Below are 52,684 nucleotides of genomic sequence, written 5' to 3' on the forward strand. Positions count from 1 at the left end.
TTACTCCCGGTGGGGCGCGGCGAAGGGCCATCCATGGCCCTGCGCCGCTTGCCGGGCATCCATGCCCGGCACCCACCTCCGTAATGCCTCCGCTCGGCCTCCTGACGTCGCGTTTGGCGGCGCCTGGACTATCGCGCATTGCAAGCAAAAGAAAAGGCAAAAACCGGTCGGTTAAGCTATTTGGGACATCTCATTGGGGGGCGCATTCAGCCCTGGCTGCAACCTTCACCCATGGCGCGGTATTGGATGGTGTGCACCTGGCCCTGGTGGTCTTCGTAGGTCATGGTGGCGGGCACCACTTCGCAGACGTTGGGGATGGTCGAGAGGCTGATCACTCGCTTGATATCCAGGTTGGTGGAATAGTCGTACTGCTCGACAACAGGCTGGGTAGAAGCGGTCTTGACCTCATCTGCCAGGGCGAGTGATGACATACCGACCAATGCAAGAATCAGTAATGGTTTCATGGAGTTTGGCCTTAAAAGCAATCAAGCTGATCGATTGACTTCATATGCCGGAAAGGGCGCGGAGAAGTTGTCATCGGAGTGCGAGATGACACGAAGTACCGATCCCGCTGTGTACGGGGGATGCAGAAAGTTTACTCCTGACAGGTAATAGTTGAACCCCGAAGTCGGACATTCACCCTTGCGTGATCTGCAACAATTCATGACAACAGGTTGATTCTCGACGAACTGCACAACCGTGCTCGAGGTGTCACAATCCTCCCATGACGACCCTGCCTGAACTTCACTGCACGCCTTTGAACAGCCTCGAGCGCAAGTTGCTCGACCACTTCTACCGCCAATACGGTTCGCGCATGCGCGCAGCCGCCGATGGCGAGCTTTGGGTGGCGCGGGCCAAAGGTATCGTCGGCGGCATGAGCTTGACTCCCATGGCCGGTGGCCGCTGGCTGACCGGCCTGTTCGTGGCACCGCAGTGGCGTGGCCGGCAGGTTGCCACGCAGCTGATCGAGACCGCGCTGAAGGATGCCTCGGCGCCCATCTGGCTGTTCTGCCATCCGGACCTGCGCATCTTCTACCAGCGTCTGGCTTTCACCGATACCGACGTGCTGCCCGAGGCCCTGGGCACTCGCCTGGCGCGCTACCAGCGCAGCAAGCGCCTGGTGGCGATGGTGCGAGATCAGTCGTCGCGGGCATCCAGCCCAGGGAACAGCACGTCGGTATAGCCGAACCGGCTGAAATCCTGGATGCGCGAGGGGTACAGACGACCTATCAGATGGTCGCACTCGTGCTGCACCACCCGGGCGTGGAAACCATCGGCGAAACGGTTGATCGGCTTGCCTTGTGGGTCGATGCCTTCGTAGCGGATATGCCGAAAGCGCGGCACCACGCCACGCAGGCCCGGCACCGACAGACACCCTTCCCAGCCATCCTCGACCTCCATCGCCACGGGGGTGATCACCGGGTTGAGCAGGATCGTCTGCGGTACCGGCTCGGCATCGGGGTAGCGCTCGCTGCGCTCGAAGCCGAAGATCACCAGCTGCAGGTCGATGCCGATCTGCGGCGCAGCCAGGCCCACGCCCCCCACATGGTGCATGGTCTCGAACATGTCGTCGATCAATTGCTGCAGCTCGGCGCTGCCGAGCAATGCCTGCGGCACGGGCGGGGCGATGCGCAGCAGGCGATCGTCGCCCATCTTGAGAATGTCACGGATCATCGCGGGTTCGGCTCGCTGGGCTGGGGCTCGACCGGGTGCTCATGGCCGAGCACGGTGAGGGTTTGCTGGGTGGCATGGCCAGCGGCTTCCTTCTCGCCAGGGTTCTTGCCTTCGCTCGACATGTGCTCGATGACCGCATTCATCTCAGCGCCCAGCAGCAGCACCGCGGCGGAAATGTAGAAATACAGCAGCAGTACGATGATCGCACCGATGCTGCCGTACATCGCGTTGTAGTCGGCGAAGGTCTTCACATAGTACCCGAACGCCAGCGAGGCGATGATCCACACGACGACCGCCAGCACCGAGCCCGGTGTGATGAAGCGAAACTCCTGCTTCACGTCGGGCATCACGTAGTAGATCAATGCCACCGCCACCATCATCAGGATGATGATCGACGGCCAGCGCAGGATGGTCCACACCGTGACGATCACTTCCTGCATGCCGACCTGGGCGGCGATCCACTCCATCACCTGTGGCCCGAGCACCATCAAGGCCGCAGCGGCCAGGAGCATGCCGGCGATGCCGACGGTATAGATGATCGACAGCGGCAGGCGCTTCCACACCGGGCGCCCTTCGGGCACGTCGTAGGCGGCATTCATCGCGCTCATCATCAGGCGTACACCGGCCGAGGCGGTCCACAGGGCAATGACGATACCCACCGACAGCAGCCCACCCTTGGACTGCTGCAGCTGGTCGATCACCGGGTTGACCTGTTCCAGGGCCTGGGGCGGCAACACCAGCTCCGACTGCAGGCGCAGCCAGGAGAAGAAGTCCGGCAGGTGCAGGAAGCCGATCAGGGCGATGAGGAACAGCAGGAAGGGAAACAGGGAAAACAGCATCTGGTAGGCCAGCGCAGAAGCGTAGGTGGACATCTCGTCATCGAGGAATTCTCGGACGGTGCGCACCAGCACGCGGTGCAGGGGCAAGCCGCGCAGGTCGGGGAAAATCATAGCGTCTCCTTTCGCCGCAGGATCGTGTCAGGCAAGGCCAACTGGCAGGGGTAGGCCCTTTCAATGGTGCAAGTCTAATAGACCACGCCGGGTGCGGTGCTGCTCAATTGCTGTGGTAGCGGCGATCCGGGAGCAAGCCCGCTGCACGCCTCTGCAGAGCCAGGGTGTTGCCCGACCACATCAGGCTTGTTCGCCAGCAGCGCCCAACGCACAATACCAGGCCTTTCTAGCGTCAACCCGCAGGAACCTGCATGAAACTCGACAAAACCACCGCCATCGCCCGCCGCAACGAAGTGCTGGAGCGGCCGGTGCTCAACCGCGACAACACCTTGTTCGCGATCCTCGACCGCAAGCGCAACCTGTGGTGGTTCGATGTGCCGACGGCGCTGCTGCGCAAGGGCCAGCCCGACTGGGTCAACCTGCTACTGCACACCCCCGAGACCGACACGCTGCAGCACCTGAAGGTGCCGACCAACTTCCTGCGTGCCCATCAGGAGCAGATGGAAGTCCGACACCCCGGTAAGCGTCGCTCGACCATCAGCCTGGCCCTGAGCGCCGACCGTGACTCGCTGCTGCGCGACACCCGCCCCGGTGGCGAGCAGTTGGACTTCACGCCCTTCCTGCAGGCCTGATCAGGCCCGCTCGATGCGATCGTCAAGGATGACGATACGGCCCTGCTTGTACAGCGCGCCAATCGCTTTCTTGAAATTGCCCTTGCTGACATTGAACAGCCGGCTGATCACCTCCGGGTCGCTCTTGTCGCAGACCTCGAGCATGCCGCCGGCGGCCTCCAGGCGCGCCATGATCTGCTCGGGCAGGCTGTCGGCCAGCACCTTGCCCACCGGCTGCAGGCTCAGGGCGATCTTGCCGTCGTGGCGCACTTCCTTGATATAGCCCTTCTCGTGCATGCCCGAACGCAGGAACTTGAACACCTCGTTCTTGTGGATCAGGCCCCAGTGGCGGTTGTTGATGATCGCCTTGAAACCCATGGGCGTCTGCCCGGCCACCAGCAACTCGACCGGCTGGCCGGCCTGGTAGTCGGCCGGAGTGCGATCCAGGTAGCGGTCCAGGCGTGCGGTAGCGGTGATGCGGCGGGTGCGTTTGTCCAGGTAGGCATGCACCACGCAGTAGTCGCCGATCTTCAGCGGGCGCGACTCTTCCGAGTACGGCATCAGCAGGTCCTTGGACAGGCCCCAGTCGAGGAAGATGCCGGCGCCATTGATGTCCTTGACCTTGAGGCTGGCGAACTCGCCGACCTGCAGCTTGGGCTTCTCGGTGGTGGCGATCAGCTGGTCCTCACTGTCGAGGTAGATGAACACGTTCAGCCAGTCGTCGACCTCGGTGGCGGTGTCCTTGGGGATGTAGCGCCTGGGCAGCAGGATCTCGCCGTCGGCCCCACCGTCGAGGTACAGGCCGAAGTCGGTGTGTTTCACGATTTGCAAACTGTTGTAGCGCCCAAGCAAAGCCATTTACGAAGATCCTCAAGACAAGGCGGCTATTCTACACCTGAACAGCCCCGGCCGCCTGTCCGTCCATGCCCAGGAACTGCCGTGGCCAGGTTGCGTCTACTGCCAGGCAAGCCCCAGCAAGGATTCGCCCATGTTCCTGACCCTGCGCCATGCGTTCCTCGTCCTCTGCTTCGCCCTGGCCGTGGTGGCCTGCAGCCGCATCGACCTGGCCTATCGCAACCTCGACGTGCTGGTGCCCTGGTCCCTGGGCGACTACCTGAACATGAACCGCCAGCAGAAGGCCTGGCTCGACCAACGGCTCAAGCAGCACCTGACCTGGCATTGCCAGACCCAGCTGCCCGGCTACCTGGCGTGGCTCGACCAGATCCGCCGGATGGTGGCCGACGATCAGGTCACCGACCAGGCCCTGCGCCAACGCACCGATGAAGCGCGCCAGGCCATTGCCAGGGTCGCCGAGGCGATCACCCCGTCGGCCACCGAGCTGTTGCGTGGCATGAGCGACGACCAGGTCAAAGAGATGAGCCAGGCCTTCCGTGACGATATCCGCAAGCGCCAGGCGCAATACGACAAGACACCATTGCCCAAGCAGGTCAGCGAGCGCGCCCAGCGCATGGAAGAACGCCTGGAACCCTGGTTCGGCGAGCTCAACGCCCCTCAGCGCCTGCGGGTGCTGACCTGGTCCCAGGCGCTGGGCGACCAGAATGGCCAGCGCATTGCCAACCGTGCCCACTGGCAGCAGCAACTGGTGCAGGTCCTGGCCCAGCGCGATACCCCGGCCTTCGAGCCGCGCCTGGCACAGCTGCTGCAGCGCAAGGAAAGCCTGTGGACCCCGGAATACCGCATCGCCTTCCAGCGCTCCGAACAGCAGGCGCGCAACCTGTTGGTGGACCTGGTCAGGCAGAGCACACCGGGGCAGCGGCAGCACCTGCTGGCGCGGCTGGCCAAGGTGCGCAGCGACTTCACCGAGCTCAAGTGCATGAAGGGCTAGCGCCCTTTGCGCCTATACGGGAATACGTCAATCACCCGGCCATCGTTGATCGCCGCCTGCAGCCCCTTCCAATAATCGGCGTCATACAACTCCCCGTGCAGCCGGCTGAACAACCGCCGCTGGCCGATGTCGGCGAACAGGAACGGCGGGAACTCCTCGGGGAACACATCGTGGGGGCCGATCGAGTACCAGGGTTCGCCGGACATTTCATCTTCCGGGTAGCGCGGCGGCGGGATATGTCGGAAATTCACCTCGGTGAGGAAGCTGATCTCGTCATAGTCATAGAACACCACCCGGCCATGGCGGGTGACGCCGAAGTTCTTCAGCAGCATGTCCCCCGGGAAAATATTCGCCGCCGCCAGTTGTTTGATCGCCAGGCCGTAATCCTCCAAGGCCTCCAGCACCTGGGCTTCGCTGGCCTGCTCGAGGTAGAGGTTGAGCGGAATCATGCGCCGCTCCGTCCAGCAGTGGCGGATGCACACGGTGTCGCCTTCGAGCACCACGGTCGAAGGCGCCACCTCCAGCAATTCGGCCAGGCACTGGGGTTCGAACTTGGCCTTGGGGAAGCGAAAGTCGGCGAACTCTTGGGTATCGGCCATGCGCCCAACCCGGTCGACGCTTTTCACCAGGCGGTACTTGTCGATCACCGTGGCCCGATCGACAGTCTTGGAAGGCGAGAAACGGTCCTTGATGATCTTGAACACCGTGTTGAATCCAGTCAGGGTGAACACGCTCATCACCATGCCCCGCACCCCCGGCGCCATGATGAAGCGGTCCTCGGTGGTGGCCAGGTGGTTGATCAGGGCACGGTAGAACTCCGACTTGCCATGCTTGTAGAAGCCGATGGAGGTGTACAACTCGGCGATATGCTTGCCGGGCAAGATGCGCTTGAGGAAATTGACGAATTCCGCGGGCACTGGCACATCGACCATGAAATACGACCGGGTGAAGGAAAAGATGATCGACACTTCGGCTTCGTCGGTGATCAGCGCATCCGCCTCGATGCCATGGCCCTCGCGATGCAGCAAGGGGATCACCAGCGGCCACTGCTCGTCGGGGGTATACAACCGTCCGACCAGGTAGGCGCCCTTGTTGCGGTAGAGCACCGGCGAGAACAGCTCCGCGGCCAGTGCCGGGTCCTTGCACACCCAGTCCGGCAGGCAGTCGCGCAGTTGTTCCTCGAGGCGCGCCACGTCGCCCTCTAGGTCGCCGTAGGACACATCGAACGGGTAGTCGGCGAACACTGCCCGCAGCAGGTTGCGCAGGCTGCCGTCCGGCCGGTAGGTACGGGTCTGCGCCGCACGTTCATGGCCGCGCATCGATGGCCGGGTGGTGTGGATGAACATGCAGCCATCGCTGATCAGGTCATGGCTGAACAGGCTGCAGAAGATCGAGTTGTACCAGGTCTCCGACAGTTCATCGTCCAGCCGCGGGTCGATCAGCCGAATATAGGCGCTCTTGACCAGCGGCCACTGCTCCACATCCAAAAGCACCGCCTCGGCGAAGCCTTGGCGCAGCCAGCCGTTGACTTCATTGACCTTGGCCTCGTAGAGGTTGATCCGCGCCGCAGCCGCGCGCTGGATCTCCTGCCATTGGGCCTGCTCGAAACGCGCGCGGGCACCGAGCGTAATGCGCCGGAAATGCTCGCGGTAGTCGTCGAAGCCATCGAGGATCATCCGGGCGATCTGGGCCGCCGGCCAGGGCTGGGACATGCAAGGGACCTCCGTGCTGGGGTTCAACACGTCAGCTTAGTTTCATCTCCCGCTCTTGGTATCGCCGTTCGTGGGTAAACCGCACACAGCGGCAGCACTCCGCTGCACCTGTGGGCTGCGCTGTCGCGCAAAGAACAAGCGGCTAGCGCTGGTCCCCTGTGTGCGGGCTTGTCCCGCGATGGGGCCAGCGCGGATTCACACCGCAAGAAAGAACAAGAACCGCGCTCCCCCGCTAGCGTACACTCGCGCCCTTGCCGATCGCTGGAGACCACCGTGAGCCCCACTGCCCTTGCCCGTCTGCTGACCCTTGCCGCCGTCTGGGGTGCGAGCTTCCTGTTCATGCGCATCATCGCTCCCGAACTCGGCACAGTGCCGACCGCGTTCTTCCGTGTGTCGATCGCCTGCCTGGGGCTGATGGCCATCCTGGCGGCGGCGCGGGTACGCTGGGACTTCGAAGGCAAGCTGGGTGCCTGCCTGGTGTTGGGGATGATCAACTCGGGGATTCCGGCCACGTTCTATTCGGTGGCGGCCCAGGTGCTGCCAGCCGGCTATTCAGCGATCTTCAATGCCACCACGCCGTTGATGGGGGTGCTCATCGGCGTGCTGTTCTTCCGTGAGCCGATGACCCTGGCCAAGCTGTGTGGGATCTTCCTGGGGTTGCTCGGTGTCGGCATCCTCAGCGGCGCAGGCCCTGTGGCCCTGGACCTGGCTCTGCTGCAAGGCGCCCTGGCCTGCCTGGCGGCGACCACCTGCTATGGCTTCGCCGGTTTTCTCGCCCGGCGCTGGCTGAGCGACCTGGACAGCCGGCTTTCAGCCCTGGGCAGCATGCTGGGCGCCACCTTGCTGCTGACCCCGCTGTTCGCCTGGAGCGCCCTGACCCAGCCTCCGGCCAGCTGGGGCGGCTGGCAGGTCTGGTCGTCGCTGTTGGGCCTGGGCCTGTTGTGCACGGCCTTCGCCTACATCCTGTACTTCCGCCTGCTGGCCGAGATCGGGCCGGTCAAGGCCAGCACCGTGACCTTCCTGATCCCGGTGTTCGGCGTGCTCTGGGGTGCCTGGCTGCTCGACGAGCCGCTGTCGATGGCGCACCTGTACGGCGGGATGCTGATTGGCATGGCGCTGTGGCTGGTGCTGCGGCCGGCCCGATAGAAATCGCAAAGCAAGGCCGCCCCCTGCAGGAGCGGCCTTGCGAACGGGCCGCAACGCGGCCCTCACACCTCAAGCCTCAGCCACCCGCAACCCAGGCTTGCGGAACACGAACAACAACCCGACGACGATCAACCCCATCCCCAGCAGGCTCAGCGGCGCCAGCCGGTTGCCGAAGATCAGGAAGTCCATCACCGCCGTCACCGCCGGCACCAGGTAGAACAGGCTGGTGACATTGACCAGGTTGCCCCGGGCAATCAGCCGGTACAACAACAAGGTCGCCAGCAACGACACTACCAGGCCCATCCACAACAGCGCGCCGAAGAAGCTCGCGTTCCATTGCACATGCAACGGCTGTAAAGGCGCGAATACCGCGCACAGGGCGAAACCGGCCAGGTACTGCAACGGCAAGGTACCCATGGGGTTGTCGGTGATGCGCTTTTGCAGGATCGAGCCGAAGGTCATGCTGGCCAGCGCCAGCAGGGCGAACAGCATCCCGGCCAGGGATACCCCGCCCAGGTTGATCCCCTGGTACACCACCATCACCAGCCCACCGAGCCCCAGGCCCAGGCCGAACAACCGGCTCCAGGAACGCTGGCGCTCCATCAGCACCACGGTGAGGATCGGTTGCACGCCCATCACCGTGGCCATGACGCCGGGCGTGACGTGGGTATCGAGCGCCAGCAGGTAGAAGATCTGGTAGGCGCCCAGCAGTACGCAGCCCGTCCCCAGCGCACGCAGGATCGCACCCGGGGTGCGTGGCCAACGTAGCCCCAGCAACGGGCCGATCAACAGCAGGCCGGCCAGGGCCAGTGCCGAGCGCAGCAGGAGGAAGGCGAACGGGCTGGCCTGGGCCAGGCCGAGCTTGGAAACGATCGCCCCGCTGCTCCACAGCAGGACGAACAGGCTGGTCGTGGCCGCCGAGGCCACGGATGCTTTGCAAAAGACAGACATGTAGTGCCACCTGTATTGGGCAAGTAAGCCAAACGGCGGGCTGTCGCGTTAGCGAGGGATAGAGCCGACCGTGTTCAGTAGGTTGCGCGTGCGATGGGTGCGGCCAGGGGCCGTCAGCCCAGCACCACGATTGCGCAAGGAGGCGGGGCTACGCCGCCTACGACGCCACTGACAGGTGGTGGGTAGTGACTGATCATGGCCGGCTGCTGGCTGCCACGCACGACCAGGCCCGCGACAGGCGCGAGGACGGAAGCAGTGGCAGAAGGGATGGCTGGCATGAACAAGTCTTCTGGAAGGACGTGAATAGAATCGACTATAGCGGCGTAACCACTACCGGGCAAGGTGCGTGATGATCGGAGCCCAATCGCCGGCAAGCCGGCTCTCATGTAACAACGCATAACTATTTGAGTTTGCAGGTCCGTTGTGGGAGCGGGCTTGTCCCGCGATTGGGCCGGGCCCGATATCACCGTCGCCTGGCAAGGGCTTCGCCCTTGATCGCGGGACAAGTCGGACCGCCGCACCGCCGCTCCCACAGGGGGACCCACGCTAGCCCCGCTGGTCCTCGGTCAGAACAACCAGCGGTACAGCAGGTAGGCCACCACCACTGCCAGCACCGGCCGCAGGACACGGTAGGCCTTGGGGTTGGCGCGTTTGAACTGCTTCATCCGAGCGCTGATCCGGTTGCTGAAGCGCTTGCTCCAGGCGTAGGCCTGGTTGATGCCGCCCACGCGCTCGTCATCGGTGTTCTGTGGTGCGGTGGCGCGCCCGAGGAAGGCACTGACCTTGCGGTTGATGCGGGTCATCAGCGGGCTGCTGAGCGGGCGCTCGATATCGCAGAACAGAATGACACGGGTGACATCTGTCTCGTTCTTGACCCAGTGCACGTAGGTTTCGTCGAACATCACATCCTCGCCGTCGCGCCAGGCGTACGGCTGGCCATCGACATAGATGCGGCAATTGTCCGAATTGGGCGTCGACAGGCCCAGGTGATAGCGCAGCGAGCCGGCGAAGGGATCGCGGTGTGGATTCAGGTGGCTGCCGCCCGGCAGCAAGGCGAACATGGCACCCTTGACGTTGGGGATACGGCTGACCAGTTCGACGGTCTTAGGGCAAAGCATTTCGGCCGAGGGCAACGGCTTGTCGTACCACTTCAGGTAAAAGCGCTTCCAGCCCTTCTTGAAGAACGACCCGAAGCCGGCATCGTTGTCCTTCTCCGCCGCGCGGATGTAGCCCTCATCGAACAGGCGCATGGCCTCCTCGCGGATCACCTCCCAGTTGTCCTTGAGCACATCCAGCTCCGGGAAGCGCTGGCGGTCCAGATACGGCCGGGAGGGTACGCCGGAAAACAGGTACATCAGGCTGTTGTAGGGAGCGAACAGCGCCGAATGGTTGACGAACTGACGCAACACCGGCAAGCGCGCCTTGCCGCGCAAATGCACGAACAGCACACTACCGAAGAACACCAGCAGAACACCTGCCTTGGCTGCAAAGGAAAAAGTCATGCAACAACTCCTAGGAGAGGAAACCAGGCCGTAACCTGCTCCCACGCAAAATCATCCGGCCATCATAAACCCATCCGGCCCCGGTAAAAAACAACCGAGGTCGGACTGCAGTGTTGAGGATTTTGCAACAAAGCACGCAATCGGGCATTGCGCCGGATCAGCGGTGGAGCACAAATGCGCGCCTCGACCACCGGTAAGCCGGCTCCACCTGGCCTGCGCCGCTCTAAGAAGCACCGCAGCACCTGTGGGAGCCGGCTTGCCGGCGTTTGGGCAGCGCAGCGGCCCCCTGCGCTTATTGCTGGTTTTCCTGCTCGGTGAACAGATCGCTGAACAGCATGCTCGAGAGGTAACGCTCGCCGGAGTCCGGCAGGATCACCACGATGGTCTTGCCCTGCATTTCGGGTTTCTCGGCCAGGCGCACCGCAGCCGCCATCGCCGCGCCACAGGAGATACCACAGAGGATGCCCTCTTCCTGCATCAGGCGCAGGGCCATGGCCTTGGCCTCTTCGTCGGTGACGGTCTCGACCTGGTCGACCAGCGACAGGTCCAGGTTCTTCGGCACGAAACCTGCGCCAATACCCTGGATCTTGTGCGGACTGGGCTTGAGTTCCTCGCCGGCCAGGGTCTGGCTGATCAGCGGCGAAGCCACAGGCTCCACCGCCACCGACAGGATCGACTTGCCCTGGGTGTTCTTGATGTAACGCGAAACACCGGTGATGGTGCCACCGGTGCCGACGCCCGCCACCAGCACGTCCACCGCGCCGTCGGTGTCGTTCCAGATTTCGGGGCCGGTGGTCTTTTCGTGGATCGCCGGGTTGGCCGGGTTGTCGAACTGCCCCGGCAGGTAGTATTTGCCGGGCTCGGACGCAACGATCTCGTTGGCCTTCTCGATCGCGCCCTTCATGCCCTTGGCCGGGTCGGTGAGCACCAGTTCGGCGCCCAGGGCCTTGAGCACCTTACGCCGCTCCAGGCTCATGGAGGCAGGCATGGTCAGGACCAGCTTGTAGCCACGGGCGGCGGCAACGAAGGCCAGGCCTATACCGGTGTTGCCCGAGGTCGGCTCGACGATGGTCATGCCCGGCTTGAGCTTGCCGCTGCTCTCGGCATCCCAGACCATGCTCGCGCCGATCCGGCACTTGACCGAATAACCTGGGTTACGCCCTTCGATCTTGGCCAGGACGGTCACCCCGCGCGGGGCGATGCGGTTGATCTGCACCAGCGGCGTGTTGCCGATGGAATGGGCGTTGTCTGCGTAGATGCGGCTCATGGCAGGGTCCTTAACCGTGCGGGGAAAGCCTCAAGGGTAAGCCCGCCCCACAGGCCAGTAAAGCCCGTTCGAACTCGGCCAAGCCCGGTGCGGTCAACCGGACAACCCGCCTCGGAGAACCTTCGATGAAAGCGCGTTACCGCTGGCCGTTGCTCAGCGTCACCGGCCTGCTCGCCCTGTTGCTGGCCCTGCACCTGGCCCTACCCTACCTGGTGCGCGACTACCTCAACGACAGGCTGGCCGACATGGGCGACTACCGCGGCCGCATCACCGACGTCGACCTGGCCTGGTGGCGCGGCGCCTACCAGATCAACGGCCTGGAAATCGTCAAGACCACCGGCAAGGTCCCGGTGCCGCTGCTCGATGCACCGCTGATCGACCTGTCGGTGAGCTGGCGCTCGCTGTGGTACGACCACGCCGTGGTGGCCGAAGTGGTGTTCGTACACCCTGTGCTGAACTTCGTCGACGGTGGCAACAAGCGCAACTCCCAGACCGGCCAGGGCACCGACTGGCGCCAGCAGCTGGAAAAACTGCTGCCCATCACCCTCAATGAAGTGCGCATCGATGACGGCACCCTGGCCTTTCGCAACTTCACCTCCAAGCCGCCGGTGGACCTGAAGGCCACCCAACTGCAGGCCAGCATCCGCAACCTCACCAACGTGCGTGACGAGCAAGGCCGGCGCGACGCCAGTTTCGACGGCACGGCGCGCCTGCTGGGCGACGCCCGGGTGGAAAGCCGCGCTACCTTCGACCCGTTCAGCGACTTCGACGACTTCGAATTCCGCCTGCGCGCCACCGACATCCAGCTGCGCCGGCTCAATGATTTCGCCAGCGCCTACGGCAAGTTCGACTTCAATGCCGGCCACGGTGACCTGGTGATCGAAGCCCAGGCCGAGAAGGGCCGGCTCAGCGGCTATATCAAGCCGCTATTGCGTGACGTGGACGTGTTCAACTGGCAGCAGGACGTCGAAGACAAGGACAAGGGCTTCTTCCGCTCGATCTGGGAAGCGTTGGTCGGCGCCAGCGAAACCGTGCTGAAGAACCAGCCCAAGAACCAGTTCGCCACCCGCGTGGAACTCAGCGGCAGCGTGCACCAGCAAGACATCAGTGGGTTCGAGGCGTTCTTGCAGATCCTGCGCAATGGCTTCATCCAGGCGTTCAACGCACGTTACGAGCAGCCGCCGCCCGATTCCGACTGAACCGGGGCGCGACGCACCATTCAGAGACTGAATACCCGGTCTGCGTTTGCAGGCGCCGGACGCGGCGTTATAGTCGCTGACAAATCACCAACAGATGTTGCCTGCACGGGCCCTATCGCCGGCAAGCCAGCCCTCACCTCGACCCGGTGGGAGCCGGCTTGCCGGCGATAGGCCGATGCCGGCTTGCGCAGAGGATCGGTTCATGAAGTTCGAAGGCACCCGCGACTACGTCGCCACAGACGACCTGAAGCTGGCGGTCAACGCGGCCATCACCCTGGAGCGCCCGCTGCTGGTCAAGGGTGAGCCCGGCACCGGCAAGACCATGCTCGCCGAACAGCTCGCGGCCTCCTTCGGCGCCCGGCTGATCACCTGGCACATCAAGTCCACCACCAAGGCCCACCAGGGGCTGTACGAGTACGATGCGGTCAGCCGTCTGCGCGACTCGCAACTGGGCGTGGACAAGGTCCACGACGTGCGCAACTACCTGAAGAAAGGCAAGCTGTGGGAGGCCTTCGAAGCCGAGGAGCGGGTGATCCTGCTGATCGATGAAATCGACAAGGCCGACATCGAGTTCCCCAACGACCTGTTGCAGGAACTCGACAAGATGGAGTTCTACGTCTACGAGATCGATGAGACCATCAAGGCCAAGCAGCGCCCGATCATCATCATCACCTCCAACAACGAGAAGGAGTTGCCGGACGCCTTCCTGCGCCGCTGTTTCTTCCATTACATCGCCTTCCCCGACCGCGACACCCTGCAACAGATCGTCGACGTGCACTTCCCCGGCATCAAGCAATCGCTGGTCAGCGAGGCGCTGGACGTATTCTTCGACGTGCGCAAGGTGCCGGGCCTGAAGAAGAAGCCCTCCACCTCCGAACTGGTCGACTGGCTCAAGTTGCTGATGGCCGACAACATCGGCGAGGCGGTGCTGCGCGAGCGTGACCCGACCAAGGCCATCCCCCCGCTGGCCGGCGCCCTGGTGAAGAACGAGCAGGACGTACAGCTGCTCGAGCGGCTGGCCTTCATGAGCCGGCGCGGCAATCGCTGACAGGAGCCGGCCATGCTGCTCAACCTGTTCAATGAAATGCGCGCAGCCAAGGTGCCGGTGTCGGTGCGCGAGCTGCTCGACCTGCTGGCGGCCCTGCAGCAGCGGGTGGTGTTCGCCGACATGGACGAGTTCTATTACCTGGCCCGGGCCATCCTGGTGAAGGACGAGCGGCATTTCGACAAGTTCGACCGGGCCTTCTCTGCCTACTTCAATGGCCTGGAGAACCTCGATCGGCACCTGGAGGCACTGATTCCCGAGGACTGGCTGCGCAAGGAGTTCGAGCGCTCGTTGAGCGACGAGGAGCGTGCGCAGATCCAATCGCTGGGCGGGCTGGACAAGCTCATCGAGGCGTTCAAGAAGCGCCTGGAGGAGCAGAAGGAACGCCATGCCGGCGGCAACAAGTGGATCGGCACCGGCGGTACCAGCCCGTTCGGTTCCGGCGGCTACAACCCCGAGGGCATCCGCGTGGGCGAGGCCGGCAAGCGCCAGGGCAAGGCAGTCAAGGTCTGGGATCAGCGCGAATACAAGAACCTCGACGACCAGGTCGAACTGGGCACGCGCAACATCAAGCTGGCTTTGCGTCGGCTGCGCAAGTTCGCCCGCGAAGGCGCCGCCGAGGAGCTGGACATCGATGGCACCATCGACCATACCGCCCGGGATGCTGGGCTTTTGAACATCCAGATGCGCCCCGAGCGACGCAACACGGTCAAGCTGCTGTTGCTGTTCGACATCGGCGGCTCGATGGACGCCCACGTCAAGGTCTGCGAGGAACTGTTCTCGGCCTGCAAGACCGAGTTCAAGCACCTGGAGTACTACTACTTCCACAATTTCGTCTACGAGTCGGTGTGGAAGAACAACCTGCGCCGCACCTCGGAGCGCTTCTCCACCTTCGACCTGCTGCACAAGTACGGCGATGACTACAAGGTGGTGTTCGTTGGCGATGCGGCCATGGCGCCCTACGAGATCACCCAGCCCGGTGGTAGCGTGGAGCACTGGAACGAGGAAGCCGGGTATGTGTGGATGCAGCGGTTCATGGAGAAGTTCAGGAAGATCATCTGGATCAACCCCTATCCGAAGCAGGCCTGGGACTACACCGCCTCGACCCACCTGGTGCGCGACCTTATCGAAGACAAGATGTATCCACTGACCTTGCAGGGGCTGGAGGAAGGGATGCGCTACCTGTCCAAATAGCGTGCAACCTCAATCGCCGGCAAGCCGGCTCCCACAACGGCTGCTGGTGCTGCCCCGTGGGAGCCGGCTTGCCGGCGATCGGGCCGCAGGCCTTACCGCCAGCGATCCAGGTATTGCTGCTGCTCCTGCCACGCCAAATCCTGCACCACTGCCCTGAACCGCACCGCCGCCCCCGGCAGGCATTGCGCCAACCGGGCCAACGCCAGCGGCGTCAACGCCCCCAACCGCGGATACCCGCCAATCGTCTGCCGGTCGTTGAGCAGCACGATCGGCTGTCCATCCGGCGGCACCTGCACCGCCCCTAGCGGTATGCCTTCGGAAATCATCGGCGCCCCTTGATACGCCAGTTGCGGCCCGAGCAGACGAATGCCCATGCGATCGGCGCGGCTGTCCAAGGCCCAGTCGCGGTTGAACGCCTCGAACAGGCTGATGCCACTGAACTGGCCAATCTGCGCGCCGATCACCAAGTCCAACTCTGGCGTACCGTGATAGGCCGGACGCAGCGGCTCCGGTACTTCCCGAAGCGCCGCGGAGCCACCGGCAAACGCCAGTACCTGCCCCTTGGAAAGCGCCGCGCCGTACCCGGTGACACCACCAAGCGCCTCGCGTACCACCGTCGCGCAACTGCCCAGCACCGGCTCGGCCTGGAACCCGCCCGGTACGGCAAGATAAGCGCGGGCACCCTGCCGAGGCTGGCGCAGGCTCAGGTGCTGGCCCTTGGCGAGCCGCATGCTGCGCCAGGGCTGGACGGGCTGCCCATCGACCTGTGCATCCAGGTCAGCGCCCGTCAGGGCGAGCGTGCAATCCTGCTCGGCCACCACACCGAAACCTCCCAGCGTCACCTCCACCACCGGCGCATCCAAGGCGTTGCCCAGCAGCCAGTTGGCCCAGCGCATGGCCACCCAGTCCAATGCACCGCCCTGGGTGACGCCCAGGTGGCGCACGCCGAAACGCCCGGCATCCTGCACCTGGCACAGCGGCGTGCTGCTTTCGATCGTCAGTTGGTTCATGCCAGGGCCTCCAACGGGGTGTCATCGCCGCCCAAAGCCATGAACTCGGCATGGGACACCGCCACGAAACGTACCCGGTCCCCCGGTTGCAGGAGGCTGTAGCCGTCACGCTCGCGGTCGAACAGCTTCACCGGGGTACGGCCGATCAGGTTCCAGCCGCCCGGGGACACGGTCGGGTAGGCAGCGGTCTGCCGCTCGGCGATGCCCACGCTGCCGGCGGCCACGCGCTTGCGCGGGGTACTCAGGCGCGGGCTGGCCAGGCGCTCGTCCACCAGGCCCATGAAGCCGAACCCCGGGGCGAAGCCCAGGGCGAACACCGGGTATTCGCGCGCGCAATGCAGGCGCACCACCTCGGCCTCACTCAGGCCGCTGCGGGCTGCCAGCTGCGGCAGTTCCGGCCCAACGCTGGCGTGGTACCACACCGGGATCTGGTGCCGGCGCCCGGTATTGCCAGTGTCCGGCTGCAAGCCCTCCAAGGCCTTGCCGATCAGCGCCCTCGCCTCGCCCGGTGCCGAGGTGAACTGCACCATCAGCGTGGTATAGGACGGCACCAGGTCGACCAGGCTCGCCCCGAAAGCCGCGTGCAAACGCTCGCTGGCCGCCAGTACCCACGGCATGTTGGCCTCGTCGATGGTGTCGAACAGGCGCACCATCACACTGTCGATGGCCACCACCTCGATGCGTGGGTTCATCATGGTTGCACCCACGCATCGAGGGCCTGGCGGATCTGCCGCACCGCCGCCACGGAGCTGTCGTTGTCGCCATGTACGCACAGGGTACTGGCGTCCAGTTGCACAGCGCTGCCGTCATCGGCCACCAGTGCCTGGCCACGCGCCAGGCGCATGGCCTGCTCGACCACCTGCGCAGGGTCGTGGTGCACTGCACCGGGCTGGCGCCGGGACACCAAATGGCCGCTGGCGGTGTAGGCGCGGTCGGCAAAGGCTTCGAACCACAGCGGCACGCCCACCGCCTCGCCCAGGGCCCGGGCGGCGCTGTCATCGGCAGTGGCCATGAGCATCAGCGGCAAGCTGGCGTCATAGGCGGCCACGGCCTCGAACACGGCGCGCAGCTTGAGCGGGTCGGCCATCATGTCGTTGTACAGCGCCCCGTGGGGTTTGACATAGGCCACGCGGCCGCCAAGCACCTTGCAGATCCCCTCCAGGGCACCGATCTGATAGTGCAGCAGGTCGCGGATCTCCTCACTGCTGCAGGCCATGGAACGGCGGCCGAAGCCGACCAGGTCGGGATAGGCCGGGTGAGCACCGATGGTGACGCCGTGTTCCAGCGCCAGGGCCACGGTGCGGCGCATGGTGCCCGGGTCACCGGCATGGTAGCCGCAGGCGATGTTGGCGCAGTCGATGTATGGCATGACCTCGGCGTCCAGGCCCATGCGCCAGCTGCCGAAACTTTCGCCCATATCGCAATTGAGTAGCAGGCGTTTCACCGGTGGGGTTCCCTTGTGGCTATTCATGTTGCCTACCTTACCGTGCCTTGAGTTGTTTGCCGCGTGTTTCCGGCAGGCTCAGGGCGGCAAGAATCACCACACCGTAGGACACCGCGGCGAAGCCACCGATACCCAGCCCCAGCGGCACCTTCTGGCTGAGCACGCCGATCAGCAGCGGGAAGAACGCGGCGATGGCCCGCCCCACGTTGTAGCAGAAGCCTTGCCCCGAACCACGGATACGCGTGGGAAACAGTTCGGTGAGGAAGGCCCCCATGCCGCTGAAGATGCCCGAGGCGAAGAAGCCCAGGGGGAAGCCCAGCCACAGCATGACGCCATCGCTCACCGGCATCTGGGTATAGAGCAGCACGATGACGAACGAGCCGACGGCGAACAGGATGAAGTTCTTCTTGCGACCGAGCAGGTCGGTCAGGTATGCGCTGACCACGTAGCCGACGTAGGAGCCGACGATGACCATGGCCAGGTAGCCTCCGGTGCCCAGCACGCTCAGGCCCCGTTCGTTCTTGAGGAAGGTCGGCAGCCAGGAGGTGATGGCGTAATAGCCACCCAGGGCGCCGGTGGTCAGCAGCGAAGCGCGCAAGGTGGTCCAGAGCATGCCCGGGGCGAAGATTTCGTAGAAGCGCGACGGCGCCTCGGTCTTCTCAACCGCCTTGGCCTCGCGATAGACCTCCGGGTCCTTGACCAGACGGCGAACGAAGATCACGAACACCGCCGGCACGATGCCCAACAGGAACAGCGCGCGCCAGGCCTGTTCCGGTGGCAGGAAGGAGAACAACAGCGCATACAGGATGGCCGTCAGGCCCCAGCCAATGGCCCAGCCGGACTGCACCATACCCACCGCCTTGCCACGGTCCTGGGCGCGGATCACCTCGCCGATCAACACTGCGCCAGCGGTCCATTCGCCGCCGAAGCCGAAGCCCATCAGGGTGCGCGCCACCAGCAGTTGCTCGTAGCTTTGGGCGAAGCCGCAGAGGAAGGTGAAGAAGGCGAACCACAGCACCGTCAGCTGCAGGGTACGCACGCGGCCGATACGGTCGGACAGGATGCCGGCGATCCAGCCCCCCAGGGCCGAGGCAATCAGCGTGCTGGTGTGGATCAGCCCAGCTTCGGCGGTGGTAATGCCCCACATGAGGATCAGGGTGGGGATGACGAAGCTCAGCATCTGGGTGTCCATGCCATCGAGGCCATAGCCGATCTTGCAGCTCCAGAAGGTGCGTCGCTGTTGGCGGTCGATGTCGCGGTACCAGGCGAAGGGGCCGGTGGACGGGCGGGTGGGCGCCTGCTGCTGCACGCCGGTTGGGTTCATGGTTGCCTCGGCTTGTTGATATTGTTTTATGGACGACGCCTGGCGTCGCGGCCTGGGTATCATTGTTCAAAGGCTGCGGGGGCAGCGTCCAACGATAAAAACCGCCGGTCTGGAACAAGAAAAACTGATCATGAATCTGCGCTTTCTCGAAACCTTCGTCTGGGTCGCCCGGCTCAAGAGCTTCAGGCTCACCGCCGAGAAGCTGTTCACCACCCAGGCGTCGGTGTCCAGCCGTATCGCCGCGCTGGAGGCGGACCTTGGGGTGAAGTTACTGCTGCGCGACTCTCGCGGCGTCAGCCTGACCCCGGAAGGCAGCAAGGTGCTGGAGTACGCCGAACGCATGCTCGACACCGCCAAGGCCATGAAGCAGTCACTGGACAGCGACCGAACCAAGGTCGGGCGGATCCGCATCGGCGTGATGGACACGGTGATCCACACCTGGATGAGCGCGCTGGTGGCCGAGCTCACCGAGCGCTACCCCCAGGTTGAGATCGAACTGGTGGCCGATACCGCGCTGAACCTGCGCGAACAGCTGCAAAAAGGCTTCCTCGATGTAATCCTGCAAACCGACCTGTTGCGCCAGGAGTCGATCCGCAGCACCGACCTGGCACGCTACCCGATGGGCTGGGTCGTCGCGGCGGGCTCCCTGCAACATCGCGACTACGCCTCGCTGGCGGAGCTGGCCCGGGAGCGTATCGTCACCTTCTCCAAGAATTCCCGCCCGCACCAGGAAGTGCTCAGCCTGCTGCAGGCCGCAGGTGCCCAGGCTCCACGGCTGAACTGCGTGAACTCGGTCGCCGCCATCACGCGCCTGCTGCGCGATGGCTTTGGTATCGGCGCCCTGCCCCCGGCACTGGTGGATGCGGAACTGGCCCGGGGCGAGCTGGTGTTGCTGGGCGGGTTGCAGCCGCCGCCGAGCCTGGAACTGGTGGTGGCCTGGCAGACCGGCGTGGCATTGGTGGATGAAGTGGTGGGGGTATGCAAGCAGGTGCTGGAGCGTTATGCGCGGGATGTGGGGGAGCAGCGGATCGTGCTGGTCTGACAGGCCCCTGGGGCCGCTACGCGCCCCTTTCGCGGCGCAAGGCCGCTCCTACAAGTGGCAGGCCACGTACAAATGGCGCAGGCCACGTACCTGTAGGAGCGGCCTCGTGCCGCGAAAGGGCCGCAAAGCGGCCCCAGGCCTAGCGCCAACTCTCTTTGACAGCCTTGCGCCGACCGCCAAGCACCACCCAGCCAAGCCCCACCAGCAGGCTCTCGACCACCAACGCCAGCACGAACCCCACGCCAAGCCCCCAGCCGATAGCCTCGGGCACCAACAGCACCTGGTAGCTGTAGCCCGCGAGCGTCTCGTCGCGCAGTTGCGGATCGGCCTGCACCAGCACATGCCAGGTGCGGCTCGGCCAGGGCGCTTGCAGTGCCTGCCACTCCTTTTCCAGCAATTGGTTGCGAACCAGCAGGCTTTCGATGCTGTTGGCATCACTGTTGAACACCGGATCGTCGCTGGTACGGTAATGGCGCACCAGTGCCTGCAGGTCACCGTTGAAGAAGCGTTCGGCGGTCTGCCGGAAGCCGTCGAGCGCCTCGCGCGACTCGAACAGGTGCGCCTCGACCCGCTGGCTGTAATCCTTGATCAGCCCAGGTACCTGGAGGCCGGCCAGCAGGCCGAAGGTGAACAGCAGCAACCGCAGGTAACCTCTGAACATGCAACGGCTTCCTAGCTCTGCCCCTGGGCGATGCATTCGCCATGGCGCCACAGGGCCCATTGACCCGGCTCGTAGCGCTGCCAGGTCTCGTTGTCGGTCAGGGCCTCGGTGGCGATCACCGTGACCACGTCGTTGGGGGTGGTTTCGGACTGGAAGTCGACATTGAGGTCGACATCCTTCAAGCGCGCCGGGCCGAACGGCGCGCGCCGGGTGATGTGCACCAGTTTGGTCGAGCAGAAGCAGAACAGCCAGTCGCCATCGCTGAGCAGGCAATTGAACACGCCCTTGCCGCGGTACCCGGCACAGGCTTCGACCAGCACCGGCAGCAGCTGTTCAATCTCGACAGGCTCCGGGAAGGCGGCGCGCACGCGGTTGAGCAGGTCGCAGAAGGCCGCCTCGCTGTCGGTGTCGCCCACCGGCCGGTAGAAGGTGACCTGGCCACGGAACTCGCCAAGCTGGCCGTTGTGCGCGAAGCACCAGTTGCGCCCCCACAGCTCGCGTACGAACGGGTGGGTGTTGGACAGGCAGACCTTGCCGACGTTGGCCTGGCGGATATGGCCGATGACCACTTCGCTCTTGATCGGGTAGCGCTGCACCAGGTTGGCCACTTCCGACTCGCTGCTCGCTGCGGGGTCCTGGAATACACGCAGGCCACGCCCTTCGTAGAAACCGATGCCCCAGCCGTCGCGGTGCGGGCCGGTACGACCGCCGCGCTGCATCAGCCCGGTGAAGCTGAAGACGATGTCGGTGGGAACGTTGGCGCTCATGCCCAGCAGTTCGCACATGCTCCAGGCCCTCCGCCTACAACCGTGGCTCGACCCGGCCGCGGCCGGTGGCCACCGGCTGCGGGTCGTCGCGGTAGCGGTCATGGCGCTCGGCGGCCAGCGAAGCCCGGGACGTCACCTGTTCGTCCTCGGCGGCCTGGCGTTGGGCGGCGGCGTCGGCCTTGGCCCGGCGTTCACGGGCGCGCTTTTCCAACGGCCAGCGCACCAGGACGAAAACGCCATACAGAATGAACGCGATCAAGCCGTACATGGCCAGGTCCGAGGCGGCACGCCAGGCGTTGTTGCCCACCTTGAAGGCCAGGTCCAGAGCGGTGATGGCGATGGCCGGGGCGAAGCTTTCCTTGACCGGGTCGACGATGGTCGGGGTCAGCAGCAGCACTGCCAGGACCACCCGCAGCGGTTCGCGCAGCCAACGCCACATCCAACCGGTGAGCTTGAAGCCCACCCACAGGCAGCCAAGGGCGGCCAGGGCGTACAGGCCCCAGGCGAGCGTATAGTCGTTCTCGGTCATGGTGTTCGTGCAAGCCAGGTAAAGAGATGCCTATGATAAACACTTTTCAGGGCGCACACAGCGTCTCCCTGTCCCGGCCCCAATCGCCGGTAAGCCGCCGCCCACAGATTCAGCGCTGCCCTCGAGGCTAAGCAGTACCTGTGGGCGCGGGCTTGCCGGCGACAACGCCAGGCAGGCCGCCCCCAGCCAAGAGATCCCCAATGCCCAACAAGCCCCAGCCGCCCGTCGCCCGTAGAGACAACGCCCCCGACCCCTACGCCTGGCTGCAGCAGCGAGACACGCCCGAAGTGCTCGCTTACCTGCACGCCGAGAACGCCTACCAGCAAGCCTGCCTGGCCGACCAGGCGCCCCTGCGCGAACAGCTGTTCGAGGAAATCAAGGCACGCATCCTCGAAACCGACCTGTCGCTGCCCTCCCCCTGGGGCCCATACCTGTACTACACCCGCACCACGGCCGGCGATGAATACCCCCGCCACTACCGCTGCCCGCGACCTGCCGACGACTCCAACACCGTCGACCAAAGCCAGGAGCAACTGCTGCTCGACCCCAACGCCCTGGCCAATGGCGGTTTCCTGTCCTTGGGCGCCTTCAATGTCAGCCCCGATCACCGCCTGCTGGCCTACAGCCTCGACACCAGTGGCGACGAGATCTACACCCTGTACGTGAAGGACCTGGCCAGCGGCACGGTCACCGTCCTGCCCTTCGACGACTGCGACGGTAGCCTGACCTGGGCCAACGACAGCCAGACGCTGTTCTTCGCCGAACTGGACGACACCCACCGTCCCTGGCGCGTGCGTCGCCATACCCTGGGCAGCAGCGAGGCACAGACCGTGTTCGAAGAGCCTGATGGGCGTTTCTTCCTGCACTGCTACCGGGCCAGTTCCGAGCGCCAGCTGGTGCTGCTGCTCAACAGCAAGACCACCAGCGAGGCCTGGGTGCTCGACGCCGCGACCCCACAGGCGGCCTTCACCTGCCTCGCGCCGCGGGTCGAGGGCCATGAATACTTCCCCGACCACGGCCAGCTCGACGGCCAATGGCGGTGGTTCATCCGCAGCAACCAGCACGGCATCAACTTCGCTCTGTTCCACGCCCCGGCCGAGCAGGTGCCCAGCCGCGAGCAGTGGCAGGTGCTGGTACCCCACAGCGACGCGGTGATGCTCGAGGGCCTGAGCCTGAACGCCAGCGCCCTGACCCTGAGCCTGCGCGAAGGCGGCCTGCCGATCATCGAGGTGCGGCCCCAGGGCCGGGCGCCCTACCGTGTCGAGCTGCCGGACGCCGCCTACAGCCTGTACGTTCAGGACAGCCTGGAGTTCGCCAGCACCCGCGTGCGGCTGCGCTACGAAGCACTCAACCGGCCGGCCCAGGTACGCCAGCTGGACCTGGCCAGCGGCGAGCAGGCTGTGCTCAAGCAGACCCCGGTGCTGGGCGAGTTCGATGCCGACGACTATGTCAGCGAACGCCTGTGGGCCGTGGCCAAGGATGGCACCCGCGTGCCCATCAGCCTGGTGCGCCGGCGCGATGACCTGGGCCGCTGCGTACCGCTGTATCTCTACGGTTATGGTGCCTACGGCGAAAGCCTCGACCCGTGGTTTTCCCACGCCCGCCTGAGCCTGCTGCAACGCGGCGTGGCCTTCGCCATCGCCCATGTGCGCGGTGGCGGCGAGCTGGGCGAGGCCTGGTACCGGGCCGGTAAGCAGGCGCACAAGCAGAACAGCTTCGACGATTTCATCGCCTGTGCCGAGCACCTGATCACCGAGGGCGTGACCACCCGCGAACGCCTGGCCATCAGCGGCGGCAGCGCCGGCGGCCTGCTGATGGGGGCAGTGCTCAACCAGCGCCCGGAGCTGTTCCGCTGCGCCATCGCCGAGGTGCCGTTCGTCGACGTGCTCAACACCATGCTCGACCCGGAGCTGCCGCTGACCGTCACCGAGTACGACGAATGGGGCAACCCCGAGGAGCCGGACGTCTACCAGCGGATCAAAGCCTATGCCCCATACGAGAACGTCAAGGCCCAGGCTTACCCGGCCATGCTGGTGGTCGCCGGCTACAACGACAGCCGCGTGCAGTATTGGGAAGCGGCCAAGTGGGTGGCGCGCCTGCGCACCTGCAAGACCGACGACAACCTGTTGCTGCTCAAGACCGAGATGGGCGCCGGACACGGCGGCATGAGCGGGCGTTACCAGGGGCTGCGCGATGTGGCGTTGGAGTATGCGTTCGTCTTCAACGCGTTGGGCGTGGCGTAGCCACAGGCCGCGTGGATCCGCAGCCCCCTGTGGCAGATCACCCAGCCCTTCGAGGCCGTCTCAGTCTTGCTTGGGTGACTGTTTTGGCGACTCCTGCAACCCCGGCAACGGCTGATCCTTGGGCGGCCCAGGCACCGGCATCGGTGGCAGCAATGGCGCGCCGGGTTGGTTGTCACCCGCCTTGGGCGGCGTACTCGGGGTGATCTGTGGATAAGGGGTTGGCGTCGGTGTACCCGGCGCGCCAGGCACCGGTGTGAGGATCCGTGGCTGCTGGCCGGCAGCGTCGGCCAGCGGCACGGCGGCGAGGATCAGTGCGGCGAGGATCGCATGGACCATCGGCAACCTCCTGTCAGGGGATTCCTACAGGCTATGCCCAATCGGGCGTTTTCGCCTGTCCGACCAGGGTGCAGGCGCGCTAGACTCAGTGGCATAACCGTCATCCGCCCGATTACAGGAAAGGTAACACCATGAGTTCGGCCTCCACCTCCGCCGCCACCGCCCGCCTCGAGCGCATCCTTGCCGACGCCAAGCGCGACAAGGAAATGGGCTACCGCGACAAGGCCCTGAAGATGTACCCGCATGTCTGCGGCCGCTGCGCCCGTGAGTTCTCCGGCAAGCGCCTGTCGGAGCTGACCGTGCACCACCGCGACCACAACCACGACAACAACCCCCAGGACGGCTCGAACTGGGAACTGCTGTGCCTGTACTGCCACGACAACGAGCATTCGCGCTATACCGACCAGCAGTACTTCAGCGAAGGGTCCACCAGCACCCCGAGCATCGCCAAGGCCACCCACAACCCGTTTGCCGGGTTGGCGAGCCTGCTCAAGAAGGACTGACCATCGAATCGCCCCCCGCGGCTGCCGGTGAGCCCGTATAATCGCGCTTTTTGCGAAGGGCCCCGGTACGTGGCAAACAAACGGTACAGCTGCATCGGCCTGTTCAACCCCAAGTCCGCGCAGAACGTAGGTTCGGTGATGCGCGCAGCGGGTTGCTATGGCGTCAACTCGGTGTTCTACACCGGCAAGCGCTATGAGCGCGCCCGCGACTTCGTCACCGACACCAAGCGCGTGCACTACGACATCCCGCTGATCGGCATCGACGATCTGCAGCGCATCATTCCCCTGGGCTGCACCCCGGTGGCGGTGGAACTGGTGGACGGCGCCCGGCCGCTGCCCGAGTACACCCACCCAGACCGCGCCCTCTACATCTTCGGGCCCGAGGACGGCAGCCTCAGCGACGAGGTGCGGGCGTGGTGCGAAGAGACCATCTACATCCCCACCCAGGGCTGCATGAACCTGGCGGCAACGGTGAATGTGGTGCTGTATGACCGCATGGCGAAGGGGCTCAATACCCGCTCGGGCCCCAAGTTCAAATAAAAAGCCGCCCCTGTGGCGCCAGTGCTGGCGATAGGGCCAACAATGACGCCACAAGAGCGGCCGGGGTGCCGAACTCCGTCAGAACAGCACCGGTCTTGCGCAAGCACACTATGTCAAGCTTCTGCCAGGCGGCGCATTCCAGATAAGACTTTACCTGCTCGAAATGCGACTCGCTGAGCACCGCCCGGCAAGTGAAGTGAACGCACCGACAAGACAGCGAGTCAGCTGCTTACACCTCAACTGGAGCGTTCGTCATGCGAGATACCCCTTTGCTTGTGCATACACGTAACGTCCATGGCTGGGAGCGCGCCAGCTCCCTGGCCGGTGGCGCCTTGATGATCAGCAAGGGCCTGCGCCACGGCGGCCTGGTCGGCCTGCTGCAGATCGTGGTCGGTGGCATGGCCCTGGCCCGGGGCGTCAGTGGGCACTGCTCGACCAAGGCCTGGTGGCAGCGACACCGGGCCGAGTACCTGCAACTTCGTGGGGACATCGAGCGCAGCGCAGCAGAGCTCAAGGCGCTCAAGGCCAGCGCCGAGGCGGCGACACAGGGCGTGACGGTGACTGGGGTCGAGCCCAAGGCCAAGGGCTGAGGCGCCTGGGTCGGCGCTATCGCGGGGCAAGCCCGCTCTCATAGAACAATGCATAACTATTTGATTTTGCAGGCCCTTTGTGGGAGCGGGCTTACCCCGCGATAGCGCCGGCCCTGCCATCCAGGGCCTCGTCTCAACGCAGGACCTTACTCTCCAGCACCTCGGAACGCCGCCCCAGCACGCTCTCGCTGAGCTGGATGAATTCCTCGGTGTTGACGCTGGGCAGGCGCATCAACGCCCGGGTGACATCGTCCAGCGACCGCTTGTCATGGGTGTGCAGGCGAATCTCGCGATCCAGCGCCTGGAGCAGCAGCACGCCACGGGCAACCTGGGCGACATCGGCGTGTTCGCCGCGCAGTTGGGTAACCTTGGCACCACGCTTGTGCAGGCGTGCCTGCCAGGCTTCGTAGCGGTCGTCACTGATGCCGCCGGCGCGGCGCAGCAACTCGGTGGCGTAGTAATCAGCCAGGCTTTCGCCCAGCCAGTCGCTGCCGTCACGGTCGTTGACCTGGGCGAACAGCTGCACCAGCTCGCGCAGCAGCGGGCTGGCGCCGCTCTCGCCGATCAGCGGGCGGGCGCTGTGCAGGTAGATCGAGTTATGCCCGGCCAACGCGCCCCGCCACATTTCGTCGCGCGCGCCCACCAGCAGCAGCTTGGGCGGGTTGCGCGGGAACACCGCCTGCAATTGGGGCCAGATGAAGGTCAGCAGGGTCAGGGTGTCCATCCGGCGCATGCCCTGCCCCTGCGGCGCGGCCACGGTCACTTCCGTATCGCCCAGGCGCGCGCGGCGGCTGCCCAGGTTGCCGGCGAGCATCCAACCGGTGGGCCGGTCGAACAGCCGCGAAACATCGTCGATGCGAAACTTCTGCTTGCCGATACGCGGCCAGGCGGTTTCGACGCTTTTCCAGCCAGCCGGCAGCTCGAACGCCAGGCGCGCTACCAGCTCGGTGCCATCCTGCTGGTCCAGCCGCGCCGCCGGTACCAGCAGGTCGCCGCGCAACAGTGCCCAATGCGCAGTGATGCGGCTCTCGTAGGCGCCACCGCGCGGCTTCTGGTCCAACTGCACGCGATAGCTGAGCTGGGTCTTGCCCGCGGCCGGGTGCCAGACGCCCCGCTCGCCCTGTACCTGCCATTGGCCATCGGCCTGGAAGTCGCTGTAGGCGCCCTGCTTGCCCAGGTCGAAATCCAGACTGCGCACGACACTGCCATCGGCCAGGGTCAATTGCACCTCGGCCTGGCCGCTCGCCGGCAACAGGCGCACCTGGTAATCCAGGTCGACCTTCTTGGCCCAGGCCGGCGCACAGGCCACCAGGCCCAGAACCCACAACAGATGGCAACGCATTCAGAACTCCTTGTTCCAGAGGCGAAAGGAAGACAGGCGCGGTTCGCTCAGCTCGCGCGGAAGATGAGGTGGTCCTCCCAGTCGTCTTCGTCGACATCATGCTCGCTGAGCATGCGCCCAGACTGGGAGATACGTTGTTCGTGCACCTGCGTGCGGTCGCCGCATACCAGGTGGTGCCAGGCTGGCAGGTCCTTGCCTTCGCTGACCAGGCGATAGCCGCAGGTGCTCGGCAGCCATTTGAACTGGTCGGCCTTGCCGGGGGTGAGCTGGATGCAGTCAGGCACCTGGGCGAAGCGGTTGGGGTAGTCGCTGCATTGGCAGGTGGTCAGGTCCAGCAGCTTGCAGGCGATACGCGTGTAGTAGACGCTGTTGTCGTCCTCATCCTCGAGCTTCTGCAGGCAGCACAGGCCGCAGCCATCGCAGAGCGACTCCCACTCCTGCGGGTCGAGCTGTTCAAGGGTCTTGCGCCGCCAGAAGGGCGCGTTGTCGGCGATCATCACACGTGTTCCTGCATTGAACTTCAATCCGCGGCGCGCGGCGGCGCCAGTCTAGAGCCTGTCCGGGGCCAATGCCAGACCGCTGGTCAGTGCTGGCAGGAGGCAGTAGCGTGCGCGCTTTCTCCCGGGTGCCAGCGAGGAAAGACCGGCGCTGTTGGCGGCCGAGGGTGATTTCAGACTGTAAACCGGGGCTGGCCCTATCGCGGGCAAGCCCGCTGCCACAGGCTCGCCGCAGCTGCAGAACCGGCGCAGTGGCTGTGGGCTTGTCCGGCGATGGAGCCGATTCAATACCCGCGCTGAAAATCCACTTCCCCGCGCAACCCCTGCCCTGCCTGGTACGCCTGCACATTCTCGACGAATAACCGCACCATCGCCGCCGGCGAGGTAGGTGCCGAGCTGTGCCCGGTCAGCAGCAGGCCCCAGGCGGTCCAGAACGGGTGTTGCCGGGGCAACGGCTCCTGGCGGCAGACATCGATCACCGCCCCGGCCAGGTGGCCCTCCTTCAACGCATGCACCAAGTCGGCATCGACCACCGCCACGCCGCGCCCAGCATTGATGAACAACGCACTGGGCTTGAAGCGCTTGAACAGCGCCGCATCGTACAGGTCGTGGGTGGCTGGGGTGTCCGGCAGCAGGTTGAGCACGTAGTCGGCCTGCTCCACCATGCGAGGCAAATCCTCGAGCCCCGCCACTTCGACGAATGGCGCCTGTTCCCGCGCCTGGCTGGCGACACCGTGAAGGATCGCCCCGAACGGCACCAGGAACTCGGCCACCCGCTGGCCGATATCGCCCGTGCCGACCACCAGCACCCGACGCCCCTCCAGGCTGCGCCCCGGGCGGTCGTCCCAGCGCCGCTCGACCTGGCTCACCAGGCGCGCCAGCACATCGCGCTCGTGGATCAGCATATAGGTAAGCATGTATTCGGCCATTACCTGGCCGAAGATGCCCACGGCCCGGGTCAGGCGATAGTCACGTGGCAACCCTTCGGCCAGCAGCGGGGTGATACCGGCCCAGGTGGACTGTATCCACGCGGGGCTGTGGCCCTGGCGCAGCAGGCTGGCCAGAAGGTCCGGCTGGCCCAGCCATACCGGGCAACCGGCAGCCTGGCGCGCAAGCTCGGCGGAATCGCCGCTGGTGACGATCTCCAGCGTCGGCGCCGCCTCGCCGAGCAGGCGGGCATAGTTGGCATGATCCTGTTCAGCGATCAGAACGCGCATGTACGAAACAACCTTGGCAAACAACGAAGACGACCCGACAGGCGGGCCGCTTGACGAACGATGGGGACCAGGCCGGGATCAGGCCGGGTCGTTGCGGCGCAGCAGCTCTTCGGGCAAATGCTCGATGTAGTCGTCCTCGGGCGGCGGCATCTGCAGGTGGTAGCCCTGGTTGTCGAGGTTCTCCAGCACCTTGGCGATGTCCTCCCGGGCCAGCTTGCGCTCGGGGGTCAGCACCAGGTCGAAGGCGTGCACGGGGGTGCCGAAGAACGGCAGCAAGGCCTCGGGAACGCGCGCCAGGCCTTCGGCCTTGAGCACATAGAGGTACATTTCGTTCTTGCGTGGGCTCTTGTAGATCGAGCAAATACGTTTCATCAGGATTCTCCGGCGCCCGCCAGGTTATCCAGCAGGGCCTGGCCCATGCGCTCGCGACGCCAGCCGCGCAGCGAATCGGGCAGTTGATAGGGGCCGTTGGGGAAGCCGCTCTTGAGCAGGGCTTCGAGGGTTTTCTTGCGCAGCATGAGCTCTGGCGCGATGCCCAGGCGCTCGCCTTCGGCTTGGCCGACCGCGCGCAGGCGCTTGAGGATGCCCGAGGCTTCGATCGGCAACGGCTCGGGCAAGGCTTGCGGCCACTGCTCGGCCGGCAGGCTCGCGGCGCGCTTGATCAGCTCCAGGAGGAACTGCCCGTCCTGGCGGATGGTGCGCGGGTGCATGTCGTCGATCCTGGCCAAGGCCGACAGGTTGTCCGGTTGGCTCTTGGCCATGGGCCACAGCGAGTGCTCGCGCAGCACACGGTTGCGCGGCAAGTCGCGGCTGCGTGCCTCGCGCTCGCGCCAGGCGCATAGCTCACGCAGCACCGCCAGTTGTTGAGGGTTCAGCTTCCAGGCCAGCTTGACGTCGCGGTACAGCGTCTCGGGCTCCACCTCGCGGCGCAGCTGGGCGACCAGCTCGGCGCCGTCTTCCAGCACCCAGGCGTACTTGTCGTCGGATAACCGTGGCCGCAGCGCGCTGAACAGCTCGGCCAGGTGCACGGCATCTTCGGCAGCGTAGCTGACCTGGGTCTCGGACAGCGGGCGCTGCAGCCAGTCCGAACGGGTTTCGCCCTTGGGCAGCTCCAGGCCCAGCACCTCCTGGACCAGACGCGAATAGCCCATGGAGAAACCGATGTTCAGGTAGCCGGCGGCCAGCTGGGTATCGAACAGCGGCTGCGGCAGCTTGCCGGTCAGGCGCAGGAGCACTTCCAGGTCTTCGCTGCAGGCATGCAGCACCTTGACCACGCCCGGGTCTTCGAGCAGTTCGGCCAGCGGCTGCCAGTCGCGGATCAGCAACGGGTCGATCAGGTACGCCCGGTTGCCCTCGCCGACCTGGATCAGGCCGGCCTTGGGGTAGAAGGTGTCGACCCGCATGAATTCGGTGTCGAGCGCTACGAAGGGCAGTTCGCGCCAGGCCCGGCAGTGTTCGGCCAGGGTCTGGTCGTCACGTATCCAGTGTATTTCGATGGCCACGAGGCTCTCCCACAAATATTGGCGCGCAGTATATACGGCGCGGGCATTGGGGGTGAAACCTGCGCCATCCTTGGTTTGATCAACGGTCAGCGGTCATCCACGGACGACAGCTGGCGAACATGTCCATCGATTGCCGGTAGACCTCGGTGCGCACCTGCAACAGGCCGAGCATCGAATGGAACAGGTTGTCCTGGCTCAACGGCGCGTCGCGCAGGCGGCCCAGGCAGTCACTGTCGAGCGAAAAGTCCTGGCGATAGCTGTCGGAGAACCACATCAACAGTGGCACGTGGCGCTGCTGCTCAGGGGCCAGCATGTAGGGGGTGCCGTGCAGGTAGAGGTTGTATTCGCCCAATGATTCGCCGTGGTCGGAGAGGTAGATCATCGCCGTATCGACCTTGTCCTGGCGGCTGCGCAGCAGGTCGATCAGCGAGGCCAGCACCTGGTCGGTATAGGCCAGGGTATTGTCGTAGCTGTTGACGATCGATTGCTGGTCGCACTGGTTCAGGGCATTGCTCTGGCACACCGGGGTGAAGCGCTGGGCGCTGGCCGGGTAGCGTTTGTAATAGTCGGGGCCGTGGCTGCCCATCTGGTGCAGCACCAGCACGGTGTCATGGTCGAGGTTGTCGAGCAGCTCGCCCAGGCCCTGCAGGAGGATCTCGTCGCGGCACTCGCCATCGGCACACAGTTTCGGGTCCTTGAGGTTGCTGACATCGACGAACTGCACCCGGTCGCAGGTGCCTTTGCAGCCGGACTGGTTATCGCGCCACTGCACGCTGAGGCCAGTACGCTGGAGGATGTCCAGAAGCCCTTCGCGGTTCTTGGCGACGCTGGCGTCGTAGTCCTTGCGCGGCATGCCGGAGAACATGCACGGCACCGACACGGCCGTCTCGGTACCACAGGAATGCACATCGGAGAAAGCCAGCAGGCCCTGTTCCTTGCCCAGGTTCGGGGTGGTGTCGCGGTCGTAGCCCAGTACACCGAAGTTCTGCGCCCGAGCGCTCTCCCCCACCACCAGCACGGTCAGCGACTTGCGCGCGTGGCGTTGCCAGGCGGCGCTGTCACGTTTGGCGTCCTCCCCGTAATGCTGGAATGGCCGGGTGGCGCTGCCCAGGCGTTCACCGACATAGCCGAACGAGGCGCCGACGATGTTGCTCGGGGTGAGCATCAGGCGGATCTCGTGGTGGTTGCGAAACAGCGAGGCCAGGCCCTGGTAGTTGACCAGTGCCACCGAGCCCAGGGCCGCGACGCACGCGCCGCTGACCACCAGCTTACCGAACAGCTCGCGGTGCCAAGGGCGATAGACGATGGGCGCCTTCCACACCAGCAACGAAGGCAGCGCACCGAGCAAGATCATATACAGCGCGAACGTCAGGGAGAGCAAGTCACGTACTTCCGTGACATTGGTCTCGGCGATATTACGAAACATGCCGGTGTCGATCAGTACGCCATATTGATTCATAAAGTAGGCGACGCCCGCGCCACTCATGAACAACAGGATCAGCACCGGTTTTAGTACGTACTTGAACGCCACCAACGTGAGGATGAGATTGAACGCGAAGAACATCAGCACGGCGAATGCCAGCAGCAGCCAGAGCCCCACCATGCCGGGCGGTACCACGGTCTGCAGGTGCTCCCAAAGCGCAGTGTTGAAACCGATCAACAGGTAAAGACTGGCCAGCAACGTGACCCATTCGGCCCGCAGGTTCTTGAAGTTCGGCATGATGTTCGCAGATGAGAGTTATTATCGGCCGTCGCACCAGGCGGGGCACCGGGGAAGTTGGCCGAACTCTAGAAAGCGTGCCATCAATATTTCGTGAAAAAGATGCCAACGAATAATGGGCGGTGCGGTTTTTTCAGATGAAATGAATTTCATGTTTGCCAAGGCGACAAACGGTCCCTTGGCGCCCCCTCCCCCGCAACCGGGCAAAGGCGACTATCCTCAAGATTCAGGACTATTTACCAACCCCTGACCCGAGGTGAAGAAATGCCAGTCCCGCATGATCTGCTCGCTGACCTGCACATTTCCGCTGACGATTTCCAGGCGCTGATCGACAAGGACCAGACGCTCCATCAACTGCACAAGGAGTACAACGCCAAGGACAAGGAAGTGGTGGCCGCCGAAGGTAACGGCACCTCCGACGACGCGGTGAACCGCCTGCGCAAGGAGCGCTTGTTGCTCAAGGACAGGATCGAACGGATCGTTCATCCAGCAAGGTGACCCCGCCTGCCAGTACCGACGCCGTCGCGGGGCAAGCCCGCCCCCACAGCGGGTAACGCCATCCTGGCCTGCCCCAAGGGTTGGATGGGTGTCCAGCTTCTTGGGGGGCAGCCCATCCTGTGGGAGATTACCCAGCCCTTCGGGCTGCGCTGTCGCGCAGAGAACAAGCGGCTAGCGCCGCCCTTGTGGGAGCGGCGGTGCGGCGGTCCGACTTGTCCCGCGATGCCTTCTACGCTCAGGCCGAAGCCTTGAGCGCGGTGTCCAGGTCCTCGATCAGGTCGCGGTAGTCCTCGATCCCGACCGACAGGCGCAGCAGGTTCTCGCTGATGCCCATCTGCCCCTTCTGCTCCGGGCTCAGGGAATTGTGCGACATGCTCCAGGAGTGGTTGATCATGCTCTCCACCCCGCCCAGCGAGTCGGCCAGCACGAAGATCGACAGCGCTTCCACCAGGCGGTTGACTGCTGCCCGGTCGCCCTTGATCTTCATCGCCACCACCGCCCCGCCGGTGCGCATCTGGCGCTTGGACAGCGCGTGCTGCGGGTGGCTTTCAAGTTCCGGGTAGTACACCTGCTCGACCTGTGGGTGCCCCTCCAGGAAGCGCGCCACGTGCAGGGCGTTGGCGCACTGGCGCTCCATGCGCACGTCCAGGGTCTTGAGCCCACGCAGGGCCAGGTAGCAGTCGAACGGCCCCTGGATGGCACCGACGGCCATGCTGATCCGGCGCAGGCGCTTGAGCAGCTCTTCGTTGGCGGCTACCACCACACCACCGATCAGGTCGGAGTGGCCGCCGATGTACTTGCTCGCCGAGTGCATCACCAGGTCCACGCCGAGGGTGATCGGCTGCTGGTTCCAAGGCGAGCAGAAGGTGTTGTCGATGCAGGTGAGGATACCGCGCGCACGGGCCAGCTTGCACACCGCCTCGATGTCCACCAGGTGCAGCAACGGATTGGTCGGCGACTCGATCCAGATCAGCTGGGTCTCGGGGCGGATGGCCGCGGCCACGGCATCCAGGTCGTTGAGGTCGACATAGGTGGTGCTCAGGCCCGAGGTGCGGCTGCGGTAGTCTTCCATCAGGCGGAAGGTGCCGCCGTAGACCCCGTTCATCACCACCACGTGGGCATCCTTGGACAACAACTCGAGCACGGTCGCCGTGGCGCCCACGCCCGAGGCGGTGGCTACTGCGCCTGCGCCTTCCTCGAGGGCGGCGACACAGGTTTCGTAGGCATGCCGGGTCGGGTTGCTGACCCGGCTGTAGGCGTATTCGGGGTTGTCGTCCAGGCCGCGCTTGATGAACGAGCTGGTGGTGACGATGGCCGGAAAGATGGCGTTGTCGGCGACGCTGGACTGCTCGCCGGCGTGGATGGTACGGGTGGCGAAATTGCGCGGCTTGTCGGACATGGTCGGGTCCATTGACTCTGCTGAGGTTGGAAAGCGCCACTATCGCATATCCGGCGGGGCGGCGCCGAATGGGAATGAACCTGTCGCATTCCCTTGCTGGCTATTTTTTTCGTTCCCCAAGCGCGCTAATCTCGAGAAACTTTTCCTCACGCCAGCCAGCCACTCAATATGGACAGTTTCGATCAGCACATCCTCACCCTGCTCCAGCGCGACGCCTCCATCTCGCTCAAGGACCTGGCCGAAGCCGTCAACCTGTCTACCACGCCCTGCTGGAAACGGGTCAAGCGCCTGGAGGACGAAGGCTATATCCGGGGGCGTGTCGCCCTGCTCGACCCCGAGCGCCTGGGCCTGGGCCTGACCGTGTTCGTCCAGCTCAAGACCCAACGCCACGACAGCGCCTGGCTGGAGCAATTCGCCCGGGTGGTGACGGGGTTCGAGGAAGTGATGGAGGTGTACCGCATGTCCGGCGACTGGGACTACATGCTACGGGTGGTGGTGGGCGATATCGCGGCGTACGACCGGTTCTACAAGAAACTCATCACCAGCACCGACGGGCTGTCGAACATCACTTCGAGCTTTGCCATGGAGCAGATGAAGTACACCACGGCGTACCCGGTGCATCGGTGAATGTCGGGGCCGTTGCGGCCTGATCGCCGGCAAGCCAGCTCCCACAGGTACGACGTTAGCGCTGTCCAGGTGGGAGCCGGCTTGCCGGCGATTGGGCTGCGCAGCAGCCTCCAATGGATCAGGCCACGCTCGCCTCGATCCGGTTCCCGGCCCTCGCCTTCTCCAGCTTGATGGCCACGAACTTCGAGGTCGGTGTATAGGTGCCCTCGCCATAGCTCTCCAGCGGCACCAGCGGGTTGGTCTCCGGGTAGTAGGCCGCCGCCTGGCCTTCAGGCAGGTCATAGGGCACCAGGCGGAAGCCCGACACCCGCCGCTCGCGGCCGTCCTCCCAGAGCGACACCATGTCCACGTGCTCGCCAGGCTCGAAGCCCAGGCGGCGGATGTCCGCCTCGTTGACGAACACCACTTCACGCAGGCCGAATACACCCCGATAGCGGTCATCCAGGCCATACAACGTGGTGTTGTACTGATCGTGCGAACGCAGGGTCTGCAGGATCAGGTCCGGGTTGTCGCCTCGAGCCAGTACCTGGGCATTGACCAGTTGCCGGGGCAACTGGCTGGCGGTGAAGCGCGCTTTGCCGGTCGCCGTGCGCCATTGGCGTTCGGATGCCGTGTTGCCCAGGTGGAAGCCGCCGGGGTGCTGCAGGCGCTCGTTGAAATTGCTGAAGCCCGGGATCACCTCGGCGATCATGTCGCGGATGCGGCTGTAGTCCGCGACGGCATATTCCCAGTCGATCGGCCGGTCGCCCAAAGTGGCCTTGGCGATGCCCGCGATGATCGCAGGTTCCGAACGCAGGTGCGGCGAACGGGGTTTGAGCTGGCCGTGGGAGATATGCACCATGCTGAAGGTATCCTCCACGGTGACGCCCTGGGGCCCTTCGGCCTGCAGGTCGATCTCGGTACGGCCCAGGCACGGCAGGATCAACGCATCGCCACCGGTGACCAGGTGCGAGCGGTTGAGCTTGGTGGAGATCTGCACGGTCAGCGAACAGTTGCGCATCGCCGCGTGGGTACGCGGGGTGTCCGGCGTAGCCTGGGCGAAGTTGCCCCCCAGGCCGATGAACACCTTGGCCCGGCCCTCTTCCATGGCCTTGATCGCCAGCACCGCGTTATGCCCATGCTCGCGCGGCACCTTGAAGTGGAAGCGTTCTTCCAAGGCATCGAGCAGCCTGGCCGGGGGCTTCTCGTCGATGCCCATGGTGCGGTCGCCCTGCACGTTGCTGTGGCCACGCACCGGCGACAGGCCCGCGCCGGGCTTGCCGACGTTGCCGCGCAACAATTGCAGATTGACGATTTCCTGCACCGTCGCTACCGAATGGCGGTGCTGGGTCACGCCCATGGCCCAGCACATGATCACCCGCTCGGCCTTGCGGTACATGCGCGCGGCCAGCTCGATCTCGGCCAGGCTCAGGCCCGACTGCTCGACGATATGGTCCCAGGACGTAGCATCCACCGCAGCCAGGTAGGCGTCGACGCCATCGGTGTGTTCGGCGATGAAGGCATGGTCGAACACCGCCGGCTCGCCTTTGGCCTGGGCTTCGCGCTCCCACAGCAGGAGGAACTTGGCAATGCCGCGCATCGCCGCCATGTCGCCGCCCAAGGCCGGGCGGAAGTAGGCGGTGTTGGTGGGCTCGGAGCCGTTGCTGAGCATCTCGAAGGGGTGCTGCGGATGCTGGAAACGTTCCAGCCCGCGCTCCTTGAGCGGGTTGAAGCACACCACCTGGGCGCCCCGCTTGACCGCCTCGCGCAGCGGTTCGAGCATGCGCGGGTGGTTGGTGCCCGGGTTCTGGCCGATGACGAAGATCGCGTCGGCCAGTTCCAGGTCATGATAGACGACCGTGCCCTTGCCTACACCCAGGGTACTGGCCATGCCCACGCCACTGGCTTCGTGGCACATGTTCGAGCAATCGGGGAAATTGTTGGTGCCATAGGCGCGCACGAACAACTGGTAGAGAAACGCCGCCTCGTTGCTGGCCCGGCCAGATGTATAGAATTCGGCCTGGTCCGGCGATTCCAGGGCGTTGAGGTGCCGGCCGATCAGGGCGAAGGCTTCGTCCCAGGAGGTTTCCACATAGTGGTCGGTAGCGGCGTCGTAGCGCATCGGGTGAGTCAGCCGGCCCTGGTACTCGAGCCAGTAATCGGTCTGGGCAGCCAGGGCGCTGACGCTGTACTTGGCGAAGAACGCCGGGTCCACCGAGCGGCCGGTGGCCTCCCAGTTGACGGCCTTGGCGCCGTTTTCGCAAAACTTGACCATGTCGCTCTCGGGCGATTCGCCCCAAGCGCAGCCGGGGCAGTCGAAGCCGCCGTTCTGGTTGGTCTTGAGCATGGCCCGCAGGTTCTTGAAGGCATTGTCGCTGCCCAGCCAGCTCTTGGTCACGCTCTTGAGTGCGCCCCAGCCGGCGGCCGGTCCTTTGTAGTCCCTGATATGTTCGTCTTGGCTCATGCGATGGATCCTCACGCTCTTGAAAAAGCACCGGCTGGTCAGGTCCGGTGTTTTTCCAGCCTATGGACCCCGGCCCAGAGCCGTCCAATCGAAATACCTTAAAGCGTGATAAGCCCTCTCGATCACGGCCCTCAGCCCTTGTAGGCCGTGGCCTGCAGCCGTGATAGACACGGCTGATCGAACAGTCAGGGAAAGCAATTTGACGAGGGTGCCTGCAGGTTATAGCTTGGAGGTTGCCTGCGGCGACGCGCCGCCTCACCCAACACCCAGAGCATGAACGTGGAAGAGAACACCCAGGCACTGATCGACGGCTTCAATCGACGCATCGACTACCTGCGGATGTCGGTCACCGACCGCTGCGACTTCCGTTGCGTCTATTGCATGGCCGAGGACATGCAGTTCCTCCCGCGCCAGCAGATCCTCAGCCTCGAGGAGCTGTACCAGGTGGCCGAGCGCTTCGTCGCCCTGGGTACCCGCAAGATTCGCCTGACCGGCGGCGAGCCGCTGGTACGCCAGGGCATCGTCGAGCTGTGCGGGCGTATCGCCGCCCTGCCCGGCCTGCGCGAGCTGTGTCTGACCAGCAATGGCTCGCAACTGGGTCGCCTGGCCCAGCCGCTGTTCGACGCCGGCGTGTCGCGCCTGAACATCAGCCTCGACAGCCTCGATGCCGAACGCTTCCGCAGCCTGACCCGCACCGGCGACCTGCACCAGGTCATCGCCGGCATCGACGCCGCACGCCGCGCGGGTTTTCGGCGCACCAAGCTCAATTGCGTGGTGCTCAAGGGCCGCAACGATCACGAAATCGTCGACCTGGTGCGCTTCGCCGTCGAGCGCGAACTGGATATCTCGTTCATTGAGGAAATGCCGCTGGGCGTGATCGACGAGCACGAGCGCGGCGAGTCGTACTGTTCCAGCGACGAAGTGCGCGCGCGCATCGCCGAGCACTTCACCCTGGTGGAGTCGGCCGAATCGTCCCAGGGGCCGGCGCGCTACTGGCGGGTCGCCGAGGCACCGCAGACCCGAGTCGGCTTCATCTCGCCGCACAGCCACAACTTCTGCGCCACCTGCAACCGCGTGCGCCTGACCGTCGAAGGCCGCCTGCTGCTGTGCCTTGGCAACGAGCATTCGATGGACCTGAAACAGGTCATGCGCGCCCACCCCGGCGATGCTGAACGCCTGGAAAAGGCCATCCGCGACGCCATGCATCTGAAGCCCTACCGCCATCACTTCGAGGTCGGTGGCGAGGTGCAGATCCTGCGCTTCATGAACATGACCGGCGGCTGACTGCCGCCTCTGGACCACCATGATCGTCCATCCCCGCCCCGACGTGCTGCGCGTGCTCTTCACCCTCAAGGGCTCGATCGTCAAGCGCATCGCCCTGCGCTGCCTGATGGTCACCCTGTTGGCCGCCCTGATCGTGCTGATCGAGCACCACTACCCGGCATTCTTCTACCCGGTCAGCGCCACGCCCTTCACCCTGCTGGGCCTGTCGCTGTCGATCTTCATGAGCTTTCGCAACACTGTCTGCTATGACCGCTGGTGGGAGGGCCGCAAGGCGTGGGGGCGGATGATCATCGAGACACGCTCGTTCATCCGCGAAAGCCAGGCGATCGCCGACCAGCGCCTGCGCGCCGAACTGCTGCGTGGCCTGTGCGGCTTCGCCCATGCGCTCAACGCCCGTCTGCGCAACGAAGACGAACTGGCCGCCGCTCGGCCTTGGCTGGCCGAGGGCACGCTCATCAGCCCACACAACACCTGCGACGGCATCCTGCGCCAGGTTGGCGAGCACTGCTCGCGCCTGGCCGAGCGCCAGTTGATCAGCGAATGGCGCTACACCCTGCTCGAACAACGCCTGGTGGGGCTGACGGAAGTCCAGGCCACCTGCGAACGGATCAAGGGCACACCGTTACCGTTCCCGTATACCTTGCTGCTGCACCGCACCAGCTACATTTTCTGCGTGCTGCTGCCGTTCGCCCTGGCCGAGCCCCTGGGCTGGCTGGCGCCGATCTTCACCACCATCATCAGCTACACCTTCTTCGGCCTGGACGCCATCGGCAACGAGCTGGAAGACCCGTTCGGCCGCGATGAGAACGACCTGCCCACCGACGCCATGGTGCGCACCCTCGAGCGCGACGTGCTGTCGGCGCTGGGGCACGAGCCGCTGCCGCCGGCGCTGGGGCCGGTGGATCATGTGTTGAGTTGAGTGTGCCGGGGCTGCCATGCAGCCCTTTCGCGGCACAAGGCCGCTCCTACAGGACTGTGTGAGCGGCCTTGTGCCGCGAAAGGGGCGTAATCTACCCCCGGCTTTCACACAGCCCCACCGCCTTCAGGTGCGGCACGAAATTGCATGGCCGATGCCGCGCATCGAGCTGTTCCACCAGAATCCCCTCCCAAGCCGTGCGGCAGGCGCCGGTCGAGCCCGGCAGGCAGCAGACCAAGGTGCCGTTGGCCAACCCGGCCAAGGCCCGGCTCTGCACCGTCGAGGTGCCGATATCGAGGATCGACAGCGCCCGGAACAGCTCGCCAAAGCCATCGATGCGCTTGTCCAACAGGCACTCCACCGCCTCGGGTGTGCTGTCTCGCCCGGTGAACCCAGTGCCACCGGTGATCAACACCACCTGCACCTGTTCATCGGCGATCCACTGGGCGACCTGGGCGCGGATCTTGTAAAGGTCATCCTTGAGCAGCGCCCGTGCCACCAGACGGTGACCGACTTCCACCGAGCGCGTCGCCAGCAGCTCGCCCGAGGTGTCGTTGTCGACGGTGCGGGTATCGCTGACGGTCAGCACGGCGATATTGAGCGGTACGAACACCGCGTCCGGTTTCACACTCACCTTGGGGTTCCTCTCGAAAGGGCATTGTCATGCCACGCTAGGGCCAAGGCCGGGCGGCGTCCAATCGATATGGCGTACCACGCCATCAACCGCCTCTATCAGCACAGCGACACAAAACGAATGGCCAGCTACGGCAGACTTGGTTAAGGTCAGCCCATCTCGCTTCCACCAGGCCGTACCATGGACATCAAGCAGCTCAAGTTCCTCATCGCCCTCGACCAGACCCGTCACTTCGGCCAAGCCGCGGCGCTGTGCCATATCACCCAGCCGACCTTGTCCATGCGCCTGCGCAACCTGGAGGATGAACTGGACCTGGTGCTGGTCAAGCGTGGCCAACGTTTCGAAGGGTTTACCGAAGCCGGTGAACGCATCCTGGCCTGGGCGCGCACCTTGCTCGCCGCCCACGATGGGCTGCAGGCCGAGGCGGCCAGTTGCCGTGGCCAGGTGGTCGGCAGCCTGCGCCTGGGCACCGTGCCGCTGGCGAGCTTCAACCCCATGCAATTGTTGCTGCCATTGCGCGAGAAGTTTCCGGAGCTGCATTTTCAACTCAGTTCACTGAGCTCCGAGCAGATCATCGATGGGCTGAGCCGCAACCAGCTGGACCTTGGTATCTGCTACTTGGACCAGGTCAATGCCAGCTTCTTCGAAGTGATCGAACTGGGTACCACCACCATGGGCCTGCTGCACGACACCCGCTACTTCGAGTTCGACACGCCCGAGCTGCGCTGGGAAGCCTTGGCCAACCTGCCCCTAGGCTTGCTGAGCAAGGGCATGCACTACCGCCAGTCGCTGGACCTGAGCCTGCGCAGCCGTGGCCTGGAACCGGCTGCGGTGCTGGAAAGCGACTCCACCTTCCAACTGATCCAGGCCATCAATACCGGCATGTGCTGCGCCGTCATGCCATTGGATTGTGGGCTGGAGGACCTGTCCGACCACATGCGTATCCTGCCGATCGTCGATGCCAGCATCCACAGCCCGGTGGGGCTACTGTTGCGCCGCAGCGAGCCACGTTCGGCGATTGCCGAGCAATGTTTCGCCGAAGCCAAGGCGTTGTTTGCCGAACAACCTTAAGGAGCGACCGGTGCTCCGCGTTGTCTGCTTTTGCTCCCACAGGTACAGCGGTATCACTGAGAACACCAAAAACCGGAGGGAGCGGCTCCTGTTCCTTTTGATATCAGGGCTCGACTTCGATCAACCCAGGCACAGGCTTGCGAAACCCCGCCGTCAGGTACATCAGGTATAGCCCACCGCACCCCAGCCAGGCCACTCCTACCAAGATCACCGCAGTGCTCAACAGCGACAGCAGGTAGAGGTTCACCCCAATGGCCAACAGCGGAAGCACCACGAACCCTCGCGCACTCAAGCGCTGCTTGCGCCGTTCGCGCAGGTAGTAGCCGATCACGCAGGCGTTGACCGCGGCAAAAGCCAGGAAGGCGCCAAAGTTGATCAGCGATGCGCCCGAACTGACATCCGCGGCAATGCCGATCACCCCCAGGCCGGCAATCAGCAGCAGGTTGAACACCGGCGCCTGGCCCTTGCCCTGCAAGCGGGCGAAGTAGCGCCGAGGCAGCACGTCCTCGCGGCCCATGAAGTACAGCAAGCGGCTGGCGCTGACCTGCACCGCCAGGCATGAGGCAAAGCCACCGATGATGCCACCGAGGTTGATGAAGTCGGCGAAGAACTGCCCCCCCACGGTAATCGACATCGAGTACGTAGCGGTTTCCGGATCAGCGAACAGCCCACTGGGGTGGCTCAATTGCATGATGTAGGCCACCGCCGTGAACAACAGGCCGCCCAGGCTGATCACCAGGATCACCGCACGCGGGATGTCGCGCTGCGGCCGCTCGGCTTCCTCGGCAAGCGTGGTCACCGCGTCGAACCCCAGCAAGGAGTAGGCCGCGATTGCGGCGGCGACGGTCAGCCCGGCGAAGCTGCTGTCGACGTTCCACACCGCCTGGGTGAAACCAACCTGCGGCTGGCCCGCCAGGTACTTCAGGCAATAGCCCACGAACAACAGCACCAGCGTCACGCTCAAGGCGGTGAGCAGTTTGTTCAAGCGGTCGGTCAGGGCCATGCCACTGACGTTCACGGCGGTGGTGAGCCCGATGTTGATCAGCAGCCAGCCCCACGTGGGGATCATCGGGAACTGGGCGTTGAGGAACACCGACTGCAACAGCCAGGCCACCATCGGCGTGAACAGGTACGCCAGCAACACCGCCCAGCCGACGAAGAACCCGCAGCCAGGGCCCAGCAGGCGCTTGGCGTAGTAATAGGCCGAGCCTGAGACCGGAAACAACCGCGAGAGCTTGGCGTAGCTGAGCGCCGAAAGCAGCATCGCGCCGGTGGCCAGCAAAAAGGCCGTAGGCGCGATGCCCTGGCTGCTTTCGGAAATCACTCCGAAGATCACCATCACCAGGCTCGGGCACATGTAGGCCAGACCAAAGACCACCAGTGAGGTGAGCGACAGTTTAACGGGCGTGGAGGTCGGGTCAGGCATCGCCGGCCTCCCCGCCAACAGGCATGCGGCCATGGGCCTGGCCAAAAATCGAATGGGCCATCGGTCATCCTCTCTTGTATTCTTGTCGGAGGCTGAGGAAGGGCTTGTGGTGCGTGGGCACCGCAAGCATGGGCTGCGCGCAAGAACGCCAGCCGCTCCAGTATGCGGATCCGTGCGCCGATTCCTATAACGTCGAATGATTAACCCTGGGGGTATCGCCGGGTCGCGTGCAGACTGCCTAGGTCTTCACCGGCCAGGAACAACAGCGAGAACAGCTCACTCTGGGAATTCACGTCTAGCTTGCGGTACACGTTGCGCCGATGAACCTTCACCGTCTCGGCCGAGAGCTTGAGCTTGGCCGCCGCCTCCTTGTTGGAGTGCCCGGACAAAATCAGCCGTACCACGTCCAGCTCCCGCGCGGTGAGCACCGACTCCAGCTGCCGGCGCGCCTCGTCGCGGCCATGGGCGTAGTCCAGTACCGGTTTCGCCGGCGCCCGCTCCGGCAGGCCCTCGAAGTGCAGGCGCTGACGCATCAGGCCGATCAGCCAGGGTCGCACCAGCTCCAGCAGGGCAAGCTGTTCGGCCGTGAAGCGCCGGCAACCGCCCAGCGACAGGCACAGTGTGCGTCCCTCGCCCAAGGCCACGTTGAACTGCACCTCGTCGGCGACCACGTTATGGGTGAAGTACAGGCGATAGTAGTCGGTCTGCTGGAAGTGCTCCGGGGCGATATCGGCCAGGCGCACTAGCGCGGTCACGGGATGCTCCCGGCTGTTGATGTAGAACGGGTCCAGCAGGTAAAGGCCCTTGGCGTACTCGCTCACCAACGGGTCGACGCCGTCGCTGCCGTAGGGGCTTTGGTCGAAGATCTGCGGTTTGTCGTGGCTGAACAGCAAGGCGACCCAGGAGTCCACCTCGACGAAGTCGCCCAGCAACGTGGTCAACGTGCGCCAGAAACTGGGCCGGTCAAGGTGCTCGATGCATTGGCCTATGCCCTGATGCCACGAAAGATCCTGCAGACTCAGGCCCATGCCTACCCCCGGGTTAATCACTCGGCGTGATTGTTTTAACAGTCGTTGTTTTCATACTTGCATCACCCTTTGCAAAAGTCACCCGACCCATACCGGTCGGACACAACAAGATGGATGGCCCATGAAGATCGAAGTGGTACAAACGACGACACGCGACGGCGACACGCCCTACAACCTCAAGTGCATCCTGGAGGCGATTGCCCAGTGTGCGCCGGATACCGACATCGTGCTGTTCCCTGAGTCGCACCTGACCGGTTTCCTCACCCAGGAAGACGTGGGCATGCTGTCCGAAGACATCAATGGCGAGGCCGTGCAGACCGTGCTCGAAGCGGCGCGTCGGCACAACGTGGCGGTGGTACTGGGGCTTTATGAAAATGCCAACGGCACCTTCTACAACACCACGCTGTTCATCGCCCCCGAGGGTATCCTGCTCACCTACCGCAAGACCCACCTGTGGGTGCCGGAGCATGGCATCGTGGTGCCGGGCGATCGCTTCGCGACCGTGCAATGGCGGGGTGTGCGCATCGGCCTGCTGATCTGCTACGACAGCGAATTCCCCGAGACCGCGCGGGCGCTGGCGGCACTCGATGCACAGGTGGTACTGATCACCGACGGCCTGGCCGAGCCCGAAGACAACGTGCACCGCGTATCGGTGATGGCCCGGGCGATGGAGAACCAGATCTTCGCGGTGGTATCCAACCGCGTGGGCAAGGGGCCGGACGGTTGCGTGTTCATCGGCAACAGCCTGGGGGTCGACCCCTTTGGCAGGACGTTGTTCGAGGCAGGCCGTGGCGAGTCTCGCCATACCGTGACCCTGGACCTGTCGCTGATCGGCAAGGCTCGCGCCTTCCACGACTACCGCGCCAACCAGCGTATCGCCCTGCCGGGCGAGCGCGTCGAGCATGCCAATGGGCTGCGTGAGCTGATCATCGGCTAAAAAGCCCGGGGCCGCCATGCGGCCCTTTCGCAGGCTCCCACAGGGCCAGCGCCAAACTCAACCACTGCACCGGTTTTGTTGGGGGCTTGCCCCGCGATAGCGTCAGCCCAGGCGATACATCAGTGTCGGGCGAGCACAGCCTCCCCGGCCACGCCTGCCGGCTCTTGATCAATCTGCGCCATGCTCAAGCGCGACGTTTCGCGCAACATCAGCGAACACACCGCCACCAACGCCAAGGCGCCGGCCCCGTACAGCGCCACGCCCAGCGGGTCATGATCGGTGAGGATCAGGATCGCCGTGGCGATACTCGAGGCCGTGCCGCCGCCCAGCGCCGCACCGATCTGGTAGCTGGCCGAAATCCCCGAGTAACGCATGCTGCGCGGGAACTGCTCGCCGAGGAACGCCGGAATCGGCCCCTGGGTCGCCCCCATCAGCAGGCCGGTCAGGCTGTAGGCGAACAGGGCGATAGGGAAGCTCTGCATGCCCACCAGGGCGAAGAAGGCGAACAGCCCCAGGGCCATGACCCATGCACCGAACACCATCACCGTGCGCCGGCCCAGGCGATCGGACAGGTGGCCGAACAAAGGTGCCGACAGCACGATGGCGATCGACAGGGTCAGGTCGAACATCAGCGCCTGGGTGCTGCCGTAGCCCACCTGGGTGGCGTAGGTCAGGAAGAATGTGCTGCCGATGTAGGCGATCGTGCAGTAGCCGAAGGCGATGCCGGTGCACAGCAACAGTTGCCGCGGCCGCTGGCGCAGCGCCTCGGCCAGGGGGGCACGGACCGGCTTGGCTGCAGGTGTCACCAATGGCGCCGGGGCCTTGAGGCGGGCATACAGGCCGATCAGCACCAAGGTGCCGCCGAGCCAGAACGGAATGCGCCAGGCGAAGTCCACCAAGTTGTCGTCGAACGTTGCGCTGACGATGGCGAACACCGCGGCGCCAAGGATGCCGCCGACGCCGATGCCCATGCTCGTGAAGCTGCCCCACAACCCTCGCCTGCCCGGCGGTGCCGACTCGATGCCGAACAGCGCGGCCCCGCCCCACTCGCCGCCGGCGGCGAAGCCCTGGATCAGGCGCAGCAGCACCAGCAGGACCGGCGCTGTCGCACCGATGCTGGCGTGGCTGGGCAGGCAGCCGATGAGGAAGGTACTCAGGCCCATCAGCAGCAAGGTCGCCACCAGCACCTTCTGCCGGCCGATGCGGTCACCGAAATGGCCAAAGACCAGCCCGCCCAAAGGACGGGCAAAAAAGCCGGCACCGAAGGCACTGAAGGCCACCAGGGTCGCGGTCAGGTGGTCCATCTGCGGGAAGAACACCTGGGGAAACACCAGCGCCGCCGCCGTGCCATAGATGATGAAGTCATAGAACTCCAGCGCAGTGCCCAAGCCGGAGACGCAGAAGGTCCGCAGCGCAGACCGGGTTGACGCAGGGTGGGAATGTTCCGCATGCATTGTTGTTGTTCTCGTTTTGCGGGTGCCGCCCCATGGCAGGCAGCGGCACCGGGTTGGCTCAGAAACGTTCGAAGCCGGCCTTGGCCAGTTGCAGCGGCGTGCCCGCCACGTAGTCCAGGAAGCAGTGCTCGGTGTCGATACCGACGCTGAGCAGCGTTTCCCAACGTTCGGTGTCAGGCATGGCCATGTCCGGGTGGAAGCAGATCGGTGCGCTGTCGCCATCGGCGCCGCACATGGCCTCGGCGCGGGCGCGCAGGTCGCTGCTGCCCATCTGGCCGATCACCTGTTCCAGATGGCCCAGGCGACATTGGGTGTCGGCCCGGTCGGCCACGTGCTCGCCCACGCTCAGCTGTGGGTCGAGGAAATGGTTGGTGTGCAGCAGCCAGCCGTCCTCGCGAGGCAGCACCAGCGCGGTGCGTTCGGGGCTCAGCTCGATGCTCACCGCGCGCGGGCTGCAGTCCTCGCGGGAGAACACGGTCAGCACGGTCGAGGCGCTGACCCGCGCCGAACGCGCCAGCTCCACGGCTTCCTCGACACTGCTCGCATCTTCCAGCAGGCGACGGGCGATGGCATGCACCGGCACCCCGCCGCTGTCGTTGTCGCTGGTGTGGTGCAGGATATTGAAGTGCAGGCCCAGGCCTGCGCTGTTCACGCCCAGCTTGGCCAGCATGCCGAATTCGCAGAACAACTTGACCTGCATACCGCGCTCGGTATGCAGGCCCAGCATCAGGCCATGGGGGCAGAGGCTGTCGTGCCAGTCCCAAGTCTGCAGGGTCTGCGGCGCACGCGGGCCGCGAGGTGCATGCACGGTGGTGGAGCATTCGCTGTGGCGGGTGCGAGCGGCCAGCACCTCGGTGCGTGCGTTCAGGCTCGCCAGTTGCCACAGCGGCAAGCCCGTACCACTGGCCATGCCGATCACTTCCGCCGCCAGGTTCGGGCTCCAGGCTTCCAGGGCGGCCAGGCTGTTCTCGCCGATACGCTGCGCCTCGCGCAGCGACACGCCGACCCGGGGGAAGAAATCCAGGTACAGCTGGGTGGTCTGGCGGATCTGCTCGGCGAAACGTTCGCCGATCTGGCGACCGCGCTCGGCGGGGTTGCGGATGTCGGTGACGAGAGTGTGGATCTTCACTGCGGGGGAACTCCTGGTACAGCGAGCTCAAGGCATCGTTGCTGTTTGGGAAAGAGTGGAATGCCTGCTCAGGCGACCACCCTTAGCCTAGCGAGCCATCCCCGGCGGATCATCGTCATACCCCGCACAACTTTTGTGCCCAGGTGGAAAAACTCAGCGCCGAGCGACCGCCTCCAGGCCCTGCCCCCGCAGGTGCTCGTGCAGCAAGGCGATGAAGGCCTGCACCTTGCGCGTGTTGCGCCGGTGCGGCAGGTACAGCACATGCACCCAAGGCCCGAACGCGCTCAAGGCCCGCCAGTAGCCAGGCAGCACTTCCACCAGTTGCCCCTTGGCCAGGTAAGGCGCGGCGCACCAGGTGGGCACGAACTGCAGGCCCTGGCCGTCGAGCAGGCAGGCCAGGAGGAAATCGAAGTTGTCGCTGATCAGCTTGGGCGTGGGCTGACGCACGCGCAGGGTCTGGCCGTCCTGCTCGATCCACCAGTAGCTGCGGTTGAGCAGCGGATGGCGCAGCAGCAACCAGTCGTGCTGGGCGTAGTTCTCCAGGGTGATCGAGTCGCCGCGCCGGGCCAGGTAGTCGGGGCTGGCACAGAGGATCACGCGGTTCTCGATCAGCGGCTGGGCGATCAGTTCAGGCTGGTCGGTGGGGCCGTCGCGCAGCGACAGGTCGTAGCCGCCGTCGATCAGGTCTTCATTGGCGTCGTTGAGGTTCACCTCCAGGCGCACCTGCGGGTGTTCGCGCATGAATCGGCAGCACACTTGGTTGAGAAACGCCGGGCCGAACGACGGCGGCGCGGTGATGCGCAGGGTACCCCGCAGCTCGTGCTGCAACTGTTCCACTTCTTCGGTCACCCGTTGCAGGTGCATCAATGCCTGGCGCGCGCCTTCCAGGTACAGGGTGCCTGCTTCGGTGAGCGCCATGCGCCGGGTGGTGCGCTCGAACAAGCGCACACCCAATTCGGTTTCCAAGTGGGCGACGGCCTTGGTGATGGCCGAGGGGGTCTTGCCCAACTGCTCGGCGGCACGGCTGAAACTGCCGTGCTCGGCGGCGGCGACGAAGATGGTCAGGGCCGTCATTTTGTCCATGGTTTCTTCCTGTTCGGCACAAGCGAGGCAATGCGAAGGCGCGGCGAGTATCCGCGCCTTTTCATCAAGCCGGCAAATACCGCGCAATTTGAATAGGCACCGGCATGCCCAGGCTTTGCACCATGGCAATCATAGGCAACGGATTATTTCCCCAACGCGAAAAAAGTTGTGCCTGCCTTCGCATTTAATCGCGCGTGTGCCTTGGCTAGGCTGCGGCCCCATCACAACAAGAACGAGGCATCGAATGAAGCAGCTCCTGAAGATGGCGATCAGCGCGGGCCTGGCCTGCACCGCCCTGCCGGGCTTCGCGGCGGTCGACCTGATCCTGCACAACGCCAAGGTCTACACCGCCGAGCCAGGCCAGCCGTTGCAGCAGGCTGTGGCGGTCGAGGGCGAGAAGATCGTCGCGGTGGGTTCCGACCAGGCTGTGCTGCGCCTGAAGGCCAGTGGGACGCAGGTGATCGACCTGGGCGGCAAGGTGCTGATGCCGGGCATGCTCGACTCCCACTCCCATGCGATCAAAGGCGGCCTGCAGCTGGAGCTGGCCAACCTGGCCGGCGAGCAGCTCCCCCTCGACGAGCTGGAGCAGCGCCTACGTCAGTGGCGCCAGGACGGTAAGGCCGTGCGTGGCGAATTCCTTTCCGTCGGTGGCGTGCCGGGTACCTACTGGGACGACATCCCAGCCCTGGAACAACGCTTCAACCACGGCGAGTGGGCCAAGCAGCCGATCCTCTTCGCGGCCAACGACATGCACACCGGCTGGGCCAACCAGGCCATGCTCGAACGCGCCGGGATCGACGCCAAGACCATCGCCGCGCTGCCCGCCGAGGCGCGCAACACCATCGGCCAGCACCAGGACGGTACCCCGAACGGGTTTCTCGCCGACGCCAGCTACTACCCGGTGACCGACCTGCTGCCGCCGCTGAGCCACGACACCCTGATGACCGCCGGGCGCATGGCCCTGGACTACAACAAGCAGCTGGGCATCACCGGCTGGATGGACCCGCTGGCCAATGAGCTGCCAGGCGCCGACGTGAAGAACGATTCTCTGGGCGTGCTACCGGTCTACAAGGACCTTTCCGAGCGCGGCGAGTTGACTGCCCACGTCGCCGCCCTGCTGATGGCCGACGCCAAGGCGCGCCCTGCCGACTTGGACGAGCTGGACAAGGTGCGCCAGCAGTTCCTCGGTGTGCACAACCTCACCCTGCCGGGCATCAAGGTGTTCGCCGATGGCGTTGCCGAGGCCCCGGCACAGACCGCGGCGATGCTCGAGCCTTACAAGAACTCCGGGCAGAACGGCGAGCTGCTGCTGGACCCGAAACACTTCGGCGAGCTGGTCAGCGCCGCCGATGCCCGCGGCTGGCTGGTGCACGTGCATGCCATCGGCGACCGCGCCGTGCGCGAGGCGCTCAATGGCGTGGAACAGGCCCGACGTGAGCGCCACAGCGGCATCCCCCACTCCATCACCCACCTGCAGATGGTCAACCCGAAGGAATATGCTCGTTTCAAAGGTCTGGACGTGATCGCTTCGATGCAGCTGTACTGGGCCAGCGCCGACGAAAACAACCTCGACCTGGTCAAGCCGTACGTGGATGCCATGGCCTTCATGCATACCTTCCCGGCCCGTTCGCTGCTGAAGAACGGCGCGACCATCGCCGGCGCCAGCGATTGGCCGATCACCACGCCGGCGCCGTGGAAGGCGATCTACCAGGCGGTCAGCCGCAAGGGCCCCAAGGGCGTGCTCAATGCCGACGAGGCCATCGACCGCGAAACCATGTTCCAGGCCTACACCCTCAATGCTGCACGGGCCATGCGCCTGGAACACCAGATCGGTTCGCTCAAGGCAGGCAAGCAGGCGGACATGATCGTTCTCGACCGCGACGTGCTCACCGTCGAGCCCGAAGCGCTGCGAGACACCCAGGTGCTGCAGACCTGGTTTGCCGGCAAGCAGATCTACGCGCGCTGATCGCTTCGCGGCCCCTGTGGGAGATCACCCATCCCACCGGGCCGCGCTGTCGCACAAAGAACAAGCGGCTAGCGCAGCCTCCCCTTGTGGGAGCGGGCTTGCCCCGCGATAGCGCCCGCCCTGCCATACACCACACAAAAACAATAACGGAACCCCTCGAATGCGCCCACGCACCTTCATCGCAGGCAGCCTGCTCGTCTGCACCCCGTTCGCCCACGCCATCGACCTCAACGACGCCTTCAGCCTCGAAGCCAAGGTCGGGATCTTCAGCGACTACCGCACTCGCGGTATCTCCCAGACCCAGAACGACCCGGCCCTGCAAGGCTCGCTGACCCTGGCCCACACCAGCGGCCTGTACGCCGGGGTCTGGAGCTCCAACGTCGACTTCGGCTTCGGCAGCCGTACCCGCCAGGAACTGGACTACTACGCGGGCTATTTCTGGCAGATCAGCGACGATGTCACCCTCGACACCTCGTACATCAAGTACGTCTACCCACGCCAGGGCAACTTCAACTACGGCGAATACCATGCCGAACTGCGAGCCTGGGGTGTGCTGCTGGGCGGCAACTACTCGGATGACTTCAACGGCGACCAGTCGATGCTCTACAGCTATGTCGGCTATGGCACTCTGCTGCCCCACGACATCGGCCTGGAGGTGCGCTACGGGCGCAACGACTACAAAGACCCGAGCTGGTTCGCCAACGACGGCAGCAGCCGCAACGCCTACCACGAATGGGAGGTGGAGCTGAGCCGCACGATGCTGTCGCTGGACTGGTCGCTCAGCTACATCGACACCGACCTGTCCCAGGCCGAGTGCGCCAGCTACCTGGGCTTCAAGGACGTCTGCTCGGCCACGGTGGTGGCCTCGGTCAGCAAAGGTTTCTAGCGCTTGTAAAGCCCATCGCGGGGCCCTTGTGGGAGCGGGCTCGTCCCGCGATGGGCTGCACAGCGGCCCCCGTTACCTGGCTTTGAGCGAAAACCGACACACCGCCCCGCCACGCAGCATGCATTCCTGGTGCACCGCCTCCCCCCCGCCCAACGCCCCGATCAACGCCAGATCCAGCTCGCACACCACCGGGTGGGCCTTGGCCAGGTGATGGAACACGCAGTTGTGGGCCACGATCTCAGGCTCCCCGGACGAACGAAAGAACACCTGCGCTTCGTAGCCGGCATTGTTCATGTGCTCGACAATGCGCGCCTCGTCGACCACCTCATGTTCCATGCCCTCGGCCATCTTGCGCCCCAGGTTGCGCATCAGCGCCAACAGCGCGTCCTGGCCGATCAGCCCGGCGACTTCATCGATCAGCAGGTTGGCCAACAGCGGGTACTGCCGCGGAAAAAGCTCCCGCGCATGGTCGGTGAGCTGGTGCAGTTGCTCCGGGCGCCGCCCGGTGGGCCGGGTGGCGCCGCGTTTGACCAGGCCGTCGCGCTCCAACGCCGCCAGGTGCTGGCGCACCGCGGTGCGGGTGACCGCCAGGGCCTGCGACAGTTCGTCGATACTCATGCCGTCGGGCCGGTAGAGCAACGCGTTGAGCAGGTCCTGCTGGGTACGGCCCAGGCCTTCGAGCATGGGTGTGGCTCCTCGTTCAGAACTTGTCCGGGAACTGCTTGAGCAGCGCCCCGGCCAAGGCATCGGCCAACGCCTGCATGTGCTGGCGCATCATCTGCCAGGTCTGCGCCTCGCCGGCATAGTCACCAGCGGCGAACTGGTCGATCTGCGACAGGTGATGCCCACCATGGGCGGTGAGCATCGACAGCAGGGTCTGCTCCGGCAGATAGGGGTTGGCCTTGGCCAGGAAGGCCGACAACGCCTTGGCATTGCTCGACAGCTCGTTGACGGCCGTTTGCTTGCCGGCCTTGTCCTTGGCCACGGTCGCATCGCTGTAGTGTTTCACGGCGCCCCAGTGCCCGGCCAGCAGCTTGAGCAACTGGTCGGCAGCAGGCTGGCCGTACAGCGGGGCGATGCTGTTGGCGATGGTAGTGGCATTGTCGACCACCTGTTTGGCGGCCACATCGGCTTGCTTGTGGTTGCCCGCCTGGTTGGCCATGGCGTAGTTCCTGACCCAGAACACATGCTCGACCCACAGGTCGCGTAGGGCCAGGCGCGTGGTCAGCGCTGCGGAGTCGGTGGTGGGGGAAGCAGCGGGGGCAGAGGTTTGGCTCCAGGCTGGCTGGGCACACAGGGCGAGCAGCAGCAAGGCGGCGATCTTGAGATTCATGGCAGCACCCTCGGATGGGATCGGACTGACAAGAATAATTTAAGCATCAAAATATGTTTTTATTGACCCGCCATGGGAATTCCGATCAGCGGTCTCAAACAATTGCTTCCCTTCTCCTGTAGGAGCGGCCTTGTGCCGCGATCGGCTGCGCAGCGGCCGCAAACCCGGCATATCACCGCCCGCCGGGTATAACGGGCTGCCAGGAT

At 64.7% G+C, this 52,684-nt stretch carries 52 protein-coding genes; 20 read left to right on the forward strand and 32 right to left on the reverse strand.

Annotated elements, in window-relative coordinates:
* Window positions 1–206 precede the first annotated feature (206 nt).
* Window positions 207–464, reverse strand: a complete 258-nt coding sequence (locus tag IRZ56_RS18850; RefSeq protein WP_196146325.1) for a DUF2790 domain-containing protein — start codon at window positions 462–464, stop codon at window positions 207–209.
* 260 nt (window positions 465–724) lie between these two features.
* Here IRZ56_RS18850 and IRZ56_RS18855 point away from each other — a divergent pair, with 260 nt between their 5' ends.
* A complete protein-coding gene (locus tag IRZ56_RS18855; protein ID WP_196146326.1) occupies window positions 725–1,183 on the forward strand; it encodes a GNAT family N-acetyltransferase in 459 nt (152 codons plus the stop codon).
* Here IRZ56_RS18855 and def read toward each other — a convergent pair.
* Both def and IRZ56_RS18865 read right to left on the reverse strand, forming a co-directional pair.
* Complete coding sequence (gene def, locus IRZ56_RS18860; protein WP_196146327.1) at window positions 1,138–1,674, reverse strand: peptide deformylase; 537 nt, start codon at window positions 1,672–1,674, stop codon at window positions 1,138–1,140. The genes IRZ56_RS18855 and def overlap by 46 nt on opposite strands.
* Window positions 1,671–2,624 (reverse strand): YihY/virulence factor BrkB family protein, encoded by a 954-nt coding sequence (locus IRZ56_RS18865; protein WP_196146328.1) that lies wholly within the window; start codon window positions 2,622–2,624, stop codon window positions 1,671–1,673. The genes def and IRZ56_RS18865 overlap by 4 nt, the downstream gene beginning before the upstream one ends.
* A 251-nt stretch (window positions 2,625–2,875) precedes the next feature.
* Between IRZ56_RS18865 and IRZ56_RS18870 the strand changes: the two genes are divergently transcribed.
* Window positions 2,876–3,256 (forward strand): hypothetical protein, encoded by a 381-nt coding sequence (locus IRZ56_RS18870; RefSeq protein ID WP_196146329.1) that lies wholly within the window; start codon window positions 2,876–2,878, stop codon window positions 3,254–3,256.
* On the opposite strand, the gene IRZ56_RS18875 is transcribed toward IRZ56_RS18870, so the two are convergent.
* Complete coding sequence (locus IRZ56_RS18875) at window positions 3,257–4,093, reverse strand: S1 RNA-binding domain-containing protein (protein WP_084858402.1); 837 nt, start codon at window positions 4,091–4,093, stop codon at window positions 3,257–3,259.
* 130 nt (window positions 4,094–4,223) lie between these two features.
* On the opposite strand from IRZ56_RS18875, the gene IRZ56_RS18880 reads away from it, so the two are divergent.
* Window positions 4,224–5,081 (forward strand): DUF6279 family lipoprotein, encoded by an 858-nt coding sequence (locus tag IRZ56_RS18880; RefSeq protein WP_196146330.1) that lies wholly within the window; start codon window positions 4,224–4,226, stop codon window positions 5,079–5,081.
* Here IRZ56_RS18880 and aceK read toward each other — a convergent pair.
* Window positions 5,078–6,793, reverse strand: a complete 1,716-nt coding sequence (aceK, locus tag IRZ56_RS18885) for a bifunctional isocitrate dehydrogenase kinase/phosphatase (protein ID WP_196146331.1) — start codon at window positions 6,791–6,793, stop codon at window positions 5,078–5,080. The two genes, IRZ56_RS18880 and aceK, sit on opposite strands and share 4 nt — an antisense overlap.
* A 273-nt stretch (window positions 6,794–7,066) precedes the next feature.
* On the opposite strand from aceK, the gene IRZ56_RS18890 reads away from it, so the two are divergent.
* Window positions 7,067–7,939 carry a DMT family transporter gene (locus tag IRZ56_RS18890; RefSeq protein WP_196146332.1) on the forward strand — a complete coding sequence of 291 codons (873 nt, stop codon included), beginning with the start codon at window positions 7,067–7,069 and terminating at the stop codon, window positions 7,937–7,939.
* A 69-nt stretch (window positions 7,940–8,008) separates the two neighbouring features.
* Here IRZ56_RS18890 and IRZ56_RS18895 read toward each other — a convergent pair whose 3' ends face one another.
* The 3 genes from IRZ56_RS18895 to cysK form a co-directional block, all read right to left on the reverse strand.
* Window positions 8,009–8,890, reverse strand: a complete 882-nt coding sequence (locus IRZ56_RS18895) for a DMT family transporter (protein ID WP_196146333.1) — start codon at window positions 8,888–8,890, stop codon at window positions 8,009–8,011.
* Between the two features lie 566 nt (window positions 8,891–9,456).
* Window positions 9,457–10,392 carry an aspartyl/asparaginyl beta-hydroxylase domain-containing protein gene (locus IRZ56_RS18900; protein WP_196146334.1) on the reverse strand — a complete coding sequence of 312 codons (936 nt, stop codon included), beginning with the start codon at window positions 10,390–10,392 and terminating at the stop codon, window positions 9,457–9,459.
* A gap of 292 nt (window positions 10,393–10,684) precedes the next feature.
* On the reverse strand, window positions 10,685–11,659 hold the full coding sequence (gene cysK, locus IRZ56_RS18905) for a cysteine synthase A (protein WP_196146335.1): 975 nt from the start codon (window positions 11,657–11,659) through the stop codon (window positions 10,685–10,687).
* 125 nt (window positions 11,660–11,784) lie between these two features.
* On the opposite strand from cysK, the gene IRZ56_RS18910 reads away from it, so the two are divergent.
* The 3 genes from IRZ56_RS18910 to IRZ56_RS18920 all read left to right on the forward strand — a co-directional run bounded on the left by IRZ56_RS18910 (window position 11,785) and on the right by IRZ56_RS18920 (window position 15,097).
* Window positions 11,785–12,858, forward strand: a complete 1,074-nt coding sequence (locus IRZ56_RS18910) for a DUF748 domain-containing protein (protein ID WP_196146336.1) — start codon at window positions 11,785–11,787, stop codon at window positions 12,856–12,858.
* 202 nt (window positions 12,859–13,060) lie between these two features.
* A complete protein-coding gene (locus IRZ56_RS18915) occupies window positions 13,061–13,906 on the forward strand; it encodes an AAA family ATPase (RefSeq protein WP_196146337.1) in 846 nt (281 codons plus the stop codon).
* A 12-nt stretch (window positions 13,907–13,918) separates the two neighbouring features.
* Window positions 13,919–15,097: a vWA domain-containing protein gene (locus tag IRZ56_RS18920; protein ID WP_196146338.1), complete on the forward strand. Its 1,179-nt coding sequence runs from the start codon at window positions 13,919–13,921 to the stop codon at window positions 15,095–15,097.
* A gap of 92 nt (window positions 15,098–15,189) precedes the next feature.
* On the opposite strand, the gene IRZ56_RS18925 is transcribed toward IRZ56_RS18920, so the two are convergent.
* The 4 genes from IRZ56_RS18925 to IRZ56_RS18940 are packed head-to-tail and all read right to left on the reverse strand — an operon-like array spanning window position 15,190 to window position 18,875.
* The gene (locus IRZ56_RS18925; protein ID WP_196146339.1) at window positions 15,190–16,107 is read right to left on the reverse strand and encodes a biotin-dependent carboxyltransferase family protein; all 918 of its coding nucleotides are present in this window, start codon (window positions 16,105–16,107) and stop codon (window positions 15,190–15,192) included.
* Window positions 16,104–16,799 carry a 5-oxoprolinase subunit PxpB gene (pxpB, locus tag IRZ56_RS18930; protein ID WP_196146370.1) on the reverse strand — a complete coding sequence of 232 codons (696 nt, stop codon included), beginning with the start codon at window positions 16,797–16,799 and terminating at the stop codon, window positions 16,104–16,106. The genes IRZ56_RS18925 and pxpB overlap by 4 nt, the downstream gene beginning before the upstream one ends.
* The gene (locus IRZ56_RS18935) at window positions 16,799–17,578 is read right to left on the reverse strand and encodes a 5-oxoprolinase subunit PxpA (RefSeq protein ID WP_196146340.1); all 780 of its coding nucleotides are present in this window, start codon (window positions 17,576–17,578) and stop codon (window positions 16,799–16,801) included. The genes pxpB and IRZ56_RS18935 overlap by 1 nt, the downstream gene beginning before the upstream one ends.
* Window positions 17,579–17,588: 10 nt before the next feature.
* Complete coding sequence (locus IRZ56_RS18940; protein ID WP_196146341.1) at window positions 17,589–18,875, reverse strand: MFS transporter; 1,287 nt, start codon at window positions 18,873–18,875, stop codon at window positions 17,589–17,591.
* Between the two features lie 130 nt (window positions 18,876–19,005).
* Between IRZ56_RS18940 and IRZ56_RS18945 the strand changes: the two genes are divergently transcribed.
* Entirely contained in the window at window positions 19,006–19,917 is a 912-nt protein-coding gene (locus IRZ56_RS18945) for a LysR family transcriptional regulator (protein ID WP_084858387.1), read from the forward strand.
* 139 nt (window positions 19,918–20,056) lie between these two features.
* Here the strand turns inward: IRZ56_RS18945 and IRZ56_RS18950 are convergent, their stop codons facing one another.
* Genes IRZ56_RS18950 through IRZ56_RS18960 form a run of 3 tightly spaced genes read right to left on the reverse strand, consistent with a single transcriptional unit; the run spans window position 20,057 to window position 21,874 of the window.
* Window positions 20,057–20,578: a DUF2937 family protein gene (locus IRZ56_RS18950; RefSeq protein ID WP_196146342.1), complete on the reverse strand. Its 522-nt coding sequence runs from the start codon at window positions 20,576–20,578 to the stop codon at window positions 20,057–20,059.
* Window positions 20,579–20,589: 11 nt separating this feature from the next.
* Window positions 20,590–21,363: a class II glutamine amidotransferase gene (locus IRZ56_RS18955; protein WP_196146343.1), complete on the reverse strand. Its 774-nt coding sequence runs from the start codon at window positions 21,361–21,363 to the stop codon at window positions 20,590–20,592.
* A gap of 16 nt (window positions 21,364–21,379) precedes the next feature.
* On the reverse strand, window positions 21,380–21,874 hold the full coding sequence (locus IRZ56_RS18960) for an MFS transporter (RefSeq protein WP_196146344.1): 495 nt from the start codon (window positions 21,872–21,874) through the stop codon (window positions 21,380–21,382).
* A gap of 200 nt (window positions 21,875–22,074) precedes the next feature.
* On the opposite strand from IRZ56_RS18960, the gene IRZ56_RS18965 reads away from it, so the two are divergent.
* A complete protein-coding gene (locus tag IRZ56_RS18965) occupies window positions 22,075–24,117 on the forward strand; it encodes a S9 family peptidase (RefSeq protein ID WP_196146345.1) in 2,043 nt (680 codons plus the stop codon).
* A 60-nt stretch (window positions 24,118–24,177) separates the two neighbouring features.
* On the opposite strand, the gene IRZ56_RS18970 is transcribed toward IRZ56_RS18965, so the two are convergent.
* Window positions 24,178–24,453 carry a hypothetical protein gene (locus IRZ56_RS18970; RefSeq protein WP_196146346.1) on the reverse strand — a complete coding sequence of 92 codons (276 nt, stop codon included), beginning with the start codon at window positions 24,451–24,453 and terminating at the stop codon, window positions 24,178–24,180.
* A gap of 131 nt (window positions 24,454–24,584) precedes the next feature.
* Here IRZ56_RS18970 and IRZ56_RS18975 point away from each other — a divergent pair, with 131 nt between their 5' ends.
* From IRZ56_RS18975 to IRZ56_RS18985, 3 genes are all read left to right on the forward strand, one after another.
* Complete coding sequence (locus tag IRZ56_RS18975; RefSeq protein ID WP_084858381.1) at window positions 24,585–24,956, forward strand: YajD family HNH nuclease; 372 nt, start codon at window positions 24,585–24,587, stop codon at window positions 24,954–24,956.
* Between the two features lie 69 nt (window positions 24,957–25,025).
* Window positions 25,026–25,496, forward strand: coding sequence for an RNA methyltransferase (locus IRZ56_RS18980; protein WP_196146347.1), 471 nt, complete (start codon window positions 25,026–25,028; stop codon window positions 25,494–25,496).
* 254 nt (window positions 25,497–25,750) lie between these two features.
* Entirely contained in the window at window positions 25,751–26,086 is a 336-nt protein-coding gene (locus IRZ56_RS18985; protein WP_196146348.1) for a YgaP family membrane protein, read from the forward strand.
* 133 nt (window positions 26,087–26,219) lie between these two features.
* On the opposite strand, the gene IRZ56_RS18990 is transcribed toward IRZ56_RS18985, so the two are convergent.
* The 6 genes from IRZ56_RS18990 to IRZ56_RS19015 all read right to left on the reverse strand — a co-directional run bounded on the left by IRZ56_RS18990 (window position 26,220) and on the right by IRZ56_RS19015 (window position 32,364).
* Complete coding sequence (locus IRZ56_RS18990) at window positions 26,220–27,428, reverse strand: hypothetical protein (RefSeq protein ID WP_196146349.1); 1,209 nt, start codon at window positions 27,426–27,428, stop codon at window positions 26,220–26,222.
* A 47-nt stretch (window positions 27,429–27,475) separates the two neighbouring features.
* On the reverse strand, window positions 27,476–27,925 hold the full coding sequence (locus tag IRZ56_RS18995; RefSeq protein ID WP_084858377.1) for a YcgN family cysteine cluster protein: 450 nt from the start codon (window positions 27,923–27,925) through the stop codon (window positions 27,476–27,478).
* A gap of 284 nt (window positions 27,926–28,209) precedes the next feature.
* Window positions 28,210–29,142, reverse strand: coding sequence for a D-2-hydroxyacid dehydrogenase (locus IRZ56_RS19000; RefSeq protein WP_196146350.1), 933 nt, complete (start codon window positions 29,140–29,142; stop codon window positions 28,210–28,212).
* Between the two features lie 78 nt (window positions 29,143–29,220).
* Window positions 29,221–29,514 carry a YcgL domain-containing protein gene (locus IRZ56_RS19005; protein WP_043215465.1) on the reverse strand — a complete coding sequence of 98 codons (294 nt, stop codon included), beginning with the start codon at window positions 29,512–29,514 and terminating at the stop codon, window positions 29,221–29,223.
* A complete protein-coding gene (gene rnd, locus IRZ56_RS19010) occupies window positions 29,514–30,644 on the reverse strand; it encodes a ribonuclease D (RefSeq protein ID WP_196146351.1) in 1,131 nt (376 codons plus the stop codon). Before rnd ends, IRZ56_RS19005 begins: the two co-directional genes overlap by 1 nt.
* A 79-nt stretch (window positions 30,645–30,723) precedes the next feature.
* Complete coding sequence (locus tag IRZ56_RS19015; protein WP_196146352.1) at window positions 30,724–32,364, reverse strand: phosphoethanolamine transferase; 1,641 nt, start codon at window positions 32,362–32,364, stop codon at window positions 30,724–30,726.
* Between the two features lie 264 nt (window positions 32,365–32,628).
* Between IRZ56_RS19015 and IRZ56_RS19020 the strand changes: the two genes are divergently transcribed.
* Window positions 32,629–32,862, forward strand: coding sequence for a YdcH family protein (locus IRZ56_RS19020; protein ID WP_196146353.1), 234 nt, complete (start codon window positions 32,629–32,631; stop codon window positions 32,860–32,862).
* A gap of 235 nt (window positions 32,863–33,097) precedes the next feature.
* On the opposite strand, the gene IRZ56_RS19025 is transcribed toward IRZ56_RS19020, so the two are convergent.
* Window positions 33,098–34,273 carry a trans-sulfuration enzyme family protein gene (locus IRZ56_RS19025; RefSeq protein WP_196146354.1) on the reverse strand — a complete coding sequence of 392 codons (1,176 nt, stop codon included), beginning with the start codon at window positions 34,271–34,273 and terminating at the stop codon, window positions 33,098–33,100.
* Window positions 34,274–34,429: 156 nt separating this feature from the next.
* On the opposite strand from IRZ56_RS19025, the gene IRZ56_RS19030 reads away from it, so the two are divergent.
* Window positions 34,430–34,888, forward strand: coding sequence for an Lrp/AsnC family transcriptional regulator (locus IRZ56_RS19030; protein WP_196146355.1), 459 nt, complete (start codon window positions 34,430–34,432; stop codon window positions 34,886–34,888).
* A 118-nt stretch (window positions 34,889–35,006) separates the two neighbouring features.
* Here the strand turns inward: IRZ56_RS19030 and IRZ56_RS19035 are convergent, their stop codons facing one another.
* The gene (locus IRZ56_RS19035; RefSeq protein WP_196146356.1) at window positions 35,007–37,331 is read right to left on the reverse strand and encodes an FdhF/YdeP family oxidoreductase; all 2,325 of its coding nucleotides are present in this window, start codon (window positions 37,329–37,331) and stop codon (window positions 35,007–35,009) included.
* 279 nt (window positions 37,332–37,610) lie between these two features.
* Here IRZ56_RS19035 and moaA point away from each other — a divergent pair, with 279 nt between their 5' ends.
* Both moaA and IRZ56_RS19045 read left to right on the forward strand, forming a co-directional pair.
* Window positions 37,611–38,615 carry a GTP 3',8-cyclase MoaA gene (moaA, locus tag IRZ56_RS19040; protein ID WP_196146371.1) on the forward strand — a complete coding sequence of 335 codons (1,005 nt, stop codon included), beginning with the start codon at window positions 37,611–37,613 and terminating at the stop codon, window positions 38,613–38,615.
* A gap of 19 nt (window positions 38,616–38,634) precedes the next feature.
* Window positions 38,635–39,534, forward strand: a complete 900-nt coding sequence (locus IRZ56_RS19045) for a bestrophin family protein (protein WP_196146357.1) — start codon at window positions 38,635–38,637, stop codon at window positions 39,532–39,534.
* Between the two features lie 91 nt (window positions 39,535–39,625).
* On the opposite strand, the gene moaB is transcribed toward IRZ56_RS19045, so the two are convergent.
* On the reverse strand, window positions 39,626–40,165 hold the full coding sequence (gene moaB / locus IRZ56_RS19050) for a molybdenum cofactor biosynthesis protein B (protein ID WP_196146358.1): 540 nt from the start codon (window positions 40,163–40,165) through the stop codon (window positions 39,626–39,628).
* Between the two features lie 180 nt (window positions 40,166–40,345).
* Here moaB and IRZ56_RS19055 point away from each other — a divergent pair, with 180 nt between their 5' ends.
* Window positions 40,346–41,236: a LysR family transcriptional regulator gene (locus IRZ56_RS19055; protein ID WP_196146359.1), complete on the forward strand. Its 891-nt coding sequence runs from the start codon at window positions 40,346–40,348 to the stop codon at window positions 41,234–41,236.
* A 103-nt stretch (window positions 41,237–41,339) separates the two neighbouring features.
* Here the strand turns inward: IRZ56_RS19055 and IRZ56_RS19060 are convergent, their stop codons facing one another.
* Both IRZ56_RS19060 and IRZ56_RS19065 read right to left on the reverse strand, forming a co-directional pair.
* Window positions 41,340–42,662: an APC family permease gene (locus IRZ56_RS19060; RefSeq protein WP_196146360.1), complete on the reverse strand. Its 1,323-nt coding sequence runs from the start codon at window positions 42,660–42,662 to the stop codon at window positions 41,340–41,342.
* Window positions 42,663–42,862: 200 nt separating this feature from the next.
* Window positions 42,863–43,690 carry a helix-turn-helix domain-containing protein gene (locus IRZ56_RS19065; protein WP_196146361.1) on the reverse strand — a complete coding sequence of 276 codons (828 nt, stop codon included), beginning with the start codon at window positions 43,688–43,690 and terminating at the stop codon, window positions 42,863–42,865.
* Window positions 43,691–43,811: 121 nt separating this feature from the next.
* On the opposite strand from IRZ56_RS19065, the gene IRZ56_RS19070 reads away from it, so the two are divergent.
* Window positions 43,812–44,627, forward strand: coding sequence for a carbon-nitrogen hydrolase family protein (locus tag IRZ56_RS19070; protein ID WP_196146362.1), 816 nt, complete (start codon window positions 43,812–43,814; stop codon window positions 44,625–44,627).
* Window positions 44,628–44,746: 119 nt separating this feature from the next.
* Here the strand turns inward: IRZ56_RS19070 and IRZ56_RS19075 are convergent, their stop codons facing one another.
* The 3 genes from IRZ56_RS19075 to IRZ56_RS19085 all read right to left on the reverse strand — a co-directional run bounded on the left by IRZ56_RS19075 (window position 44,747) and on the right by IRZ56_RS19085 (window position 48,293).
* The gene (locus IRZ56_RS19075) at window positions 44,747–46,081 is read right to left on the reverse strand and encodes an MFS transporter (RefSeq protein ID WP_196146363.1); all 1,335 of its coding nucleotides are present in this window, start codon (window positions 46,079–46,081) and stop codon (window positions 44,747–44,749) included.
* A gap of 58 nt (window positions 46,082–46,139) precedes the next feature.
* Entirely contained in the window at window positions 46,140–47,210 is a 1,071-nt protein-coding gene (locus tag IRZ56_RS19080) for a C45 family autoproteolytic acyltransferase/hydolase (protein ID WP_196146364.1), read from the reverse strand.
* 153 nt (window positions 47,211–47,363) lie between these two features.
* Complete coding sequence (locus IRZ56_RS19085) at window positions 47,364–48,293, reverse strand: LysR family transcriptional regulator (RefSeq protein ID WP_196146365.1); 930 nt, start codon at window positions 48,291–48,293, stop codon at window positions 47,364–47,366.
* A 244-nt stretch (window positions 48,294–48,537) separates the two neighbouring features.
* Here IRZ56_RS19085 and IRZ56_RS19090 point away from each other — a divergent pair, with 244 nt between their 5' ends.
* Together IRZ56_RS19090 and IRZ56_RS19095 are read left to right on the forward strand one after the other, a co-directional pair.
* Window positions 48,538–50,259 (forward strand): amidohydrolase, encoded by a 1,722-nt coding sequence (locus tag IRZ56_RS19090; protein WP_196146366.1) that lies wholly within the window; start codon window positions 48,538–48,540, stop codon window positions 50,257–50,259.
* Between the two features lie 160 nt (window positions 50,260–50,419).
* Window positions 50,420–51,145, forward strand: coding sequence for a TorF family putative porin (locus tag IRZ56_RS19095; RefSeq protein ID WP_196146367.1), 726 nt, complete (start codon window positions 50,420–50,422; stop codon window positions 51,143–51,145).
* 72 nt (window positions 51,146–51,217) lie between these two features.
* Here IRZ56_RS19095 and IRZ56_RS19100 read toward each other — a convergent pair whose 3' ends face one another.
* Window positions 51,218–51,829: a helix-turn-helix transcriptional regulator gene (locus IRZ56_RS19100; protein ID WP_196146368.1), complete on the reverse strand. Its 612-nt coding sequence runs from the start codon at window positions 51,827–51,829 to the stop codon at window positions 51,218–51,220.
* 16 nt (window positions 51,830–51,845) lie between these two features.
* Entirely contained in the window at window positions 51,846–52,478 is a 633-nt protein-coding gene (locus IRZ56_RS19105; RefSeq protein ID WP_196146369.1) for a hypothetical protein, read from the reverse strand.
* Window positions 52,479–52,684: the final 206 nt, after the last annotated feature.

Source organism: Pseudomonas guariconensis (assembly GCF_015680235.1).
Taxonomy (GTDB): domain Bacteria; phylum Pseudomonadota; class Gammaproteobacteria; order Pseudomonadales; family Pseudomonadaceae; genus Aquipseudomonas; species Aquipseudomonas guariconensis_A.

Excerpts from the sequence above, each read along its gene's own strand:
- IRZ56_RS18850 (WP_196146325.1), bottom strand. The coding sequence starts at position 464 with ATGAAACCATTACTGATTCTTGCATTGGTCGGTATGTCATCACTCGCC.
- IRZ56_RS18855 (WP_196146326.1), top strand. The coding sequence starts at position 725 with ATGACGACCCTGCCTGAACTTCACTGCACGCCTTTGAACAGCCTCGAG.
- def (WP_196146327.1), bottom strand. The coding sequence starts at position 1,674 with ATGATCCGTGACATTCTCAAGATGGGCGACGATCGCCTGCTGCGCATC.
- IRZ56_RS18865 (WP_196146328.1), bottom strand. The coding sequence starts at position 2,624 with ATGATTTTCCCCGACCTGCGCGGCTTGCCCCTGCACCGCGTGCTGGTG.
- IRZ56_RS18870 (WP_196146329.1), top strand. The coding sequence starts at position 2,876 with ATGAAACTCGACAAAACCACCGCCATCGCCCGCCGCAACGAAGTGCTG.
- IRZ56_RS18875 (WP_084858402.1), bottom strand. The coding sequence starts at position 4,093 with ATGGCTTTGCTTGGGCGCTACAACAGTTTGCAAATCGTGAAACACACC.
- IRZ56_RS18880 (WP_196146330.1), top strand. The coding sequence starts at position 4,224 with ATGTTCCTGACCCTGCGCCATGCGTTCCTCGTCCTCTGCTTCGCCCTG.
- aceK (WP_196146331.1), bottom strand. The coding sequence starts at position 6,793 with ATGTCCCAGCCCTGGCCGGCGGCCCAGATCGCCCGGATGATCCTCGAT.
- IRZ56_RS18895 (WP_196146333.1), bottom strand. The coding sequence starts at position 8,890 with ATGTCTGTCTTTTGCAAAGCATCCGTGGCCTCGGCGGCCACGACCAGC.
- IRZ56_RS18900 (WP_196146334.1), bottom strand. The coding sequence starts at position 10,392 with ATGACTTTTTCCTTTGCAGCCAAGGCAGGTGTTCTGCTGGTGTTCTTC.
- cysK (WP_196146335.1), bottom strand. The coding sequence starts at position 11,659 with ATGAGCCGCATCTACGCAGACAACGCCCATTCCATCGGCAACACGCCG.
- IRZ56_RS18910 (WP_196146336.1), top strand. The coding sequence starts at position 11,785 with ATGAAAGCGCGTTACCGCTGGCCGTTGCTCAGCGTCACCGGCCTGCTC.
- IRZ56_RS18915 (WP_196146337.1), top strand. The coding sequence starts at position 13,061 with ATGAAGTTCGAAGGCACCCGCGACTACGTCGCCACAGACGACCTGAAG.
- IRZ56_RS18920 (WP_196146338.1), top strand. The coding sequence starts at position 13,919 with ATGCTGCTCAACCTGTTCAATGAAATGCGCGCAGCCAAGGTGCCGGTG.
- IRZ56_RS18925 (WP_196146339.1), bottom strand. The coding sequence starts at position 16,107 with ATGAACCAACTGACGATCGAAAGCAGCACGCCGCTGTGCCAGGTGCAG.
- pxpB (WP_196146370.1), bottom strand. The coding sequence starts at position 16,799 with ATGAACCCACGCATCGAGGTGGTGGCCATCGACAGTGTGATGGTGCGC.
- IRZ56_RS18935 (WP_196146340.1), bottom strand. The coding sequence starts at position 17,578 with ATGAATAGCCACAAGGGAACCCCACCGGTGAAACGCCTGCTACTCAAT.
- IRZ56_RS18940 (WP_196146341.1), bottom strand. The coding sequence starts at position 18,875 with ATGAACCCAACCGGCGTGCAGCAGCAGGCGCCCACCCGCCCGTCCACC.
- IRZ56_RS18945 (WP_084858387.1), top strand. The coding sequence starts at position 19,006 with ATGAATCTGCGCTTTCTCGAAACCTTCGTCTGGGTCGCCCGGCTCAAG.
- IRZ56_RS18950 (WP_196146342.1), bottom strand. The coding sequence starts at position 20,578 with ATGTTCAGAGGTTACCTGCGGTTGCTGCTGTTCACCTTCGGCCTGCTG.
- IRZ56_RS18955 (WP_196146343.1), bottom strand. The coding sequence starts at position 21,363 with ATGTGCGAACTGCTGGGCATGAGCGCCAACGTTCCCACCGACATCGTC.
- IRZ56_RS18960 (WP_196146344.1), bottom strand. The coding sequence starts at position 21,874 with ATGACCGAGAACGACTATACGCTCGCCTGGGGCCTGTACGCCCTGGCC.
- IRZ56_RS18965 (WP_196146345.1), top strand. The coding sequence starts at position 22,075 with ATGCCCAACAAGCCCCAGCCGCCCGTCGCCCGTAGAGACAACGCCCCC.
- IRZ56_RS18970 (WP_196146346.1), bottom strand. The coding sequence starts at position 24,453 with ATGGTCCATGCGATCCTCGCCGCACTGATCCTCGCCGCCGTGCCGCTG.
- IRZ56_RS18975 (WP_084858381.1), top strand. The coding sequence starts at position 24,585 with ATGAGTTCGGCCTCCACCTCCGCCGCCACCGCCCGCCTCGAGCGCATC.
- IRZ56_RS18985 (WP_196146348.1), top strand. The coding sequence starts at position 25,751 with ATGCGAGATACCCCTTTGCTTGTGCATACACGTAACGTCCATGGCTGG.
- IRZ56_RS18990 (WP_196146349.1), bottom strand. The coding sequence starts at position 27,428 with ATGCGTTGCCATCTGTTGTGGGTTCTGGGCCTGGTGGCCTGTGCGCCG.
- IRZ56_RS18995 (WP_084858377.1), bottom strand. The coding sequence starts at position 27,925 with ATGATCGCCGACAACGCGCCCTTCTGGCGGCGCAAGACCCTTGAACAG.
- IRZ56_RS19000 (WP_196146350.1), bottom strand. The coding sequence starts at position 29,142 with ATGCGCGTTCTGATCGCTGAACAGGATCATGCCAACTATGCCCGCCTG.
- IRZ56_RS19005 (WP_043215465.1), bottom strand. The coding sequence starts at position 29,514 with ATGAAACGTATTTGCTCGATCTACAAGAGCCCACGCAAGAACGAAATG.
- IRZ56_RS19015 (WP_196146352.1), bottom strand. The coding sequence starts at position 32,364 with ATGCCGAACTTCAAGAACCTGCGGGCCGAATGGGTCACGTTGCTGGCC.
- IRZ56_RS19020 (WP_196146353.1), top strand. The coding sequence starts at position 32,629 with ATGCCAGTCCCGCATGATCTGCTCGCTGACCTGCACATTTCCGCTGAC.
- IRZ56_RS19025 (WP_196146354.1), bottom strand. The coding sequence starts at position 34,273 with ATGGACCCGACCATGTCCGACAAGCCGCGCAATTTCGCCACCCGTACC.
- IRZ56_RS19030 (WP_196146355.1), top strand. The coding sequence starts at position 34,430 with ATGGACAGTTTCGATCAGCACATCCTCACCCTGCTCCAGCGCGACGCC.
- IRZ56_RS19035 (WP_196146356.1), bottom strand. The coding sequence starts at position 37,331 with ATGAGCCAAGACGAACATATCAGGGACTACAAAGGACCGGCCGCCGGC.
- IRZ56_RS19045 (WP_196146357.1), top strand. The coding sequence starts at position 38,635 with ATGATCGTCCATCCCCGCCCCGACGTGCTGCGCGTGCTCTTCACCCTC.
- IRZ56_RS19055 (WP_196146359.1), top strand. The coding sequence starts at position 40,346 with ATGGACATCAAGCAGCTCAAGTTCCTCATCGCCCTCGACCAGACCCGT.
- IRZ56_RS19060 (WP_196146360.1), bottom strand. The coding sequence starts at position 42,662 with ATGCCTGACCCGACCTCCACGCCCGTTAAACTGTCGCTCACCTCACTG.
- IRZ56_RS19065 (WP_196146361.1), bottom strand. The coding sequence starts at position 43,690 with ATGGGCCTGAGTCTGCAGGATCTTTCGTGGCATCAGGGCATAGGCCAA.
- IRZ56_RS19070 (WP_196146362.1), top strand. The coding sequence starts at position 43,812 with ATGAAGATCGAAGTGGTACAAACGACGACACGCGACGGCGACACGCCC.
- IRZ56_RS19075 (WP_196146363.1), bottom strand. The coding sequence starts at position 46,081 with ATGCATGCGGAACATTCCCACCCTGCGTCAACCCGGTCTGCGCTGCGG.
- IRZ56_RS19085 (WP_196146365.1), bottom strand. The coding sequence starts at position 48,293 with ATGGACAAAATGACGGCCCTGACCATCTTCGTCGCCGCCGCCGAGCAC.
- IRZ56_RS19090 (WP_196146366.1), top strand. The coding sequence starts at position 48,538 with ATGAAGCAGCTCCTGAAGATGGCGATCAGCGCGGGCCTGGCCTGCACC.
- IRZ56_RS19095 (WP_196146367.1), top strand. The coding sequence starts at position 50,420 with ATGCGCCCACGCACCTTCATCGCAGGCAGCCTGCTCGTCTGCACCCCG.
- IRZ56_RS19100 (WP_196146368.1), bottom strand. The coding sequence starts at position 51,829 with ATGCTCGAAGGCCTGGGCCGTACCCAGCAGGACCTGCTCAACGCGTTG.
- IRZ56_RS19105 (WP_196146369.1), bottom strand. The coding sequence starts at position 52,478 with ATGAATCTCAAGATCGCCGCCTTGCTGCTGCTCGCCCTGTGTGCCCAG.